General features: G+C 56.0%; 53 protein-coding genes. 24 read left to right on the top strand and 29 right to left on the bottom strand.

The genetic code is table 11. From position 1 onward, the window contains the following. On the bottom strand, positions 1-649 hold a 649-nt coding region (locus Q0775_RS19155; RefSeq protein WP_298864978.1), incomplete at its 3' end, for a histidine phosphatase family protein. Positions 650-692: 43 nt separating this feature from the next. Between Q0775_RS19155 and Q0775_RS19150 the strand changes: the two genes are divergently transcribed. Together Q0775_RS19150 and Q0775_RS19145 are read left to right on the top strand one after the other, a co-directional pair. Then, the gene (locus tag Q0775_RS19150; RefSeq protein ID WP_298864975.1) at positions 693-1,697 is read left to right on the top strand and encodes an NADP-dependent oxidoreductase; all 1,005 of its coding nucleotides are present in this window, start codon (positions 693-695) and stop codon (positions 1,695-1,697) included. 13 nt (positions 1,698-1,710) lie between these two features. Beyond that, positions 1,711-2,181, top strand: coding sequence for a MaoC family dehydratase (locus Q0775_RS19145; protein WP_298864973.1), 471 nt, complete (start codon positions 1,711-1,713; stop codon positions 2,179-2,181). Here the strand turns inward: Q0775_RS19145 and Q0775_RS19140 are convergent. Together Q0775_RS19140 and Q0775_RS19135 are read right to left on the bottom strand one after the other, a co-directional pair. Further along, on the bottom strand, positions 2,178-3,035 hold the full coding sequence (locus Q0775_RS19140; RefSeq protein ID WP_298864970.1) for a GTP-binding protein: 858 nt from the start codon (positions 3,033-3,035) through the stop codon (positions 2,178-2,180). The genes Q0775_RS19145 and Q0775_RS19140 overlap by 4 nt on opposite strands. Next, a complete protein-coding gene (locus Q0775_RS19135; RefSeq protein WP_298864967.1) occupies positions 3,032-4,669 on the bottom strand; it encodes an amidohydrolase in 1,638 nt (545 codons plus the stop codon). The genes Q0775_RS19140 and Q0775_RS19135 overlap by 4 nt, the downstream gene beginning before the upstream one ends. Positions 4,670-4,772: 103 nt before the next feature. Between Q0775_RS19135 and Q0775_RS19130 the strand changes: the two genes are divergently transcribed. The 6 genes from Q0775_RS19130 to Q0775_RS19105 all read left to right on the top strand — a co-directional run bounded on the left by Q0775_RS19130 (position 4,773) and on the right by Q0775_RS19105 (position 11,241). Next, positions 4,773-5,702, top strand: a complete 930-nt coding sequence (locus Q0775_RS19130) for a LysR family transcriptional regulator (RefSeq protein WP_298864964.1) — start codon at positions 4,773-4,775, stop codon at positions 5,700-5,702. 116 nt (positions 5,703-5,818) lie between these two features. Beyond that, a complete protein-coding gene (locus tag Q0775_RS19125) occupies positions 5,819-7,393 on the top strand; it encodes an ABC transporter substrate-binding protein (RefSeq protein WP_298864961.1) in 1,575 nt (524 codons plus the stop codon). A 59-nt stretch (positions 7,394-7,452) separates the two neighbouring features. Beyond that, positions 7,453-8,430, top strand: coding sequence for an ABC transporter permease (locus Q0775_RS19120; protein WP_298864959.1), 978 nt, complete (start codon positions 7,453-7,455; stop codon positions 8,428-8,430). Next, the gene (locus tag Q0775_RS19115) at positions 8,427-9,299 is read left to right on the top strand and encodes an ABC transporter permease (RefSeq protein WP_298864956.1); all 873 of its coding nucleotides are present in this window, start codon (positions 8,427-8,429) and stop codon (positions 9,297-9,299) included. The genes Q0775_RS19120 and Q0775_RS19115 overlap by 4 nt, the downstream gene beginning before the upstream one ends. Then, positions 9,296-10,282, top strand: coding sequence for an ABC transporter ATP-binding protein (locus tag Q0775_RS19110; RefSeq protein ID WP_298864953.1), 987 nt, complete (start codon positions 9,296-9,298; stop codon positions 10,280-10,282). Before Q0775_RS19115 ends, Q0775_RS19110 begins: the two co-directional genes overlap by 4 nt. Then, positions 10,279-11,241, top strand: a complete 963-nt coding sequence (locus Q0775_RS19105; protein WP_298864950.1) for an ABC transporter ATP-binding protein — start codon at positions 10,279-10,281, stop codon at positions 11,239-11,241. Before Q0775_RS19110 ends, Q0775_RS19105 begins: the two co-directional genes overlap by 4 nt. Here the strand turns inward: Q0775_RS19105 and Q0775_RS19100 are convergent. The 7 genes from Q0775_RS19100 to Q0775_RS19070 are packed head-to-tail and all read right to left on the bottom strand — an operon-like array spanning position 11,225 to position 17,021. Next, positions 11,225-12,028, bottom strand: coding sequence for a substrate-binding domain-containing protein (locus Q0775_RS19100; protein WP_298864946.1), 804 nt, complete (start codon positions 12,026-12,028; stop codon positions 11,225-11,227). The genes Q0775_RS19105 and Q0775_RS19100 overlap by 17 nt on opposite strands. Next, positions 12,025-12,738: an ATP-binding cassette domain-containing protein gene (locus tag Q0775_RS19095; RefSeq protein ID WP_298864943.1), complete on the bottom strand. Its 714-nt coding sequence runs from the start codon at positions 12,736-12,738 to the stop codon at positions 12,025-12,027. The genes Q0775_RS19100 and Q0775_RS19095 overlap by 4 nt, the downstream gene beginning before the upstream one ends. Next, entirely contained in the window at positions 12,732-13,436 is a 705-nt protein-coding gene (locus tag Q0775_RS19090; protein ID WP_298864986.1) for an ABC transporter permease, read from the bottom strand. The genes Q0775_RS19095 and Q0775_RS19090 overlap by 7 nt, the downstream gene beginning before the upstream one ends. Before the next feature lie 45 nt (positions 13,437-13,481). Further along, complete coding sequence (locus Q0775_RS19085; RefSeq protein WP_366863721.1) at positions 13,482-14,108, bottom strand: GntR family transcriptional regulator; 627 nt, start codon at positions 14,106-14,108, stop codon at positions 13,482-13,484. A gap of 27 nt (positions 14,109-14,135) precedes the next feature. After that, positions 14,136-14,450 (bottom strand): 2Fe-2S iron-sulfur cluster-binding protein, encoded by a 315-nt coding sequence (locus Q0775_RS19080; protein WP_298864937.1) that lies wholly within the window; start codon positions 14,448-14,450, stop codon positions 14,136-14,138. 10 nt (positions 14,451-14,460) lie between these two features. Beyond that, positions 14,461-15,750, bottom strand: a complete 1,290-nt coding sequence (locus Q0775_RS19075) for a glutamine synthetase family protein (protein WP_298864934.1) — start codon at positions 15,748-15,750, stop codon at positions 14,461-14,463. A gap of 14 nt (positions 15,751-15,764) precedes the next feature. Then, positions 15,765-17,021, bottom strand: coding sequence for a cytochrome P450 (locus Q0775_RS19070; protein WP_298864931.1), 1,257 nt, complete (start codon positions 17,019-17,021; stop codon positions 15,765-15,767). 87 nt (positions 17,022-17,108) lie between these two features. On the opposite strand from Q0775_RS19070, the gene Q0775_RS19065 reads away from it, so the two are divergent. Further along, entirely contained in the window at positions 17,109-17,795 is a 687-nt protein-coding gene (locus Q0775_RS19065) for a type 1 glutamine amidotransferase (RefSeq protein ID WP_298864928.1), read from the top strand. Here Q0775_RS19065 and Q0775_RS19060 read toward each other — a convergent pair. Continuing rightward, positions 17,790-18,470 carry a hypothetical protein gene (locus Q0775_RS19060; protein ID WP_298864925.1) on the bottom strand — a complete coding sequence of 227 codons (681 nt, stop codon included), beginning with the start codon at positions 18,468-18,470 and terminating at the stop codon, positions 17,790-17,792. The genes Q0775_RS19065 and Q0775_RS19060 overlap by 6 nt on opposite strands. Before the next feature lie 442 nt (positions 18,471-18,912). Here Q0775_RS19060 and Q0775_RS19055 point away from each other — a divergent pair, with 442 nt between their 5' ends. From Q0775_RS19055 to Q0775_RS19040, 4 genes are all read left to right on the top strand, one after another. Next, positions 18,913-20,208, top strand: a complete 1,296-nt coding sequence (locus Q0775_RS19055; RefSeq protein ID WP_298864923.1) for an AAA family ATPase — start codon at positions 18,913-18,915, stop codon at positions 20,206-20,208. Positions 20,209-20,373: 165 nt separating this feature from the next. Next, on the top strand, positions 20,374-21,333 hold the full coding sequence (locus tag Q0775_RS19050) for a ParB N-terminal domain-containing protein (RefSeq protein WP_298864920.1): 960 nt from the start codon (positions 20,374-20,376) through the stop codon (positions 21,331-21,333). A gap of 321 nt (positions 21,334-21,654) precedes the next feature. Then, positions 21,655-22,416, top strand: a complete 762-nt coding sequence (locus Q0775_RS19045; protein WP_298864917.1) for a MipA/OmpV family protein — start codon at positions 21,655-21,657, stop codon at positions 22,414-22,416. Between the two features lie 16 nt (positions 22,417-22,432). Beyond that, complete coding sequence (locus Q0775_RS19040) at positions 22,433-23,110, top strand: nitroreductase (RefSeq protein WP_298864913.1); 678 nt, start codon at positions 22,433-22,435, stop codon at positions 23,108-23,110. On the opposite strand, the gene Q0775_RS19035 is transcribed toward Q0775_RS19040, so the two are convergent. Beyond that, entirely contained in the window at positions 23,111-24,121 is a 1,011-nt protein-coding gene (locus Q0775_RS19035) for an NAD-dependent epimerase/dehydratase family protein (protein ID WP_298864910.1), read from the bottom strand. Between the two features lie 146 nt (positions 24,122-24,267). Between Q0775_RS19035 and Q0775_RS19030 the strand changes: the two genes are divergently transcribed. The 10 genes from Q0775_RS19030 (at position 24,268) to Q0775_RS18985 (ending at position 34,195) form a co-directional block, all read left to right on the top strand. Beyond that, positions 24,268-25,107, top strand: a complete 840-nt coding sequence (locus tag Q0775_RS19030) for a fumarylacetoacetate hydrolase family protein (protein ID WP_298864907.1) — start codon at positions 24,268-24,270, stop codon at positions 25,105-25,107. Positions 25,108-25,195: 88 nt separating this feature from the next. Then, entirely contained in the window at positions 25,196-26,152 is a 957-nt protein-coding gene (locus tag Q0775_RS19025) for a KpsF/GutQ family sugar-phosphate isomerase (protein ID WP_298864904.1), read from the top strand. Beyond that, a complete protein-coding gene (locus Q0775_RS19020) occupies positions 26,152-26,943 on the top strand; it encodes a manno-octulosonate cytidylyltransferase (protein ID WP_298864901.1) in 792 nt (263 codons plus the stop codon). The genes Q0775_RS19025 and Q0775_RS19020 overlap by 1 nt, the downstream gene beginning before the upstream one ends. Positions 26,944-27,155: 212 nt before the next feature. Then, a complete protein-coding gene (locus Q0775_RS19015; protein WP_298864899.1) occupies positions 27,156-28,883 on the top strand; it encodes an AMP-binding protein in 1,728 nt (575 codons plus the stop codon). Continuing rightward, a complete protein-coding gene (locus tag Q0775_RS19010) occupies positions 28,880-30,169 on the top strand; it encodes a 3-hydroxyacyl-CoA dehydrogenase (protein ID WP_298864896.1) in 1,290 nt (429 codons plus the stop codon). The genes Q0775_RS19015 and Q0775_RS19010 overlap by 4 nt, the downstream gene beginning before the upstream one ends. Continuing rightward, positions 30,166-30,945: an enoyl-CoA hydratase-related protein gene (locus Q0775_RS19005; RefSeq protein WP_298864893.1), complete on the top strand. Its 780-nt coding sequence runs from the start codon at positions 30,166-30,168 to the stop codon at positions 30,943-30,945. Before Q0775_RS19010 ends, Q0775_RS19005 begins: the two co-directional genes overlap by 4 nt. 38 nt (positions 30,946-30,983) lie before the next feature. Further along, the gene (locus Q0775_RS19000) at positions 30,984-32,270 is read left to right on the top strand and encodes an acyl-CoA dehydrogenase family protein (RefSeq protein ID WP_298864984.1); all 1,287 of its coding nucleotides are present in this window, start codon (positions 30,984-30,986) and stop codon (positions 32,268-32,270) included. Beyond that, positions 32,267-33,037 (top strand): SDR family NAD(P)-dependent oxidoreductase, encoded by a 771-nt coding sequence (locus Q0775_RS18995; RefSeq protein WP_298864890.1) that lies wholly within the window; start codon positions 32,267-32,269, stop codon positions 33,035-33,037. The genes Q0775_RS19000 and Q0775_RS18995 overlap by 4 nt, the downstream gene beginning before the upstream one ends. A gap of 3 nt (positions 33,038-33,040) precedes the next feature. Next, the gene (locus tag Q0775_RS18990) at positions 33,041-33,814 is read left to right on the top strand and encodes an SDR family oxidoreductase (protein ID WP_298864888.1); all 774 of its coding nucleotides are present in this window, start codon (positions 33,041-33,043) and stop codon (positions 33,812-33,814) included. A 9-nt stretch (positions 33,815-33,823) separates the two neighbouring features. Then, positions 33,824-34,195 carry a VOC family protein gene (locus tag Q0775_RS18985; protein WP_298864886.1) on the top strand — a complete coding sequence of 124 codons (372 nt, stop codon included), beginning with the start codon at positions 33,824-33,826 and terminating at the stop codon, positions 34,193-34,195. Positions 34,196-34,274: 79 nt separating this feature from the next. Here the strand turns inward: Q0775_RS18985 and Q0775_RS18980 are convergent, their stop codons facing one another. From Q0775_RS18980 to Q0775_RS18900, 17 genes are all read right to left on the bottom strand, one after another. Further along, positions 34,275-35,141, bottom strand: a complete 867-nt coding sequence (locus Q0775_RS18980) for an acyl-CoA thioesterase II (RefSeq protein ID WP_298864883.1) — start codon at positions 35,139-35,141, stop codon at positions 34,275-34,277. A 12-nt stretch (positions 35,142-35,153) separates the two neighbouring features. Further along, entirely contained in the window at positions 35,154-37,106 is a 1,953-nt protein-coding gene (locus Q0775_RS18975; protein WP_298864881.1) for an acetoacetate--CoA ligase, read from the bottom strand. After that, entirely contained in the window at positions 37,103-38,308 is a 1,206-nt protein-coding gene (locus Q0775_RS18970) for a serine hydrolase domain-containing protein (RefSeq protein WP_298864879.1), read from the bottom strand. Before Q0775_RS18970 ends, Q0775_RS18975 begins: the two co-directional genes overlap by 4 nt. Next, on the bottom strand, positions 38,308-38,991 hold the full coding sequence (locus tag Q0775_RS18965; protein WP_366863720.1) for an ABC transporter ATP-binding protein: 684 nt from the start codon (positions 38,989-38,991) through the stop codon (positions 38,308-38,310). The genes Q0775_RS18970 and Q0775_RS18965 overlap by 1 nt, the downstream gene beginning before the upstream one ends. Before the next feature lie 14 nt (positions 38,992-39,005). Further along, positions 39,006-39,767 carry an ABC transporter ATP-binding protein gene (locus tag Q0775_RS18960; protein WP_298864873.1) on the bottom strand — a complete coding sequence of 254 codons (762 nt, stop codon included), beginning with the start codon at positions 39,765-39,767 and terminating at the stop codon, positions 39,006-39,008. Further along, positions 39,764-41,059 carry a branched-chain amino acid ABC transporter permease gene (locus tag Q0775_RS18955; protein WP_298864870.1) on the bottom strand — a complete coding sequence of 432 codons (1,296 nt, stop codon included), beginning with the start codon at positions 41,057-41,059 and terminating at the stop codon, positions 39,764-39,766. The genes Q0775_RS18960 and Q0775_RS18955 overlap by 4 nt, the downstream gene beginning before the upstream one ends. Then, complete coding sequence (locus tag Q0775_RS18950; protein ID WP_298864868.1) at positions 41,056-42,012, bottom strand: branched-chain amino acid ABC transporter permease; 957 nt, start codon at positions 42,010-42,012, stop codon at positions 41,056-41,058. The genes Q0775_RS18955 and Q0775_RS18950 overlap by 4 nt, the downstream gene beginning before the upstream one ends. An 80-nt stretch (positions 42,013-42,092) precedes the next feature. Beyond that, positions 42,093-43,337 carry a branched-chain amino acid ABC transporter substrate-binding protein gene (locus tag Q0775_RS18945; RefSeq protein ID WP_298864865.1) on the bottom strand — a complete coding sequence of 415 codons (1,245 nt, stop codon included), beginning with the start codon at positions 43,335-43,337 and terminating at the stop codon, positions 42,093-42,095. Positions 43,338-43,766: 429 nt separating this feature from the next. Beyond that, positions 43,767-44,555, bottom strand: coding sequence for an IclR family transcriptional regulator (locus Q0775_RS18940; RefSeq protein ID WP_298864862.1), 789 nt, complete (start codon positions 44,553-44,555; stop codon positions 43,767-43,769). A 3-nt stretch (positions 44,556-44,558) separates the two neighbouring features. Beyond that, on the bottom strand, positions 44,559-45,587 hold the full coding sequence (locus Q0775_RS18935; protein ID WP_298864859.1) for a phosphotransferase family protein: 1,029 nt from the start codon (positions 45,585-45,587) through the stop codon (positions 44,559-44,561). A gap of 10 nt (positions 45,588-45,597) precedes the next feature. Beyond that, a complete protein-coding gene (locus Q0775_RS18930) occupies positions 45,598-46,296 on the bottom strand; it encodes a histidine phosphatase family protein (protein WP_366863719.1) in 699 nt (232 codons plus the stop codon). After that, a complete protein-coding gene (locus tag Q0775_RS18925; protein ID WP_298864856.1) occupies positions 46,250-47,242 on the bottom strand; it encodes a nitronate monooxygenase family protein in 993 nt (330 codons plus the stop codon). The genes Q0775_RS18930 and Q0775_RS18925 overlap by 47 nt, the downstream gene beginning before the upstream one ends. Positions 47,243-47,314: 72 nt before the next feature. Continuing rightward, positions 47,315-48,511, bottom strand: coding sequence for an acetyl-CoA C-acyltransferase (locus Q0775_RS18920; protein WP_298864853.1), 1,197 nt, complete (start codon positions 48,509-48,511; stop codon positions 47,315-47,317). Between the two features lie 15 nt (positions 48,512-48,526). Beyond that, entirely contained in the window at positions 48,527-49,450 is a 924-nt protein-coding gene (locus tag Q0775_RS18915; protein ID WP_298864850.1) for an SDR family NAD(P)-dependent oxidoreductase, read from the bottom strand. After that, positions 49,450-50,271, bottom strand: coding sequence for an SDR family oxidoreductase (locus Q0775_RS18910; RefSeq protein ID WP_298864847.1), 822 nt, complete (start codon positions 50,269-50,271; stop codon positions 49,450-49,452). The genes Q0775_RS18915 and Q0775_RS18910 overlap by 1 nt, the downstream gene beginning before the upstream one ends. 2 nt (positions 50,272-50,273) lie before the next feature. Continuing rightward, the gene (locus tag Q0775_RS18905) at positions 50,274-51,389 is read right to left on the bottom strand and encodes an acyl-CoA dehydrogenase (RefSeq protein WP_298864842.1); all 1,116 of its coding nucleotides are present in this window, start codon (positions 51,387-51,389) and stop codon (positions 50,274-50,276) included. Continuing rightward, complete coding sequence (locus Q0775_RS18900) at positions 51,386-52,552, bottom strand: acyl-CoA dehydrogenase family protein (protein WP_298864840.1); 1,167 nt, start codon at positions 52,550-52,552, stop codon at positions 51,386-51,388. The genes Q0775_RS18905 and Q0775_RS18900 overlap by 4 nt, the downstream gene beginning before the upstream one ends. Before the next feature lie 138 nt (positions 52,553-52,690). Between Q0775_RS18900 and Q0775_RS18895 the strand changes: the two genes are divergently transcribed. Then, positions 52,691-53,689, top strand: coding sequence for an NADPH:quinone oxidoreductase family protein (locus Q0775_RS18895; RefSeq protein WP_298864837.1), 999 nt, complete (start codon positions 52,691-52,693; stop codon positions 53,687-53,689). The last annotated feature ends 114 nt before the right edge of the window (positions 53,690-53,803 follow it).

Genomic DNA, 53,803 nt, shown 5'->3' with positions numbered 1-53,803 from the left:
GGTGCGCCACGTCATTGAACCCGCGCAGTATCATCCCCTCCGGCCCGATCACCACGCGGCTGATGGAGCCGTTGTCGGCACCGTTAAAGCCAAAGTTGCGCGATCCCGTGACACCAGACAGCGCTGCACCAACCACACCACCATGCACAACCACAGCGACAAGTTGGTCGGGATGAGCTTCTGCAATCCGGTGCAATCCGCGCATCACGCGGGTTTGCAACTGCTCGAATGTCTCGGCATTGGGCAACTCGCCCCAACATTCTTTCTCCCGTGCGCGCTGGATCGCAGGGTCGTTTTCCGCAGCACGGAAGCGGAATTCGCCACCGTCCCAGTCGCCCAGAAACACTTCACGCAGGTCCGCCTCAACCCGCGGCGTGATCCCCAAGGCAGCCGCCAATGGCGCCGCCGTCTGGTGCGTCCGCTGCATGGTCGTCACATAAATTGCACTAATCGCCTCATGCCTGAGCCGCTCGGCAACCGCCACAGCTTGCGCTTCTCCTTCGGGACGCAAGGCGGGATCACCCTGCCCGTCGATCATCGGAAAGCTCTCGCCACGGATCGCAGCCTGTGTCTCGCCATGACGGATCAACACCAACTCACAAGCGTTCGGTCGCAGAACAAATTTATGTTGCCGCGCTTCATTACTCATATCGCACCCTTTCAAAATCTTCTCTCCAAGTAAGGACTATAAAATGACAAACCGCCAGATCGTCGTTGCCGAATTGCCAAAAGGCGCGCTGACGCCCGACAATTTCAAGATGACCGAAACCGATATGCCAACACCGGCAGAGGGCGAAGTGCTGCTACGCGTGATCCTTATGTCCATCGACGCCGCCAACCGCTCTTGGATGCAAGGGGCGACCTACCGCGCAGCCGTGAACGCAGGCGATCCAATGCCCACTTACGCGATTTGCGAAGTAGCGCAGTCCAACTCCTCCCGCCTCGCCGTTGGGGATATCGTGGCAGCTGAAGCAACATGGTCCGACTATGTCACCATGCCCGCGCATAAGGTCCAGAAACTGCCCAAGGTTCCGACCCTGTCGCACCTCATGTCGGTCTTTGGGATTGCGGGCAAAACCGCCTATCACGGCCTCATGTCCATCGGGCAGCCACAACCGGGCGAGACTGTTCTTGTCTCTGCTGCTGCGGGTTCTGTCGGCGGCTATGTCGGGCAGATCGCCAAATCGCTTGGCTGTCGCGTTGTTGGTATCGCAGGTGGACAAGAGAAATGCGATTGGGTTGTAAAGGAGTTGGGCTTTGACTCCTGCATCGATTATCGCGCCGACGGACTTTTCAAAGCGCTCCGTGCTGCCTGTCCCGAAGGCGTTGATGTGTATTTTGACAACGTGGGCGGCACCATTCTGGAAACTGCCCTGAACCTGATGAACGAGCGCGGGCGCGTTGTCTGCTGCGGCGCTATCAGCCAGTACGAAAGCACAGCACCCACAGGTCCGCGCAACTTGCCCGGTGCGATTGTGGTAAAGCGCCTCAAGATGGAAGGCTTCATCGTAATGGATTTCGCCCATAACGATGCAAAGGCAGTCCGTGCCATGCAAGGCATGATGGAGCGCGGCCAACTCAAAGTAACCGAGGATATTGTTGAGGGGTTGGAGAATGCCCCCGCCGCGTTGATCGGTCTGCTGGGTGGCGACAATAAGGGCAAGCGCATGGTGCGCGTGTCCGCTGATCCATCTTAAAGGAGGCACAGATATGTCCGCACGCGATACTGCCCTCGCCGCAAGCAAGAAACTCATCGGCACCGAAGTTGGCGTCTCGAACTGGATTACCGTCGATCAGGCGATGATCGACCAGTTTGCCAAGACCACCCATGACGAGCAGTGGATCCACATCGACCCTGAACGCGCCGCCGCCGAGACACCTTTTGGCGGTGCGATTGCGCATGGCTTCCTCACGCTCTCGCTCGCCAGCCGCTTTGCTTATGACTGTTTTAACATGCTGCCCGGTCAGGTGATGGGCATAAATTACGGCATGAACAAGCTGCGGTTTCTCAAGCCCGTCCTGGCAGGCAGCCGTTTGCGTGGGCGCTTTACTTTGCAAAAGGTCACCGCCAAAGGGCCGACCAATCTGCTGCGTGAAAACCTGCTGACAATCGAGATCGAGGGCGAGAAAACTCCCGCTGTGATTGCCGAATGGCTCGGCATGGCTGTGTTTGAGGACTAGGCCAGCGCGACTTGTTTGAGGCTGATAATCACCACACCGACCTGCGCATTTTGCGGGGCGGTGTGGACTTCCCAACTGTCGCCCACCACTTGCACGGTCTGCAGTCCGTCGGGCGTTATCACGTGCCCCTTGGCGCGGATCACATCCATACGGTCAGCGAGGGATTTTGCATAGGCCTGCGCCTCATTTATCATTTCAGGGTAGGCAACCTCACTTTCTAAACCAGCCGCATTACCATGGGCTTTCCCAGCTTGCGGCGTACTCACCTGCGAAGGGTGCAGCACCACATCCAGAGGCAGATGCCCCTGAGATGCTTTGATGATTGCGGCGTTCCGACTGTGGGCATGAACGGTTTTAGCGGCTCGTGCCATCTGCTCGGCACTGACGATGTCTCCCTTGGTCAGAACCACCAGATCTGCCGCCTCCAACTGTCGTACAACCGTGTCACCGATATAGTCATTGGCCAACTGACCGTCGATCTGGCCCACGTCTGCTAGCACCACGACACCCGCCGGCTCGATCCCCGCCATGAGCGACAGGCTCGCCGCGATCGCACCGGGAAGGGCCACGCCGCTGGCCTCAAGCACGATATGATCAGGCGGGGGTTGCAATGCGGCCATTTGCGCCAGCGCCGCCATGAGGTCATCGCCATAACTGCAACAGACACAGCCCCCCGCGAGCGCAATGAGGTCATCGCCTTCTGCCTCGATCAAATCCGCATCAATGGGCAGGTCACCAAACTCATTGACCATGATCGCCAGTCGTTTGCCATCAGCCTGCCGCAACATCTGGTTGACCAGTGTTGTCTTGCCCGCGCCCAAATATCCGCTCAGCACCGTGACGGGCAGGGTCATATATCGGCCACCGCAAACACGCGCCCGCCTTGAACCGTACCCCAGACGCGCACGTCCTTAAGACTGTTACCACCAATCTCTTCGGGATCATCCTCAAGCACGGCGAAATCCGCCTTCTTGCCTGCCTCGATACTGCCAATCTCCTGATCCATATGCAGCGTATAGGCAGCCCCCAGCGTGATCGCATACAGCGCCTCATCGACGCTGATCTTATCCGCCTCACCCAAGGTACGGCCAGACGCGGTCAAACGGTTCACCGCGCACCATCCGGTGAACAGCGGCCCAAGAGGTGTGATCGGAGCGTCCGAATGGATCGCCATCGGCACCCCTTCACGCAGGGCAGTACCCGCAGCATTCATCCGCTCCGCCCGCTCCGGCCCAACGGTCAGTTTGTAATGCTCGTCCCCCCAATAGAAGTGATGATTGGCAAAGAGGTTCACGCAAAGTCCCAGTTTGGCAATCTTGCGGAACTGCGCGGCGTCCGCCAACTGGCAATGCTGCAAAACAAATCGGTGGTCAGGGCTTGGGTGCTTTTTGAGCGCATCTGTCATCGTCTCAATCACCAGCTGCGTCGCCTGATCGCCGTTGGTATGGGTGTTGACGTGAAGACCCTTCTCCAGCGCATGCTCCAGAATATAGGCAAGATGTTCGGGCGAGATATACCACAGCCCGTTCGGCGCGCCATTGAAATACCCTGGTTCGCGCAGCCGTGCCGAGAACCCTTGGATCGAGCCATCGACGACAACTTTGATCTTCCCCAGCCGCATCATATCAGTGCTTTTAAGTGTAAGAGCTTCGGCATGTTCAATCAATTCTTGCGGGCTGACACCGTGGTGATAGCGCAGCGAAACAATCCGCGTTGGATAAGTCTTGCGCCCCGACACTTCGGTAAACAGGTTAACCACTTCATCAGGCAGCTTGTTCGCCAAATCGGTCGCTGTAGTCACACCAGCACGTACACACAGCTTGCCAAAGCGGACCATGCCCGTCTCGTCACAGGCCAGCATATCGCGGTCAAATCCCACATGAGGCGAGACGGGAGTCATCACATCCGGCCCCTTCAACTCCCCCAAGGGCATCCCGTCTTTGCCCAACGGCACACCATCATGATTCACACCTGTACGCATGAGACCCGCAAGCTCAAGCGCCTTGGTGTTCACGTTGAGGATATGACCCGAAGCATGCATGATGCCGATAGGCCGCGTCGAGGACACCTGATCCAGATCATGCCGCGTCACCCGCACGTTGTCGAAATAGATCGGATCAAGCGACCATGCAGGCATCGGCGCATCGGGGTCTTTGATTTTCGCCTCCGCCTCTTTCAGTTTAGCCAGCACTTCGTCGAGGTTCTTACACCCCTTCTGCATATTCCCTTCGGGCGACATACGGTCAAAGAACCCGACATAGGTATACGCCCAAAGCGATCCTTCCATTAGGTGGCTATGTGCTTCAATAAAACCGGGCATCAGCACCTTATCGGCGAACTGCGTATCCATCGTATAGTCGCCCCACTTTGCGAGGTCCTCCAACGTCCCTGTGCCGAGAATCTTTCCATCACGCACCGCGACATGAGTTGTGTGCGCGTGTGCAGGGTTCATTGTGATGATCTTCTTGGCGTTATAAATTGTGATCATCATCGGCTCCTGAATTAATGTGCTCCCCAAACGCTATTGAATTTGCTTCCCACTACAAACTGGATTTAACTAGTCAAGTAACCACATTTCATGGGGGAAGCGCGTGACCAGCCTCACCATCAAACAACTCCGCTATGTCGAAGCTGCTGGGCGCACAGGTTCCATCGCGGCTGCCGCCGCTGATCTCAACATCTCGCAAAGCTCAATCACAGCGGCGATTGACGCGCTCGAAACCGATATGGGGTTTGACCTGTTCACCCGCGTGCCTGCAAAGGGGCTTATGATTACGTCGGCAGGGCAGCAGTGCCTCACATTGATCAGCGATTTTCTGGGTACATTTCGCGAGTTCGAAAGTGAATTGAGTGCCGTTGGTGGCACGTCGAGCGGGACAATCAGGTTGGCCTGTTTTGCCGCCGCTGCCGCAACTTTCCTGCCCCATGCCATCGCCACTTTTCAACGACAGCACCCTGGCATCCGGTTCGAGATGGTCGAGGGGAACATGGACACCGTCGTACGCGATCTGGAGGAAGGTCGCGCTGATTTGGCCTTTACCTACCGCGAAGTTGTGGCAGACGGTCAGCACTTTCATCCCCTGATCGATCTTCCCTTGTTTGCTCTTTTATCATCAGATGACCCGCTTTCCCGACAACCAAGTGTGAGCTTGGCCGAGCTGTTTCAAAAGCCAATGATCGAATTGAACCTGCCCCTCACGCGCTCCTATTACTCAAACTTTTTTCGCCAATCCGGGCTTGAAGTGCAAGTAGTGCATAGCTCCTCCTCTGTTGCGATGATCCGCACAATGGTTGCTGCTAATCTCGGCTTTACTCTCCTGAATGCAAAACCGTTGGCCGTGCTGGATGACCGTGGCGGATTTCGCGCCGTGCCATTGCGTGATGATGTAGCCCCCCGCCAGTTCGGCCTCGTAACCCAAGCGCGCATGCGCCAGCCTCGCGCCGTGATGGATTTTCATAGCCATTGCGAAGCCGTTCGTGCCAACGGCGGATTTGAACAGATGGCTGTACGCCTCCCGTAACCCCTTCCTCGTATCCCCCATAAAATGCACTAACTGAGTTTAGAAAAACTGTTTTGTGCGGGTATGACCCCGCGTTAGCCTTTCCTCAACTAATCACTTTGGGGGAGTCTGAACGCATGACCAAACATTTCAAATCCTTGCTCGCGGCCACTGCGCTGGTCAGCATCGCCTTCACCGCACAGGCAGAAGAGCCTGTGCGCGGGGGCACATTGATCCATGCCATGGCGCAAACACCGCGCCACCTGAACCCTGCCGTACAATCGGGGATCGCCACAGGTGCACCCGGCGCGCAGCTTTTCGCCGCCCCCCTGCGTTATGACGAAGACTGGACCCCACAACCTTATCTCGCCGAAAGCTGGGGCTTTTCCGATGACGGTCTCAAGATGACACTCAATCTGGTGAAAGGCGCCACTTTTCATGACGGCGCACCTATCACCTCCGAGGATGTCGCATTTTCCGTTAAGACCGTTCAGGAAAACCACCCGTTCAAATCAATGTTCGGCGTCGTCACTTCCGTCGATACACCGGACGAGCATACCGCAGTCCTGAACCTGAGCCAACCGCACCCTGCCCTGCTCCTTGCCATGTCATCACAGCTGCTCCCCATCATCCCCAAGCATGTCTATGGTGACGGCCAAGATCCGAAATCACATCCGCAAAACAGCGAGAACGTCGTAGGCTCCGGCCCTTTCAAGCTTGTTGAATTCACCCGCGACCAGAACATCGTGCTGGAGCGGTATGACGACTTCTTCATTGAGGGTCGCCCCTATCTCGACCGCATCGTTTACCGCATTATCAAAGACGCCTCATCGCGTGCCATCGGCATCGAGAATGGCGAGCTTCATATGCTGACCTTCGAAAACGTCGTGCGCAACATCGCGCGTATGAAGGAAAACGAAAACCTGACCGTCACCGATGAAGGCTATGCCGCGATTGGTGCGCTCAACTGGTTGGCGTTTAATACAGGTTCCGACGGACCGCTTGCGGACAAGCGCGTGCGTCAGGCGATTGCCTATGCCATCGACAAAAAATTCATCCTGAACGCCCTGATGCAGGGTATTTCCCAAGACGCCAAAACAGGCATCCACCCCGGTTCACCGCTTTATGACGACAGCGTGAATGGCTATGACATTGATCTGGACAAGGCCAACGCATTGCTGGATGAGGCCGGTTTCCCCAAGGATGCCAACGGCACACGGTTCAGCCTGACCATCGACTACGGCAACCCGACGACAAAGCCGCAGGCGGAATTCACAAAAGCGTCCCTGTCAAAAGTAGGCATCGACGTGAGCGTGAACTCCTTTGTGGACTTCCCCACATGGGCCCAGAAAATCTCCAACCACAACTTTGATATGACGTGGGATACTGTGTTCAACTGGGGTGATCCAGTGATCGGTGTGCACCGCACCTATTCGTCGGACAACATCAAACCCGGGGTCATCTGGTCCAACACCCAGCAGTATAAGAACCCCAAAATTGATGATCTGATGGCCGCAGGCGCACAGGAGATCGACCCTGAAAAGCGCAAGGCGATCTATTCCGAGTTCCAGCGAATTCTGGCCGAGGACCTGCCCGTTTACTGGACAAACACTCTGCCGTACCACACGGCCTACTCCAATAAGGTCGGCAATCCGCCACTGGGCATCTGGGCCTCTAGCTCCCCCTATGACCTTGTGTATCTCAAAGAGTAATCACACTTTCGCCTGTCCCGTATCATCGGGGCAGGCATTCCTCTGACGCTTGGGACCTCATGCATATCCTGATCACGATACTCCAGCGGCTCGCCTATGCCGCTTTGCTGCTTATCGCCGTGCTGGTGCTGAACTTCAGCATGATGAACCTCGCCCCCGGTGATGTGGCCGACACGATTGCAGCCTCGATGGGCGGTGCCGACGCCGAACTGATGGCGCACATACGCAGCGAATACGGCCTCGACCAACCCTTCCTTGTCCAGCTTGTCGCCTACATTGGCCGCGTGCTGAGCTTTGATTTGGGATTTTCCTATTTCTACAATACCCCCGTGACCGACCTGATATTTGAGCGTTTGCCCGCGACCCTGCTGCTTGTCGTCACCGCACAAATCCTCGCCCTCGTGATTGGCGTGCTCTTGGGCGTCTTCTCCGCCCGCCACCCCAACGGCATCGCCAATTACTTCGTCACTTTCTTTGCCCTCTTCGGCTATGCCGCACCTGTCTTTTGGACGGGCATCCTGCTGCTCATCGCCTTCTCGTTGAAGATTCCACTCTTTCCTGTGGCTGGCATGTCCGATGTCACGGTTGAGGGGAACTTCTTTGTCGAAGCCTTAGATGTAGCCCACCACATGGTCCTGCCCGTCATCACCCTCGGCTCCATTTTCCTTGCCCTCTATTCCCGCCTCTCGCGTGCCTCGATGCTCGAAGTGCTAGGCAGTGACTATGTCCGCACAGCCAAGGCAAAAGGGCTTACCCCCCGCGAAGTTACGCTGAAACACGCGCTCAAAAACGCCCTGCCCCCGGTCGTCACACTTGCAGGTCTGCAATTCTCTGCTGTGATTTCTGGCGCTGTGCTGGTCGAGACTGTGTTTTCATGGCCCGGCTTAGGCCAGCTTGCCCTCACCTCCATCCTCGCACGTGACACGCCTACTATTTTGGGCATCCTCTTTTTCTCCGCATTGGTCGTGATCATCGGAAACCTGCTCACTGATCTGGTCATGCGATTGATTGATCCCCGCGTAAGAGGCCGCGCATGAGTATTTCCGAAGAAACACCGCCAAAAGCACGCTCCCCCTTCTCGGAAGCTTTCGAGATGTTCCGCCGCAACCACGCTGCGGTGGTGGGGCTGATCATCCTGCTCACCATTATTGGCATCGCGATCATCGGCCCTCGCGTTTATCCGGGTGATCCGTTTGACATGGTCTGGATTCCATTCACCCCGCCGGGCGAAGAGGGCTACCTCATGGGCACCGACTACCTCGGTCGAGACCTGCTCTCACTACTCATCCACGGCGCAAAGGTATCGCTCACAGTCGGCGTTTCCGCTGCAATCGTCACCGTCACCATCGGCATCACCGTCGGCGCACTCGCAGGGTTTTACCGCGGCTGGGTCGAAGAGGTCCTAATGCGCCTGACCGAGTTTTTCCAAGTGTTGCCAACGCTCCTGTTCTCCATGGTCATCGTCGCGCTGTTCGGCGCATCGCTGCCCATGATCACCCTTGCGATCGGCCTTGTCTCTTGGCCCGCCGTGGCCCGCATCACACGCGCCGAATTCATGCGCATCCGCGAGTTGGAATATGTCACCGCCGCCCGCGCGGGAGGGGTAAAAAACGGACGCCTGATATTCAGCGTCATCCTCCCCAACGCCCTGCCCCCGATCATCGTCCAAGCTGCCCTTATGGTAGGCTCCGCCATCTTGTTCGAGGCGGGCCTTTCCTTTCTCGGCCTCACCGATCCCAACGTCGCAAGCTGGGGCCAGATCATCGGCAGCAACCGCGAATACATCCTCGACGCAAGCTACACTGTGACAGTTCCCGGTGTGGCCATCTTCATCACAGTTCTGGCGATCTCGCTGGTCGGGGACGGCCTCAACGATGCCCTCAATCCAAAGCTGAGACAACGATGACAGAGCCGCTCCTCAAAGTTGAAAACCTGCGCATCGAACTGGCCTTGCGGTCTGGCCAAGCACCCGTGATCGACGACTTGTCACTCGAACTCCACGCAGGTGAAACGCTCAGTTTCGTGGGCGAGTCTGGCTGCGGCAAGTCTATGACCGCACTGGCGATCATGGGGCTACTGCCAGAAGGGGTAGGCTCCGTTGCATCGGGGCGCATCCTGTTTGACGGGCGCGACATGGCCCAAATGTCGGACGAGGAATTGCGCGGTATTCGAGGCAATGAAATCTCGATGATCTTTCAGGAACCGATGACCTCGCTCAACCCCGTCTATTCCGTGGGCGAGCAGATCGCCGAGGTCCTGCGCCGTCACAAAGGCATGAACAAAGCCCAAGCTTGGACCCGCGCGACCGAACTGCTGGATGCTGTGCGCATCCCCAATGCCGCAGCTCGCGTCAGCGATTATCCCCACCAGATGTCAGGCGGCCAGCGCCAGCGCGTGATGATCGCTATCGCGCTCGCATGCTCTCCAAAAATCCTCATCGCGGACGAGCCAACAACCGCCCTCGACGTCACCGTACAGGCGCAAATCTTTGACCTGCTGCGCGATCTGGGGCGCGAGACAGGCACAGCCATTATCCTCATCACCCACGACATGGGCGCGGTCGCCGAAATGGCCGATCGTATGGTTGTCATGTACGCAGGGCGCAAGGCGGAGGACGGCCCCGTCCGCCCCGTCATCGACCACCCGCGCCACCCTTACACAAAGGGGCTGATTTCCTGCGTGCCGCACCTACTGGCCGAGTTGACGGAGGAACGCCCTGACCTGACCGAAGTGGCTGGCATCGTCCCAAGTCTCGGCAGCTTTGGTGCGGATGCCTGCCTTTTCGCCTCCCGCTGTGATCTGGCCGACGATAGATGCCGAAGCCAGCGCCCCCCCGAGGTGGCCTTTGGCGACCAACACTCCGCCTGTTGGAAGGCTGACCAGCTATGACCGCACTGCTCGACGTTAAAAACCTCTCCATCCGATTTCCCGTCAAACGCAGTTGGGGACGCAGCAGTTGGCTCTATGCGGTGGACGACGTTTCATTTGAGGTAAAGCGCGGCGAGACGCTGGCGATTGTGGGAGAGTCCGGCTCGGGAAAAACCACCGCCGCCCTTGGCGTTGCACGCCTGGTACATGCCTCTGGCGGCACAGTAAATTTGGATGGACAGGACTTCCTGAGCTTGGAACCCGAAGACCTGCGCCAAGCCCGCGCTAAAGTGCAAGTAATTTTCCAAGACCCCTACTCATCCCTCAACCCCCGCCTGCGTGCCGAAGCAATTGTACGCGAACCGATGGACAGCATCGGCACCTTGCCTGTGTCCGAGCGCCCTGCCCGCGTGGCCGAGTTGTTCGAGCAGGTCGGCCTGCGCCCCGAGCAGATGAAACTCTTTCCCCATCAATTCTCCGGCGGTCAGCGCCAGCGTATCGGCATCGCGCGTGCGCTCTCGACCAATCCCGAACTTATCATCTGCGATGAGGCGGTCAGTGCGCTGGACGTGGCTGTCCAAGCACAGATTCTAAATCTGCTGCGCCGCCTCCAGCGTGACCTTGGACTCACCTATCTGTTCATCAGCCACGACCTTGGCGTAGTGCAGCATATGAGCGACCACATCGCAGTCATGTACATGGGCAAAATCGTAGAGTATGCCGACCGCCTAAGCCTCTTTAACAATCCCAAACATCCTTACACAAAAGCGCTGCTGTCCGCCGTGCCAAGCGTCGATCAGAAACGCAAAGTCGAGCGACTTTTGATTCCCGGTGATCCGCCTAATCCACTCGATCCTCCAAAAGGATGCCGCTTTGCCTCGCGCTGCCCCTTTGTGGAGAATGCCTGTCGAGCGGCACAACCCCCGTTGGACGAAATCGCACCGCAGCACAAAGTCGCCTGTATTAAGGCGTCGCATTGAAGGTGAACAACCGCTCCCCGTTGATTGCATAGCCATTAATCAAGGCTGCCGCGCGCGGAGACGTTAACCAGCCTTCCAACTTGCTTGCCAAAACTGCCTTCACATGGCTATGCCGCTCTTGGCTGACGGGCAGATAGGCGTATTGATTGAACAGCACTGGATCCCCCGAAAACAACAACGCCAGTGTGCCCTTGTTCCCAAAATTGAGCCAGCTTGCACGGTCCGACAAGATATAGGCATCCAAGCCAGAGGCGGTATTCAACGCCGCTCCCATACCAGCACCAACCGCCTTGTACCAATCACCAAAACTCTCAGGCTCCAACGCGGCAGCACGCCAAAGCGCCAGCTCCTTTTTATGCGTTCCACTGTCATCGCCACGGCTGACAAAGGTTTCCTGCGTCGCCTCTATCTTTCGCAGAGCATCCGCCGCAGTCTGCACTGCTGCGACAGCAGCACCATCAGCAGAGGGGCCAATCAACACAAAATCATTGTACATAATCTCGCGGCGGTGCCTCCCAAAACCACCCGCGACAAAGGTCTCCTCCGCCCTGCGGCTGTGGACAAGGATTGCATCAACATCTCCCGCTTCCCCCAGTTTAAGCGCTTGGCCAGTGCCAACAACAACAAGCTGCACTTCAAGTCCCAGATCTGCTTCAATCGCAGGCAGTAAGACACCTGCCAGACCCGAGTTCTGGAACGAGGTCGTCACCGCCATGCGCATCATATCCTGCGCCGCCGCAATACCGCCCCAAAGTGTCAGAACCACACTAAAAACCAACCGCCTCATTCTACGATATCCCCTCTTAGAAATGCCCGCGCCTGAATACTCTGCGGTGCGTCGAAAAACGCCCGCGCATTGCCCTGCTCCAGCACACGACCATGCAATATAAAAACGACTTCATCTGCCAGCCGCTTGGCTTGCCCCAGATCATGTGTCGATAAAATTAGGTGCATCCCCGATGCCCGCGCAGCCCTCAAAACGGCCTCGACCTCACGCGTAGCACGACCATCCAACGCCGCTGTCGGCTCATCCAGAAACAGCACCTGCGGCTCGGTGATCATAGCGCGGGCAAGGGCCAGTTTCTGCTGCTCGCCGCCCGACAGATTGGTAGCCACCCGCCCCAACATCTTTTCCAACCCTACGCGCAGGGCCCATTCCTCCGCTTGGATTTGAGCCTGCGTCCTGACCACGCCACGCATGCGCAGCGGATACATCAGGTTATCCAGCACAGTGCGCCGCAACATCACAGGGCGCTGAAAGACAAATCCCTGCTGCGTGCGGGCATACTGCTCATCACAAGCCCATGTGATTTGCCCCGCCGTCAGCCGCGCCGCCCCGTGTAGCAGCCGCAACAAAGTCGTCTTGCCGGAACCGTTAGGACCCATCACAACCGTGGCCCCTGACCCGTCCAGATCAAGGTCGATAGGCCCGACCAGCACCTTTCCGCGCCGTGACGTTTCCGCCCTGCGCACTGTGAGTGGAAAGAGGTTCACCAACGCCCCTCCTGTTCCGTGCGGCTGAGCCAGTGGATTGCCAAATTCACGGTAATCGCCAACCCGATGAGAATGATTCCTAGCCCGAGCGCGAGGGCAAAATCCCCTTTACCAGTCTCTAATGCAATCGCGGTGGTCAGCACACGGGTCGCATGATCAATGTTACCCCCCACAATCATGATTGCGCCCACTTCGCCAATCGCACGACCAAAACCCGCCAATGACGCAGTGAGCAACGCGCGCCGCGCATCCCACAAAAGCGTCCGCATTTTCTGACCTTGGGTCACATTCATGGAAATCAACAGATCGTGGTATTCACTCCACAAATCGCGCAGGGATTGATGTGCGATACTGGCGATCAGCGGCACGATAATAATTACTTGCGCGATGATCATAGCAGTTGGCGTGAACAGCAATCCCAGCACCCCGAACGGGCCAGAGCGCGACAGCAGCACATAAACCACCAGCCCGACCACAACAGGCGGCAACCCCATCAGCGCGTTCAGCACCGCAATCACACCCCGCCGAAACCGGAACCGCCGCACCGCCAGTAAGGCCGCCAGCGGCAGTGCAATCGCCGAGCCAATCACCAGCGCTGTCAAAGTCACCTGAAGCGAACGTAGCGTGATCTCCACCAGATCACGGTCCAGCGTGACAAGCAGCCGGAACGCTTCTGTTATGCCTGCCCAAAGATCGCCCATCTGCGCCCATTCATCCGTCAATCGCTCCTCTAGGTCGTAGGAGGATCAGTCAAATGACGCAAGCAGGTCCATTGCTGTGACATGATCGAACTGCACATGCCGCGTCATCAGGTCTTCGGCCAAATCGCTTTGGCGTGTTATGATCGCCTCCGCAATGGCGGCGTGCTCCTGCGCCGATGCCTTGATCGCACCAACGGTACGATATCGGGCGCGATAATAGGCCATCAATTTACGCGCGTTGGCCTTTATCATATCCAGAAGAAAGAGATTGCCCGACGCCTCCCCCACTAAGCGGTGGAAATCGAGGTTGAGCTGATAATACGCATTTGGATGTCCATCGCCATAGGCCGCATGATGCGCAGCACAAGCATCCACAATCCCGCGCAAGGCATCGCTACGCGCAGGCGACAACCGCCGTGCCGCAAGGCCGGCCGCTTGCCCTTCCAGCTTTGCATGCACTTCAAGAATGGCGAGGAACTCTTCCAGCGTCGGCTTGAACACAACCACACCCTTGCGCGGCTGGCGCGTCACCAGCCCGTGCGCCTCAAGCTGCAACAGCGCCTCGCGCAACGGTGTGCGCGAAATCCCTAACTCGGCAATCAGGGCATCCTCGGCAATCACGTCACCGGGGTTGAGTGTGCCCGTATCAATCTTGCCCAGGATGGTGTCCATCACCAGACGCGCCTGCGATGCCATGGCTCAGACCGATGGCACGGTGACTGTGATCCCGTCCAACGCGGCACTCATCTTAATCTGACACGATAGGCGGCTGGCGTCCGTCCGCTCGACATCCGTGGAATCGAGCATTGCATCCTCAAACACTTCCACCTCGCCGACCTTTCCCAGCCACGCTTCACCCACAAATACGTGACAGGTCGCACAGGACAAACAGCCGCCACACGCACCCTCGATATCAGGAATATTATTGGCAACCGCCGCTTCCATGAGGGAGACGCCTTCTGCCACATCTGCGGTTTTTGTACTGCCATCAGGCAGGGTCCATGTCGCTTTCATCACGTGCTCCTTACAAAAACGGAATATAAAAATTGCGCAGGCTGATCTCGTCCATCTCGGCAGTCTTTTCAACTTCCGCCTCGCGCATAAACAGCTGGTTATCGACCAGAGTTCGACCAACGGCATCGCCCAATGCGCTGTCGGCCGCCAGATCAGCAATCGCCCCTGCGAGGTCAGCCGCGACACCTTCATTGGCGTCCGTCTGCTCAAAACCGTCGCCCGTTTCAGGCGCTATCAACGGGTACTTGGTCTCGACCCCCAGCAGGGCCGCCTGCAACACCGCAGCCACAGCAATATAGGGATTTGCAGAGGCATCTGCCATCCGATGCTCAAGCCGCGCTTTGACACCGCCCTCGCCACTCACTCGCGTCGTCACATTTCGGTGGTCCCCGCCCCAGTTGCGCCAATATCCTGACAGGCTCGCAGGTTGTAACCGCTTATAGCTGAGCGCGGTGGGTGCCACCAATGCCGCCAGCCCCCGATGGTGCTGCACCAATCCCGCAACACAACCACGCGCCAGCTCACTCATATGACCGGGGCCGCTTTTGCCATCCTTGGTCAGGGCATTATTACCGTTCTTGTCGACAAAGGAAAAGTTGATGTGCATGCCAGAACCGCCCGCATCTTCAATCGGCTTGGGCAAAAAGCTCAGCACGATCCCATGCTCCAACGCCACTTCACGTGCGAGCAGGCGGAACAAGATAATGTCATCCACAGCCTTAAGCGCATCGTCGAAGGTCAGCGTATATTCGAACTGAGGCGCGTCATACTCCGCGGTCATCATATCGATACTAAATCCCAGTTCTGTCGCCCGCTCCCAAATCGCGTCGTTAAATCCGCGCGGGTCCGTTGTGGGGCCCGTGCCATACACCACAGCCCCCGGTGCGTCATAGGGGATGAGCGTGCCATCCTCACCGTGCTGAAATGCAAATGCCTCAAGCTCGATCCCGATTTTCGGTGTCAGCCCCTTGGCCTCCCACGCCGCAACTGCCCGTTTGAGCGCAGCGCGCGGGCAAACTGCCAATGGCTCCCCTTCTTGATCATATAAATCGCCAAGTACAATTTTCGTACCCTTGTGCCAGCTGTCGCGGATGTTGGCCGCATCCCAGCGCAGCTCCATATCGGGCAACCCTTCCATCATCATCGAGCCAGGCGACGGCAGCAAATCACGATCAAAATGCACCCCGAATGTTGAACGGCAAAACCGTGTGTCATTGTCCCCAATTTTGGAAGCAGGCAGGTATTTGCCCCGTATCAGGCTCAGATGATCACAGAAAATAGCACGCAAACGGTCAGACATCGGTCGGGTCTCCCTCAAGACATATGGACGGTAACAGGCAGGGACTTGATCCCCCCCACAAAATTTGAGCGCAGGAATTTATGCGGGCCAGCGGCCTCGATCCCTGTGATGCGTTTTGACAGTTCTTCAAACAGGACCCGCACTTCGAGCCGCGCAAGCCACATCCCCAAACAGACATGCGGCCCCCCCTGCCCGAAGGACAAATGCTTGTTCGGGGTGCGGGCCAGATTAACACGCATGGGGGCGTCAAACGCCTCCTCGTCGCGGTTGCCAGAGGCAAACCAGTAGACGACTTTATCCCCCGCTTTTATCGTCTTTCCATGCAGCTCTAAATCCGCTGTTGCCGTGCGGCGAAAGTAGAGCGCGGGCGTGGCCCAGCGGATCACCTCATCCGCCATCGTGTCCCAAACCTCACCACTTTTCATCTGGTTCAGCAGCTCGGGCTGGTGACACATCGCCTGCAATCCCGCAGCGATAGAGTAGCGTGTGGTATCATTGCCGGCTGCAACCAACAGGCAAAAGAAATTGCGAAATTCTGCGTCCGAGATCACACTCCCGTCAGGCCCCGGCTGCATGATCAAATGCAAGATACCGTTGGTATCCCCCGCAGCGTTTTTCCGCGCCATCAGATCCTTGGCATAGGCATACAGCTCGGCTCCCGCAGGGGAATTGAACGGCATCAGGCGAAACTCGTCCGTGGTCATTTTGTCCAGCACATGATCAGTGAAATCGGGATCGGTGTTGGCAATGAGCGCATCGCCTTTTTTCACCAGCCATGGCAAATCTTCCTCAGGCGTCCCGAGGATACGCCCCAGCATCCGCATAGGCAGTTCACGCGCAATCAGCTTGGTCGCGTCAAACGTACCCTTGGGCAATGCATCATCAAGAATTTCAATACAAAGCTCCCTGATCTGCGCCTCAAACCCCGCGATCACCGGCTTTGAAAAAGCCTTGGCCACTTTGATACGCGTGCCCATATGCTCGGCACCATCCGTTTCCTGAAACGTACGGCGGGCGATAACTTCTTCGGGGGATTGATCTTCAATCCTGATACCATGTGCAGAAGAAAGCAGTATGCTCTGCTTGTTCAGGGCAACGATATCTTCATGTCGGGTGATAGACCAAAAGCCCGTCCCCTGAGCATACTCTGTCCAAAAGACCGGATCATCGCGACGCAATCGGGCAAAGGTGTTATGCGGCGCACCTTGGGAAAAGCTATCGTGGGAGGACAGATCAGCATGACCATCATCGTCGGGCATCCAAACAGTCATAATCCCTCCAGCACTTCTTATGGTGCTTATATTTATAATATGTAAAAATATATTAAGTGGCATCGTTCACATGTAAAGGAAAACTTTATGCGCTTGGCAATTCTGATGACCAACACAGACGAGAGCGCGTTTGCGCAGACGCATCCTAAAGATGGCCAAAAATTCTCGGAGCTGTTGTGGCGCGTTCGTCCTGATTGGAAATTTGAGGTTTTTTCGGTGAAGGATGGCATTTTCCCGAAGACCCTAGACTTTGATGGCTTGCTCGTCACCGGTAGCCCAGCATCGATTCACGACGATGCGGAATGGATAGGTCACCTGGAAAGTATTGTGCGCGAAGCTGCCGGAAAAAAAATCCCCATGTTCGGCGCATGCTTTGGGCACCAAGTCATTGCAAAGGCATTAGGGGGAGATGTTATCGACAACCCTAATGGATGGGTATTGGGACGCATAGAGACACAGTTTTTGCCACAGCGCACTTCAGTCACATTGTATGCAGCACATAAAGAACAAGTTGTATCTCTGCCTAACAGCGCAAGGATAGTGGCACGTACACCAGGCTGCGAAATAGCAGGTTTTGCAATTGGGGATCACGTTCTTACAACTCAATACCATCCCGAAATGACAGGACCGTTTATAGCGGCTCTGCTCGATGCGTTTGCAGAAGAGATTGGCCATGATGTTACCAGTGAGGCGGCAAAAACGCTCACACAAGGCACAGATATCGCCGCGCTGGGAGAATGGATTGCCAGATTCTACGAGCGGGCTGTTTTATAGAACAACAGCAATTTCTGAGACATCGCTATCTACAGCTTGAACTGCGGCGAGGAGACGAGCGGACAAATGCGTTTGAACATAGGCCGCATGAAAGCGGCTTGGAGCGCGCAGGGAAAGGCGCCCCCCTGCCCTATTGACCCGTGTTAGAGCCTGAATCCAACTTCCATAGACACCTTGATTCTCGGCGTGCAGAATCCCGCGCGCCAATGCCCATTCCGTTCCGTCGGAAATCTCTGGAGCGATTATTTGACCTTTGACTGGCAGGGCCACAACATCGGAGGTGGCTGGCGTACCGTGCATTCGCAGATCAAAATCTGGTCCTACATTTGACCACGTCTGTTGTGTTGCTTCCAACATACACTCAATATTCAAACCGTATTGGGTAACCCGTCCGCGCGCGCCCTGTCTGTGGACTCTCAACCAACCGAGTGCGCGCAATTTGGCCATCTCACGCTTCACTGTGCGTTCATCAACGCTCCAAAGTTGTGCAATCTCTCGCTGGCCGACGGCAAGTTCATCGCGGTTCCAATTGTATCTTGCAGTAATCAGCGTCATGAAGCGGAGCACAAGCCGTTGCTCGTGTTTACCTTGCGAGAGGGCATGAGCCCCTAATGCTGTCAAAAGATCGTACTTTTGTGCAGCCGCTTTGCGACCCACAACTTGTGCTACGTGCATGGACTGCTCCGAAATGGATTAGAAGTGCCTCAGGGAAGAATATCTTCGGTGACCACGCTTAAAACGCTCTTCAGGCCATTTTCTTAATTAGCGTCCAAAACTCATTGCGTGTCAAGAGGGTCTCTTTTTCAGACTGAAACCTAAGGGAGTAATTTTAAAGAAATTGGTATCAATGGTATAGGGGGACACTCTGAATGACACCTTATTGACGCTCATTGTCCCCTAGTTAGACATTCATACGTAATACTGTGTCCCTGAATTGGGTCGCGAAATTTTTATCCAGGCGAATCGCCTTCCAGCAATTCTCGGCTTGTTTTTTATAATAAGTCGTATCTGCAAGAACAGTCATAACACCCTTTCCAAAAGGTGCAAATTCGGCGTAAATCAGGAAAGAGTATTGATTAGCGTTCCCCGTGGGGAACTTGAACTGAAGAGGCACTAGATGTTTACGCATACCGATCTGGCTAAATTGCAGGCGCAGTCCCTTAAAATGCAGGGCTACATCCGCCAGCAGACTTATTCACCTGAGATGGAAAAGACACTGCGGCGGTTTTCGAGCTGGGAGGTCGCGGAGCTTATTCTTAAGATGAATGCCTCAACACTTCGTGGGCGCCTTGCCAGTGACCCAAGCCTGCCTGAAGGAGTTGTCGAGGAGGATGGGCGACAGCGATGGTATGCGTTGGAAGAGATTAATGAGTTACGGCGCAGGCTAAAGGTCAAGGGGCGCAACTTGCTGCCGCCGAGGCCGGCTGGGAAGAGGCCAATACGTGCTGCTATAGCAAACTTCAAAGGGGGCGCTGGTAAGTCGACAGTTGCGCTACACTTTGCTCATGCAGCAGCACTTGATGGCTACCGTGTTCTAGCGGTGGATTTTGATCCCCAAGCAACCCTGAGTCACTCAATGGGCCTTTCGGATATCTCGGAGGAATTTACGGTTTGGGGCATCATGGCACGTGATTTAATCCGCGAAACAGAGCGAATGAATGCAGCTGCTGGTGGCGCCGAAACGGGCACTTCCCTGCCCCAGCGTAAATTGCCGGCCTCAGTTACAGGTATGGGCCTGGACGATTTGCGCACCACCGATTTTATAAAGCCTACAAGTTGGCCTACAATTGACTTGATACCCAGTTGTGCCAACGCCGCGTTTGTAGAGTTTGCATCAGCCCAATACCGCCACCTGAATCCCGAGTGGTCATTCTTTGCCGCCGTTTCGAGATATCTCGATCAAATTCCTGCCGACGCCTATGACATTATTATCTTCGACTGCCCGCCGGCCATTGGGTACCAAAGTATGAACGCCGTTTTTGCAGCAGATGTGCTCTATATTCCATCCGGTCCTGGATATTGGGAGTACGACAGCACGACGAGTTTTATTGGGCAGCTGGCGGAAGCGCTGGAAGATCTTGGCCGGTTTCGGGGGACGCTGCCTGCGGGTGGCGATCCCCACAAAGCCTTTGCGGAGATTAAGTTTCTGTTGACGCGGTTTGAGCCAAATAATGATTTGCACCGTGCGATGCAGTCAGCATTTAATCAGGTTTTTAAATCACATGTTGCCATTCACCCTATTGAGATGACCCGCGCGGTTGAGCAGTCGGGCAGATTTCTTTCGTCAATCTATGAAATGGACTATCGGCAAATGACCCGTGAAACTTGGCGGCGGGCGCGAACTTCTTTTGATCAGGCGTATGATGAATTTCGCGATACGCTTGTACAGGCTTGGGACAAGGTGGAGAACTGATAAATGGTTAAGAAGCGGAGCGTATTCGACATAGATTTTGATCCTGATGCAGATAGCGACGTGTTCCCCGCGGGGAACCAAGCTGCGCCAGAGACAAAGTCATACAACGTTCAAGGTCACCCATTACAAAATGAGGAGCCTGCTGCAGCGCCGCGCCGCAGCCCAATGGCAAGTGCGATTTCCGAAACAGCAAGCGCGGTCAGCAGTCGTGCGGAGGCTGAGGCTGCTATACGTGCGGAGAATGATGCGCTGGCGCTTGAGCATGTTCGCCTGAAGAAATTGGGTCTGATCACTGATTTGATCGACACTGAGCTTGTAAAGATGACAAAGCTTACGCGTGACAGATCATCAGATGTTGATCCGGAGCTTGAGGAACTGATGGCCTCGATCCAGTCCGTAGGTTTGTCTAACCCGATCAGAGTTGAACAAACCGAAGATGGTTATGAATTGATCCAGGGGTTTCGGCGGCTCAATGCTTTTAGAGCGCTGAAGGCCAAAACGGGTGATCCCCGATATGGGCGCATTCCGGCGGCATTGGTTCTCCGAGGGGAGCCATTGGCCAACCTCTACCGCAAGATGGTCGACGAAAACTTGATCAGAAAGGACCTATCATTTGGTGAAATGGCGCAGCTCGCTCTGGCCTACGCGAGCGAGGCTAACACGGACGTTAGTAACGCGGTTAGCGTTTTATATGCCTCAGCGCTAAAGCAAAAGCGGACCTACATCCGGCAGTTCGCGCGTGTGTTGGAAGTGCTCGGCGACCACGTCAAGCATCCAGAAGCTATCCCTCGCGCTTTGGGTCTCGACCTCTACAAATATATGGATGCCGATGCGGCAGCAGCTGAGGTGCTAATAGACCAGTTGGAGAAAGCTACACGGCGGGATGTTGAAGACGAACTGCGCATATTACGCTATTGTGTGGCGGAGCCCCGAAAGTCGCTGAATGCCAAACCAAGCAAGTCGATGTCGAAGACCTCTGTCCGGTTGGCGCGGTCAGAGGGAGAGGCGAAGATAACAGCGCAAGATGGCCGCTTGGAATTGCGAATGCGCCGCGATTTTTCTGCTGTGAGCAAAGACCAGCTTCAAAAAGGCGTCGAAGCGCTGCTGAAGATTCTTGATGAATGATTGGATAGACCAAAGAACTCGTTTCGAGTTCTCTATTAGGTTTTTTGGGAGTAGGGCGGTCAGATGCGGTTCCCTGCGGGGAACCAAATGTCAGAATGCATTGATTGTAGCGAAGTTCACAGGCATGTCAAAGACATAACTATACTATAACCGTTTGAAATTGCGTATTTAAAGTGGAACATATGGCCCCCTTAGTACAAGGCGAAACCTTAAAATGGGCTGTCACTGCTTTCTGATATACATTGAGAAGCCAGTCGCCTATTTTCCCACAAGAATCCTGCAAGCCTATTTTGGGCGAAGAGCAGCTGTGGAGAACTCTCGATGCGTGCCTTTATCTTTGTTTCTGTTTCAATGATCGCCTTTGCTGCACCCGCAGCTGCACAAGAGAGGTCATTCAACTTTGCGCTAGGCGCGGGTGTTGGTGCCGCACCCGAGTATATGGGTTCTGGTGACACGGGCGGTCTTGTTGCGCCAACATTCACTTTTGGGTCACTCAAGTGGGGACCGGTCGATATAGGCAATGGTGTCCGCGGCATTCCCGACAATGGACTAAGCTTAAACGGTGCTTTCCGCATTTTGGATGAGCGTACTGCGGAAACCAGCTCAGAGCTCGCTGGTCTTGAGGATATCGACATCGCTGTCGAGCTGGGCCTTGGGCTAAAATATCAGCAAACAAATTGGATGGCCTTTGGCGAGGTGCGCAAAGGTGTGACGGGTCACGATGGCGTCACTGGTACATTGGGTGCTGACTGGATCGTACGCCCGAATGACCGCTGGCGCTTTACGGCGGGGCCGCGCGTCAATTTTGGCAACGATGAGTTTGCAAATACCTATTTCGGCGTTTCCGCAGCCGAAGCTGCTGCTTCCAGCTTCTCACAGTATGATGCTACGGGTGGTGCATTGAGCGCAGGCCTTGCTGTAACGGGCACATATTTCATCGACGATAAATGGTCGCTTGAAGGAGTTGTCAGCTATGAAAAACTGTTGGGTGATGCCGCAGACAGCCCGATCACGCTTAACGGATCCGAGGATCAATGGCGCATCGGTCTTGGTGTGAGCCGGATCTTTAACCTAAACTTTTAAGACGGATTAGAACTTTATGAACATTGATGACGCAATGCGCGGTCGCCGGAGTATCCGCGGATTTCTGGACAAGCCTGTTTCACGGGAACTCATTGAAGAAGTGATTGCTTTGGCCAACCGCGCACCGTCATCCATGAACACTCAGCCTTGGCACTTGCATGTCCTGACCGGAGAGCCGCTTGAGAAGGTGCGTGAAGGAAATTCCGCCCGCATGTTGGGCGGTGTCCCACCTGTGCGAGAAATCGTTGATCACGGTGCCTATGAGGGGCCACACCGCGATCGTCAGGTTGGCATCGCTAAGCAGCTGTTTGCCGCGATGGGTATTGCACGCGAAGACAAAGAGATGCGGCAGGATTGGGTCATGCGGGGCTTCCGCCAGTTTGATGCCCCCGTATCAATTGTCGTGACGTTTGATAAGTCTCTGGAAGGCGGAACAATTGCACATTTTGATCTGGGTGCCGTGACTTACGGCCTCACGCTGGCGGCTTGGTCGCGTGGTTTGGGCTGTGTGATAAACGGGCAGGGGATCATGCAGTCTCCCGTGGTGCGTGAGCATGCTCAAATCCCTGACGACGAAGTAATCATGACCTGTGTCGCACTGGGGTGGCCGGATGAGGATTTCTCCGCCAATGCTGTTGTGTCAGAGCGCCGCGATGTCGCTGATGTTGCCAGCTTTATCGGGTTTGATGACTAATCAGATGTTGTAGTAATCGCGGTACCACGCGACGAACTTTGCGACGCCGTCACGGACACTCGTTTTTGGGACATAACCTGTCAGAGATTTAAGTAGGCTTGCGTCCGCCCATGTTGCCGGCACATCGCCGGGCTGCATGGGCATAAGGTTTTTTTCCGCTTTGATGCCAGTTGCATCCTCAATCGCTTTGATGAAATCCAACAACGGCACAGTCTCGGAGTTCCCGATGTTTACCACACGGTAAGGGGCAACGGGGGACAAGCTGTCGCCAGCGAACATACCCTGCTGCGTCAGATGGTCTGGCACCGCATCCACCAAGAGCAAAATCGCCTCAACCAGATCGGTAACATAGGTAAAATCACGCCGCATATCGCCATGGTTGTAAACGTCAATCGGGCGCCCTTCGAGGATGCGGGACGTGAAAAGATGCGGCGCCATATCGGGCCGCCCCCATGGGCCATAAACGGTAAAGAACCTGAACATGGTGATCGGCAGGGCAAAGAGATGTGCATAGCTGTGCGCGATGTTCTCGGACGATTTCTTGGTCGCTGCATAAAGCGACATTTGATGGTCTGCTTGCATATTCTCGTTGTAGGGCATCTGTGTATTTGCCCCATAAGCAGAAGAACTTGATGCCATCAGCATGTGTTTGGGCGGATGGGCACGCGCCGCTTCAAGCAGTTGCAATGTCCCGCCCAAATTTGTCTGAAAATACGACATGGGGTTTTCCAGCGAATAGCGCACGCCTGCTTGGGCCGCGAGGTGGATCACAATCTCGGGCTTATGCTTGGCAAAAAGCTCGGTCAGCAACCCTTGCTCCTGCACTTCACCTTTTACATTGGTAAAGCCGCCTTGCGCTTCCAGCAGATCGAGACGCGATTGTTTAAGCTTCACATCATAATAATCGCTCATGGAATCAACACCGATCACTTGCCATCCTTGGGCGAGCAGTGCATCGGCCACAAAATACCCGATGAAGCCGGAAGAGCCTGTGACAAGTGCAGTTTTCATCTGGATATCCTTTGGAGCGGGGCAGGGGGCGTTCCTCGCGCTTACACCCACGGGGGGTCGCCCCTCAACCGTAAAGGCGACTTTTCTGGCTTCACCCTGTTCACATTGACGGTATGGTGGCGTGAGAATTTAGAGGAGCGTCCCATATGAAACTTGCCCGCGTTAGAACCCAGAATGGTGTTTGTCCCGCGTTGATCGACGAACAGGGCAGGGCGCGTGATATCTCGGGCGCTGTTCAGGACATCACGGCCATGGCCGTGACCCCGGACGAGATGGCGCGGCTTGAAGCGCTCGACCCCGAAACCTTACCGGTGGTTGAGGGGGATTATGCGCCGATCCTTGACGACGTGCGGCGTATTTTCTGTATCGGTTTGAATTATTCCGATCACGCCGAAGAGGCGGGTATGCCTATCCCCCAAGAGCCAATCCTGTTTATGAAGTCTTGCCCCGCTACAGGGGCCAACGACCCGATCATCCTGCCCAAAGGATCAGAAAAGACTGATTGGGAAGTCGAGTTGGGCGTGGTTATCGGTACCCGCGCGCATCATGTGGCGGCGGTTGATGCGCTGTCGCATGTGGCGGGCTATTGCATCGTGAATGATGTGTCCGAGCGTGCCTTCCAGACGGAGCGTGGAGGGCAGTGGACCAAGGGGAAATCCTGCGACAGCTTTGCGCCCATCGGACCATGGCTGGTGAGTACGGCGGAGGTTCCCGACCCGCAAAACCTGATGATGTATCTGGACGTAAACGGCGTGCGCAAACAGACGGGCAGCACGGCGACGATGATTTTTAGCGTCGCGCATATTGTATCCTATCTTAGCAAATTTGTGACCCTAATGCCTGGTGATGTGATTACGACAGGCACCCCTCCAGGTGTGGGAATGGGGATGAAGCCGCCGCAGTTTCTGGCGGCTGATGATGTCGTAGAGTTGGGCGTTGAAGGTCTTGGTATACAGCGGCAGCCCGTTGTCGCCTACCGTCCATAAGCCGCGACTAAATCCGCTGTTCGCCTTGCAGCGCAGGATGCGCGCGCGTACATCTGGGTGAAGCCCGTTGCATATAGAAAGAGCCGTAATGTCAGATGAAACCAAGATATTGGCCACTGCGGCGCAGGTGCTTGAGCATGAGGGTCAAGCCTTGGTGCGGATGGCTTCGAACTTGCCCGATGATTTTGTTGGGGCGGTTGAGCGGATACTGGAAACCAAAGGTCGCATTATCTTGTCGGGTATCGGGAAGTCAGGTCACATCGCCCGCAAGATTGCGTCGACCCTCGCATCCACGGGCACGCCTGCCTATTTTGTGCATCCCGCCGAGGCGAGCCATGGCGATCTGGGGATGATTAAGTTGGACGATCTTTGCATTCTATTGTCCAACTCGGGCGAAACGTCCGAGTTGGGTGATCTGATAAACCACACACGCCGGTTTTCTATCCCGATGATCGGGATCAGTAGCAAACCTGACAGCACCCTCATGCGGGCAGCTGATTTTCGCCTGACCCTTCCGCAAGAGAAGGAAGCGGGGAGCGGCATTGCGCCCACCACCTCGACCACAATGGCACTTGCACTGGGTGATGCGCTGGCCATGGCTTTGATGGAGCAGCGCGGCTTTCTGTCAGAGCATTTTCGCACGTATCATCCGGGCGGCAAGCTGGGAGCGCAGCTGGCCCTCGTGCATCAGTTGATGCACGGACCAGAGGCAATGGCGGTTGTGTCACCTGACGCTGGCATGCAAGAGACCCTGCTCAAGATGAGCGAAAAGGGATTTGGCATCGCTTGTGTCGTTGAGGAGGGCAAGCTGGTCGGGGTGATTTCAGATGGGGATTTGCGCCGCAACAGCGAGCATCTTGGCACCAAGTCAGCGCGAGAAGTTGCAACCAAGGCGCCCAAGACTGTGCCGCCTGATATGATGGCAGTACAGGCCTTGTCGGTGATGAACGAAAACAAAATTACCGTGTTGGTGGTCGTCGATGGGGCAGGGGCGGCCGTTGGGCTTTTGCGTATCCATGACTGTTTGCGTGCAGGAGTAGCTTGATGAAGACTGTAATCGTAATTCCTGCGCGCTATGCTTCGACCCGCTATCCGGGCAAACCACTTGTCACTTTGCGTGATCGTGACGGCCAAGAGAAATCCTTGATCCAACGTAGCTGGGAAGCGGCGATGGAAGTGCAGGGCGTCGATGCTGTTTATGTCGCAACTGACGATGACCGGATCAAAGACGCGGCAGAGGCTTTTGGCGCCCAAGTGATCATGACCTCAACGCGCTGTGAAAACGGAACAGCGCGTTGTGCCGAAGCCGCCATTAGCGGAGCGTTCGAGGCCGATTTGGTGGTGAACCTGCAAGGAGACGCACCGTTGACGCCTGCATGGTTCGTCGAGGATTTGATTGCAGCGATGGCAGCACATCCCGATGCGCCCGTAGCGACGCCTGTGGTTTTATGTGATGCGCAAACCTATGCGCATTTCCGTGCGGACCGTGCGGCAGGGTTGGTGGGCGGCACCACGGCTGTGTTTGATCGCAACCACCGCGCGCTGTATTTCAGCAAAGAGGTTTTGCCCTACATCCACCCTGATAAAGCGGCGGATGCAGAGGGGGATGTGTTCCACCATGTTGGTCTCTATGCTTACCGTCCCGCGGCCTTGGCGCAATATGCAAGCTGGCCGGAGGGGCGTTTGGAACGGCATGAAGGGTTGGAGCAGTTGCGGTTTCTTGAAAACGGTACAGATGTCTTGTGTGTTGAAGTCGAGGGACGGGGCCGGGTATTCTGGGAATTAAACAATCCTGGCGACGTTGCGCGAATTGAATCCATATTAAACGCTGAGTAAGTATTTTTGGCGCTGCATAATGAGTGTTATGTAATAATTAGGAATAAAAGGACGCAGTTCCGCTAAATCGCATTTGCGAAACGAAGTTCCGACCTGCGGTATTGGCAGGCCCGATTTTTCCCCCTAGTCTATCTTCAAAGAGAGTCGCCCGTCCTCAGGAGGAAGAGGACAAGCGTCCCGTCGAGACTTGGGAGGGTCACCATGAAACAGATATGCCGCTGCACCGGGTGCGCAGCATGAGTGCGATGTCGCCCGAAGCGGCCGTTGCCCATGTTGTTGCGACCAATCCGACATTTTCTGTAGCACCTACAGTTGTGCGGGGCGTGACGTATAAAGCGTTCCAGAACATTCCACCCACGGTTCCGTCTCTGATGGCAGCGGGTAAGGCGCAGCACGGTGATGGTGCGCTTGACTATCTCTTGTATGAGGGGGAGCGCTGGACCTATGGTGAATTCTGTACCGAAGTGCGGCGTGTGGCGAATGTGCTGCACGGGACCTTCGGGATTGGCAAAGGTGACCGTGTCGCGATTGCGATGCGCAACTACCCTGAATTGATGACACTGGTGCTTGGCATCTCCGCGACGGGCGCGACGGTTGTTTTTGTAAACGCGTGGTGGACCACCGAAGAACTTGATTACGCTCTGCGCGATAGTGAGGCCAAGCTGGTGTTTGCCGATGGTCCACGTATCGAGCGGTTGATGCCATTGGTCGATGATCTGTCTCTGACGCTGGTTGGCGTGCGCGATGGCGAGGGGATGGTCGGGCACGACTATACCGCGCTCCAGACTGCCGCGTCTGATACGGCTCTGGATGTGACGATCGACACCGATGATGATTTCGCAGTCATGTATTCGTCGGGCACGACGGGGCATCCCAAAGGTGTCGTGCAAACGCATCGTAGTGCTGTAAGTGCTGTTTTCAGTTGGCTGATGCAGGCAGTGATTGCGCCGCTTGTAACGCCGCCCGAGGAAGGCGCGCCAGAGCCACTGCGCCCTTCCGCGCTTGTGGTCACCCCGCTGTTTCATGTCACTGCAACCCATCCGCTGTTTTTGCTGAGCTTGCCTGCGGGTGCGCATATTACGCTGATGCGGAAATGGGATGCTGATGAAGCTGTGCGGCTGATCCAAGCGGAGAAGATCACGCGTTTCCTTGGTGTACCGACACAATCGGCGGAATTGATGATGGCCTCACGCAAAGCAGCTGTTACGCTGGAAACGCTCGATTATCTGGGTTCTGGCGGAGCGAAACGTCCCGGTGCGCAGGTCGCACAATTGGCCGAGAGTTTTCCCAATGCTGGGATCGCGACGGGTTGGGGCATGACAGAGACGAATGCATTGGGGATTGGCATGATCGGCGATGACTATGTGAAGCGTCCCGAGAGCGCGGGAAAGCTGCACCCGCCGTTGCAAGAACTGCGTCTGCTGGATGATGACGGCAATGATGTATCGCTGGGGGAGCTTGGCGAGATCACGGTCAAAAGCCCTGCCAACATGCGTTGTTATCTGAACAAGCCCGAGGCCACAGCGGAGACGATGCAGGACGGATGGCTGCGCACAGGTGATCTGGCCGTGATGGATTCCGAAGGGTTCGTGACCATTCTGGACCGTAAGAAAAACATCATCATCCGTGGTGGCGAGAACATCGCCTGTCTGGATGTGGAAGGCGCGTTGCACCGTCTGCCTGACGTGATTGAGGCTTGTGCATTCTCTGTTCCCGACGAGCGTTTGGGCGAAGTGGTAGGCGCCTGCGTGGAACTGCGTGAGGGCGCTGTGCTGAGCCACGATGAGATGGCGGCAGCCCTTGAGGGGCATATCGCAAAATTCAAAACACCGCAGCATTTGTGGACACAACATGTGCCGCTGATGCGCGGTGCTACCGATAAACTTGACCGTCGCGGGGTTCGCGCGGCCTGTCTGGAAAACCAAGAGGCAAAAACATGACACCAACAATCGAAGAAACAGGCGACTATATCGCGAAAGCGGGCAAAGCAGCGTGGGAAGTTCCAGGACTGGATGCCAATGCGCCGCAGCGTGAGATCAAAACCGTTGGCATCATTGGTGCGGGTACGATGGGCGGCGGCATTGCGATGAACTTCGCCACCGCAGGCTATGATGTAAAGATCGTCGAGACGACACAAGAGGCGCTGGACCGTGGTCTGGCCGTGGTGCGCGGCAACTACCAGCGTTCCTCCGACAAGGGGCGTTTCCCGCAGGAAGAAGTCGAAGCGCGGATGGGCCGTTTTGACGGGCGGCTAGAGCTGGCTGATTTGGCAGATTGTGATCTGATCATTGAGGCGGTGTTCGAGGACATGGACCTAAAGCGCAAGATTTTCACCGAGTTGGACCGCGTTTGCAAAGAGGGCGCGATTTTGGCGACGAACACCTCTGCGCTGGACATTAACGAGATTGCGGCGATGACGCGCCGTCCGCAGGATGTAATCGGGCTGCACTTCTTCTCCCCCGCCAACGTGATGAAGCTGCTGGAGATTGTGCGTGCGGCGCACACGGCGGATGACGTTGTTGCAACGTCTATGGCGCTGGCGGCGAAGATCAACAAGATTGCGGCGCTGGTCGGGGTTTGCCCCGGATTTGTGGGCAACCGCATTTTGTTTGCGCGCCAGATTCAGGCGAACAAACTGCTGGCCAAAGGGCTGATGCCTTGGGATGTGGATGCGGCGCTGAACCAGTTCGGCTTCAAGATGGGACCGTTCCAGATGAGCGATCTGGCGGGTCTTGATATTGGCTGGTCCAAAGGGGCCACCACGGACAACCCGATCCGCGACATGCTGTGTGAGATGGACCGCCGCGGACAAAAGACCCAAGCGGGGTTCTATGACTATGACGAGAGCCGCCGCCCTGTGCCGTCTGACGTAACGGCGGGAATTATCAAGAACGTGACAGGGGCCGAGGCCTCATCCATGAGCGCCGAGGAGATCATCGAGATTTGCATTTATCCGATGATCAACGAAGCGGTGAAAATCCTTGAAGAGAACAAGGCGCAGCGTCCCTCTGACATCGATGTGGTCTGGCTCAACGGCTATGGCTGGCCTGCGGATAAGGGCGGGCCAATGTTCTATGGCGATATGGTCGGCGCAAAAGCGGTGCTGGCGCGGATGGAGGAATTGGGCGCGGACGATCCTGCCTTCGCCCCTGCAGACTTGCTGCGCCAGCTTGCCGCGACAGATGGCAAGTTTACCGAGATTGATACCGGAGGGCTGAAAGTATGAGCTACGAATATATTACGACCGAGAAGAAGGGGCATATCCTCGTTGTCACGATGAACCGCCCTGACGTTTATAACGCGGTGCATGTGGATATGCACAACGAGATGGCCGATTGCTGGGATGCGTTTGCGGCGGATCAAGATTTGTGGGTAGCGGTTCTCACGGGTGCTGGCGATAAAGCGTTTTGTGCGGGCAACGACCTCAAGGCGACTGCCGCAGGTGGCGCGCGTGCAACGATGACGCCGATGGGGTTTGCGGGTCTGTCCTCACGCTTCACTCTTGAAAAGCCGATCATCGCAGCAGTCAACGGGTTTGCCATGGGCGGCGGGTTCGAGACGGCCCTGTCGTGCGACATTATCCTCGCCTCCGAGAATGCAAAGTTTGCCTTGCCCGAAGTAAAGGTCGGCTTCTTTGCCGCCGCTTCAGGTGTGCAGCGTCTGTCGCGGTATATCGGACGATTGGCCGCACAGGAAATGATGTACACAGGGCGTACCATTATGGCGGACGAAGCGCTGGCCTTAGGTTGTGTCAACGAGGTGCATCCGCATGATCAGCTGATGACAAAAGCGATGGAGAAGGCAGAGCAGTTGTGTACTGTCTCACCCTCTGCGGTCAAAGCAACCAAGCGCGTGTTGAACGATATGTATGTCCGCGATGGGATGGAGGGCAGCATCGCCTATTCCCGTGAGGTCATCGCCGATCTGGCCAAAACCGAAGATTTCAAAGAGGGCGTGAATGCCTTTGTCGAGAAACGCAAACCCAACTGGGTGAACAAATAAACTAGGGAGACATACACATGTCAGAGACACCAATGGAAATGAACAACCTCGGAATGTCCGAGAAAGCCAAGCCGCTGTTGGCTGCCGTGATCAAGCATATTCGCGAAAACGTCGAGCCGATTACCGAAGAGTATTTTGCACTGGGCGAAGGTCGTGCGGATCGTTGGTCCCATGCGCCAGGCCAGCTTGAACTGTTGGAAACGGCCAAGAAGAAAGCCCGTGAAAACGGTCTATGGAACTTCTTTTTGCCCAACGCCGAGACAGGTGAAGGTCTGAGCAACCTAGACTATGCCTATATCGCTGCCGAGCTGGGAAAAAATCCGCTGGCCTCCGAAACGCTGAACTGTTCCGCGCCTGATACGGGCAACATGGAAGTGCTTGAGCGGATCGGGACACAGGAACAAAAAGACACATGGCTCAAGCCATTGTTGGCGGGTGAAATCCGGTCTGCCTTTGCAATGACGGAGCCTGATATGGCGTCGTCCGATGCCAAGAATATCTCGACCTCTGCTGTGCTCGAGAATGGCGAGTGGGTCATCAACGGCGAGAAATACTACATCTCTGGTGCGGGTGATCCGCGCTGTAAGGTGATGATTACGATGGTGAAGACCTCGCCCGATGCGGAGCCTTTCCGCCAGCAGTCGCAGATCCTTGTGCCCGTCGACACCCCCGGTGTCGAGATTGTCGGGCCGATGCATGTCTTTGGCCATGATGATGCGCCGCACGGTCACATGCATATCAAATTCACCAATGTCCGCGTTCCTGAAAGCAACATCCTTTGGGGTGAGGGTCGTGGTTTTGAGATCAGCCAAGTGCGCCTTGGACCTGGCCGTATCCACCATTGCATGCGCTCCATCGGGGCGGCGGAAAAGGCGCTGGATCTGATGATCGAGCGTGGTTTGTCGCGCGAGGCATTCGGCAAGAAGATCATCGATCTGGGCAAGAACATGGAGACAATCTCCCGTTCCAAGATCGAGATCGAAGCGATGCGCCTGATGGTGCTCAAAGCTGCCAAAGCGATGGATGTACTGGGTAACAAAGAGGCGCGTATCTGGGTCTCTATGATCAAGGCAATGGTGCCGGAAAAAGTGTGCAACATCATCGACGAGGCGATGCAGGTGCATGGTGCGACAGGGATTTCCCAGTGGTCGCCATTGTCGGGCATGTACACGGCACAGCGCACCCTGCGCTATGCAGATGGCCCTGATGAGGTCCACCACCACGTGATCGCGCGTGCCGAAGTGAAGGACTACCAGTCGTCCAATTCACGTACGGACCGCGCACGCGGGGAGATTGCAACAGGCCGCACGCGGAGCGGTGTATGAGCACGCTGTTTGACCTGACCGGAAAGGTGGCGCTGCTCACGGGCGCCTCCAAAGGGATGGGGCTTGCGATGGCGACTGCGCTGGCGGAGCATGGCGCGACTGTCGTCATCTCCGCACGCAAGCAGGACCAGCTGGATGCTGCTGCCGAGGGGATTAACGCCCTCGGCAAGGGCCGCGCCCATGCTGTGGCTTGCAACGTCGGTTATAAGGAGCAGCTGCAAGCGCTGGTCGATAAAACCCATGAGCTGGCAGGTCCAATTGATTGTGTGATCGGGAATGCGGGGGTGAACCCCTATTACGGGAAAACCTCAGAAATTCCAGACGATGCCTATACCAAAACGATGGACGCTAACGTTCGCTCCAACCTTTGGTTGGCACAAATGGTGGCCCCCGATATGGTCTCCAAGGGTAGCGGGTCGATGGCCTTCACCTCCTCCATTGGGGCGTTCAAGCCGTCGGTTATGCTGGGCACTTATGGCATGTCGAAACTTGCGTTGATCGGTCTGGTCCGTAACCTCGCGGCGGAGTTTGGACCCAACGGCATCCGTTTCAACGCGATCTGCCCCGGTCTGGTGAAAACCGAATTCGCGCGTGAGCTTTGGGACAATCCAGAAGTCGCCAAGCGGATTGAGAACGAGATTCCACTGCGACGTTTGGGCGATCCTGAGGATTTCGCGGGGCTGGCAGTTTTCCTTGCTTCAGACGCTAGCAAGTACATGACCGGTCAGGCGCTTACCGTCTGTGGCGGCTCGAATATGTGGACATAGTTTATGGAACTCAAAGATAAAATTATCGTCGTGACAGGGGCCGCTTCGGGTATCGGGCGGGCCATGTGCCTGCGCTATGCCGAGGAGGGGGCCAAGCATATTGCGTGTGTGGACCGTGATATGGCGGGTGCAGAAGAGACTGCGAAAATGATGGGTGGCAAAGCTTACCAAGTGGATGTCGCGGTCAAAGATCAGCTCACGGGTATGATTGACGCTGTGGAAGCTGATGCGGGTCCGATTGATCTATTTTGTTCCAATGCGGGGATTTCCGTGCCCGGTGGTGTCGAAGTGGAAGACGCCGAATGGCAGCGGATTTGGGAGATCAACGTGATGTCCCATGTCTGGGCTGCCCGTCATCTGGTACCGTTGATGTCGGCGCGTGGGGGTGGTTATCTGCTCAATACTTCTTCGGCGGCAGGCTTGCTCAACCAGATCGGCTCTGCCCCTTATGGTGTCACCAAACATGCCGCTGTTGGCTTGGCCGAATGGCTGGCGCTGACCTATGGTGATCAGGGGATCAAAGTTTCGGTCCTGTGCCCGCAAGCGGTGCGTACTGAAATGACCCGCGGCCATGAGGATCATGTAGCAGCGATTGATGGCATGATGGAACCTGGCCCCGTGGCCGAGGCTTGTGTCCAGACGATCCGCAATGAGACGTTTCTGGTGCTGCCGCATAAAGAGGTCGAGACCTATATGCGCAACAAGACCGACAATTATGACCGCTGGATCGGGGGCATGCGCAAGCTGAACCGCCGTTTTGGCAGCTTTGACAGTTAGGACGAAATTATGATCGGCTATACCACCATCGGCGTGAGCGATATGGAGCGCGCCAAGAAGTTTTATTGTGATTTGTTTGCGGACAAGGGTGCGAAAGTTGTAATTGATGCAGGGCGCATCGCTTTTGTCGGGACCAAGCGCGGGGAGCCGATGCTCGCCGTTTGCGAGCCTTATGACAAAGGCGATCCAACCCCGGGTAATGGCGTGATGCTGGCTTTTCCAGTTGAGGAAAAGCAGCAGGCGGATGCCATGTATGCACGTGCCCTGGAGTTGGGTGCGACTTGTGACGGCCCTCCGGGACAGCGTGTGCCAGACCGTTTTTATGGCGCTTATGTGCACGACCCCGACGGTAACAAGCTATGTTTCTATATGTTTGGATGAACGGCGTCGCACCCGTTTAAGGTGTCTGGTGGCGTGATTTAAATGCAAAGTGAAGAAGTGAGGTGCCTATAAGGGCAGCTCACTTCTTCTTTAGAGGGCGTACGAGGCCTTCTTGGGCGACCGAAGCGACCAGTGTTCCATCAGCACTGAAGATGGAGCCACGGTTAAACCCGCGCGCTTTGCCCGTCCACGGGGCATCAAGATCGTAGAGGTGCCAATCGTTGAACTGGATCGGGCCGTGGAACCACATGGCGTGATCAAGGCTCGCGCTCATTACATTCCCTTGGAACCATGTCAGGCCATGGGGGCGCAGGGAAGAACCGAGCAAGTTCATGTCAGAAGCATAAGCGAGCAGGCAGTGCTGCATTTGTGGGCCCTGCCCTTTGGCTGCTTCCATGCGGAACCAAAGGTGGTTTTCGTCGGAGGTTTTTTCGGGCGTGAAGAAATCACGCGGGGCAACTTCGCGCAGCTCAATCGGGCGTTCGCGCAGGAAGTCGGCGTGAAATTTTTCGGGAATTTTATCGACATGTGCCTCGCGCAACTCGTCGCGGTTGGGCCAGTCCTCGGGTGCGCCCACATCGGGCATCTTGTGCTGATAGTTCCAACCTTCTTCGTCGATGTGGAAGGATGCGGATAGATTGAAGATTTGCTTGCCATGTTGGATTGCCACGACGCGGCGGGTGGTAAAGCTGCCGCCATCGCGGGCGCGGTCCACTTGGTAAATTACCGGGATTTTTGGATCACCCGGGCGGATGAAGTAGGCGTGCAAGCTGTGGCACAGCCGGTCGGGCACTGTCCGGTAGGCGGCCATCAGCGCTTGGGCGATGACATGACCACCGAAGATGCGGGTGGTCGTTTCGCCGCCGTTTCCCATGCCGCGAAACAGATCAACTTCCAGCTGTTCGATGTCGAGAAGTTCGAGGAGTTGGTCGGCAACAGTGCTCATAGAATGGGGCCTTCAGGTGCTGGCCCGTGCATTTGCATAGGCAATAAAGAAATCAAAGCTGTCGGGGTTTGCCATGCTGTCACGGTTTACCACAGTCGCGGGGTCCCCTCCCAACAACAGCTTTTTCACAGGAACCTCAAGCTTTTTACCAGATAAGGTACGCGGCACTTCGGCCACTTCAACGATTTCGTTCGGGATAAAGCGGGCCGAGACTCCCTTGCGAATTGCATTGTTTATTTTGTCTTTCAGTGCGTCGTCGAATGGAACGCCCTGTGCAGGAACAACGAAGAGGGGCATAAAACTATCGCGGCCCAGAAACTCTAGATCGACAACAAGACTGTCAAGAACATCATCCAGACCTTCGACCGCTTGGTATATTTCAGCAGAGCCGAGCCGCAGGCCTTTGCGGTTTATGGTGGCATCAGAGCGTCCGTAGATCACACTCGCGCCATTTTCGTCGATGCTGATCCAGTCGCCGTGCCGCCAGATACCCGGGTAAGTGTCGTAATAGCTCTCATGCAGGCGGCTGCCGTCCTCGTCGCCCCAGAAGAACAGCGGCATGGAGGGAAGCGGCTCGGTGCAGACCAATTCCCCCACTTCGCCAATGAGTTCATTACCGAGCGGGTCAAAGGCGCGTACTGCGTTACCTAAAGCGCGGCATTGCATCTCACCTGCACGTACGGGCATGGCGGGATGACCGAGGACGAATGCGCCAGCGAGATCGGTTCCGCCGGAGATCGGGGCGAGCCAGACGTCTTCTTTTACATCGCGGTAGATCCAGTCATAGGCATCGGCGCTGAGTGGTGATCCGGTTGAGCCCAAGGAGCGGAGGTGTGTCAGGTCAACTTCATTTCGCGGGTTAACGCCTGCCTTGAGGCATCCTGCGAAGAAGGCAGCACCTGCGCCAAGGTAAGTGAGCTTTTCATCCCCTGCAAAGCGCCAAAGTGCGAGCATATCAGGGTGGTTTGGTGCGCCGTCGTAAAGGCAGACAGTCGCCCCCTGACCCAATGCCATCCATTGTGCGTTCCACATGATCCAACCAGATGAGGTGAGCCAACAGAAGCGATCACTATGCGTCAGGTCGTGGTGTAGAGACTGTTTTGCAGCCTCAAGAATTACGCCGCCGTGGCCATGCACGATCGGTTTTGGGTTACCCGTGGTGCCAGAGGAATAGACGATCCAGAGCGGTTGATCGAAAGGCACTTGCGTGGCCTCGAAAGGCACATCCTCATCCAGAAGGCTGTCCCATGCCACATGACCCTTCGGGAGATCACCGACTATGGGGAGTGTTACAAACTGGTTCACGCTGGGCAGTTCGGATGTGATGTGGGCAAGTACTTCGCGACGGTCCACAGTTTTGCCCATGTGGACATAGCCGTCCTGTGCAATGAAAACTTTTGGCTCGATTTGCTTGAACCTGTCGAGAATGGCAACGTGGCCCATATCAGGCGCGCAGAGCGACCAAGCAGCGCCTATACTGACGGTGGCAAGGAAGGCGATGAGCGCTGCTTCGGTGTTGGGCAAAACAGCAACGACGCGGTCACCTTGTGTGACGCCCATGTTTTTGAGGTGATGGGCAACGGAAGCCACTTGGGACCGTAACTCGCCCCACGTCAGTTCCTTACGCCCCAAAGTCTCGGACATACTGATGATGGCGGGATGGTCTTCGCGGCCCTCCGCATGGCACAAAACATTATCAGCGTAGTTCAGCATTGCGCCGGTACACCACTGTGCGCCGGGCATGGTGCGGGAGCCAAGAATTTTCTCGTATGGCACGCTGGCGCGGATCTCAAAAAAATCCCAGATCGCGGCCCAGAAGGCATCAAGGTCGGTAACGCTCCACTCCCACATCTCATTGTAGTTGGCGAAGGTGAGGCCGTTCTTTTCGCTCACGAACCGCTCGAAGGCTGCCATAGTGGAGGCATTCGCCCGCTCTGGTGTGGGGGTCCAGAGGACGGGGTTCATGTCAGTGCTCCATGCACAAGTGCGCGGAGTTGCGGACGTGCGGGATAGGCGCTGCTTGGAATGAGTTGAGTGAAGAAGATGACCGAAAGGTCAAAGACAGGATCAATCCAGAACGCTGTCGACGCCATACCGCCCCAACTGAAATCACCCACGCTGCCCGGTGCGCGGGCGCGGCCCGGATCAAGGAGGACAGCACCGCCGAGGCCAAAGCCCATCCCCTCCATCGGTTGCTCGGCAAAGCTGCGCGGACCCATAGAGGCAATGTCACCACCCAGATGATTACGCATCATGAAATCGAGCGTCTTGGGGCCGATGAGACCACCGCCACCTGTGCGCATCATCTCGGTAAACTTGAGGTAGTCATCAATTGTGCCGACGAGGCCGCCGCCGCCTGATTGTATTTGTGGGTTGAGGAACGGTGATTTATCCGCGCCGTCCAGTTGGCGCAGTGTGTCTGTCCCTTTGTCGACTTTGCCAACGGAGAATGCATTTCCTGCCAGCGGCGTGTAGCATGCAGCAAAGCGGTCTTTGGCATTTTCGGGCACAACAAAGCGCGTCTCGTTCATCCCGAGAGGGTCAAAAATCTCGTTGATGAAGAACTGCTCCAGCGTCTTACCTGTGACAACTTCGATCACGCGGCCAAGTACGTCAGTGGCGACAGAGTATTCCCAACGTGTTCCGGGCGCGAAGGCCAACGGGAGCGCCGCAACTTTATCCGCCATCTGCGCCATGGTGAGTTTGTCACCGCGAAACTCGATATGCTGCTCGACCATCTCAGCGCCTAGAACACTGGGGTTGAAGCCGTAGCTGAGACCAGAAGTATGCGTAAGCAGATGGTGCAGCGTGGGCGTGGCACAGGGTTCGGTTTGGTCGATGCCGGTGGCGCCTTTGACCAGACACTGCATATCGCTAAACGCCGGGATGAAATCAGAAAGCGGCGCATCAAGGTGAAATATTCCACGTTCCGCGAGCATCATGATCGCGATCGACGTTACGGGTTTTGTCATCGAATAAATACGAGCGACGGTATCGCGCTGCCACGGCTGTTTTGCCGCCACATCGCGCATCCCGCAGTCGTGATAGTAAACCTCTTTACCGCCCTGTGCGACAAGGACCGACGCCCCCGCAAAGCGGCGGGCGTCGATGTAGGTCTGCATCCAGTCGCCGATGCGGTTCAAGCGGGCAGGATCAAATGTGGTCATTAGACCTCCAACCACTCCTTGCGCACATCCTCGCGCGACTTAAGCTCGGCTGGCGTGCCTTCGAAGACGACCTGACCGTGACCCATAACGTAGACGCGGTCGGCAATATCCATCGCGATGCTTAGCTTTTGCTCAACCAATAAAGTGGAGATACCCTTCTCCGCGATGGCTTTCAGGACTTCTGCAACCTTTTGAACCATCTGTGGGGATAGGCCCTCAGTTGGCTCGTCGATCATCACGAAATCAGGATCGCCCATGAGTGTGCGGCACATGGTGAGCATCTGCTGCTCACCACCCGATAGTACCGATGCCTCGACATCGGCACGACGATCAAGGTTTTCAAACATCTCGAACATCATCTGCATGGACCAACGGCCCGCACCATCCTTTTGGCCAGGCTTGAGGCCCAGCGTCAGGTTCTGGCGCGTGGTCAGACCAGGAAAGATATCGCGGTTCTCCGGCACATAGCCGAGGCCCATGTTGGCGATCTCATAGGCTTTCTTACCTGCGATTTCTTTACCACGAAACTTGACCGAGCCTTGCGGCTCAACTTCGCCCATGATCGCTTTACAAGTAGTTGAGCGGCCTACGCCATTACGGCCCAGAAGGGCGACAATCTCACCCTCTTGCACGTTCAGGGTGACGCCCTGAAGAATGTGGGATTTGCCGTAATAGGCGTGCATGTCGGTGACTTCGATCAATGTTCTTCCTCCAATGCAGCACCCAAGTAGGCTTCTTGTACTTTCGCATCACCGCGCACGTCTTCGGGTTTGCCCGTGGCGATGATTTCACCGTAGACCAGCACCGAAATGCGGTCAGCGAGGCCAAACACAACGCCCATATCATGTTCAACCATGATGAGAGTTTTGCCTTCGGTCACTTTCATGATCAGGTCGGTGATATAGTCGGTTTCAGAATGGCTCATCCCCGCCGTCGGCTCATCAAGCATGATGACATCCGCACCACCCGCGATGGTGATACCGATCTCAAGTGCGCGTTGCTCAGCGTAGCTGAGCGTACCTGCAGGCAGATCACGACGGCCCAGCAAGTTGATCTGGTCGAGGATCGCGTCAGCCTGCTCGGACAATTGGCGCTGGCGGTTTACGATATTCCAAAAGCTGTATTTATAGCCGTTAGACCACAGCAGCGCACAGCGGATGTTTTCAAACACGCTCATCTTTGGAAAAATGTTGGTGATCTGGAACGAGCGGCTGAGACCTTTGCGGTTGATCTGGAACGGCTCAAGCCCTGCAAGGTTCTCGCCGTGGAGTTTTACCGTGCCTGCAGTGGGCGCAAACCGTGCTGTAATCAAGTTGAACAGCGTGGATTTCCCCGCGCCGTTCGGCCCGATGATGGCATGACGCTCGGCCTTGCCAATGCTCAGATCAATGCCGCGAATGATCTCGGCTTTGCCAAAGCTCTTTTTTAGGCCCGAGAGTTCAAGTGCTGGTGTGCTCATGATTGGCCTCCCATTGTGTTGGCTTCGTTCCATGCGTCTTTGAGGTCAGGGGCCGTCATTTTTGCGATCCCAATCCCGATGGCCGCGATGGCCCCCGCGATGATCCACGGCATGATGGTATGGCTGTCAAAGGTGGTCCAGAACAGGGTCATTTCGTTGTCGCCTGTGGCACCGTGACGGTAGTGGAAGATCATCTCGATCAAAGCGCAAAGCCCAAGGATACCAATAGCGGCAGGAAGTAGCGTTTTGAAATAGGGGACAATCAGTAGCCTCCATTTACCAAGTTTTATGGCCGGAACGTGCATCATGATCAGACCTGCCAGGCCACCTGGGAAGAACATAACCGTGGCGACAAAAAGTGAGCCTGCGTAGAAAGCCCAGAGCTCTGTCTGAAGGCTCAGCACAGTTTGTACCAATGTGAATACAATCGCACCGATGATCGGGCCGAAGAAGAAGCCAACACCACCAAGAAAGGTTACAAGCAAGATGATACCGGAGGAGTAGGCGTTGAGATTTTCCTCGGTCAAAATCTCGTAGTTGATAGCGAAAAGACCCCCGGAGACGCCTGCGAAAAAGCCCGATGCGACAAAGCTGTAGTAGCGCACCCAGCGCGCGGAGTAGCCAAGGAATTCGGCGCGCTCTGGGTTATCGCGCACCGCATTTGCCATGCGACCGACAGGTGTGCGGCTCCATGCATACATAAGTGCGGCGGAAATGATGACCCATGCGGCGGTGAGGTAGTAGACTTCTTCCTGCTGCAAGAATTCAACGCCAAAGAAAGGCTGTGCGTAGGTGCGGTCGCCGCTGATCCCTTCCTCGCCACCAAAGAAGGCAACGACGATTACGGAACTGGCCGCGATCAATTCACCAACACCAAGCGAGATCATGGCAAAGACTGTCCCCGCCGAACGGGTCGAGAAGGCACCGACAATTAGCGCCAAACCCATGCCGAACAATCCACCAAACAGCGGCAGGATCGGCAGTGGCATCGCGGCGAAGAAGTCTGACATGTTCATAATGTGCATACAGAAGAACCCGCCAACACCCGCATAAACCGCATGGCCAAAGGACAGCATGCCCCCCTGCCCCAGCAGCATGTTATAAGCGAGCGCAAAGATGATCGTGATCGACATCTGGTTCATGATCGTCAGCGCGGAGTTGTTGGTGAAGATTTTTGGCAAGAGCAGCATCGCTATGATTGCGATAATCCACGGTAGCAGGGTGATCGTCATCCCGCCTGCACGCATACGCTGCGCAGGCTTTGTCGGGTCGGTTTTAAGCTGCTCGTTCATTGTGTGCGCTTTCCGAAAAGACCTGCGGGGCGGAAGATGAGGATCAGCACCATCAGGATATAGGGGAGAATGTCGGCAATCTGCGGTGAGGTCAGGCTCCAGAAGTCACGGAACATATTTTCGTCCATGTTTTCAGGCGTCGCAATGCCGATCGCGTTGAGAACGTTTTCCATTTCGATGTTATACGATTTGGCGAATGTCGTGATCCACCCGATGAGGAGCGAGGCAACAAGCGCACCCCAGAGCGAACCAAGTCCGCCAATCACGATGGTCACAAACACAATCGAGCCAAGCACAAACGCCATGCCAGGGAAGGTGCCAAGCACTGGTCCTGCAATAACACCCGCGACACCAGCGAGTGCTGTGCCCACTCCGAACACACCCATGAAGATGAGTGGTACGTTGTGGCCCAAGGCCTCCACCGTACGCGGATAGCTGAGCGCGGCCTGAATGATCATGCCTACACGTGTCTTAGTAAGGACGTAGAGGAGCCCAATGAAGATCGCGACCGAGATGAAGATCATGAAAATCTTATACGCAGGGATCGAATTGCCAGAAATGGCAAAGGCTGTGAAATTCAGAATGTCAGGGACATCGTAAGGCATCTGGTTCTTGCCCCAGATGAATTGCACCAGCTCTTCGATGAGCAGAGCGAGGCCGAAGGTGAAGATAAGCTCAGGCACGTGGCCGTATTGGTGTACGCGGCGAAGGCCGTATCGCTCTACCATGGCACCTGCGACACCGACAATTAGCGGTGCAATCAGCAGCCCCATCCAGAAACCCAGTGCGAGACTGATGGAATAGGCGAAATACGCGCCCAGCATATAAAAGCTGGCATGGGCAAAATTAAGTACACCCATCATCGAGAAAATAAGGGTCAAGCCGGCGGACAGCATAAACAGTAGCAGTCCAGTCACCAGCCCGTCGATCAGATTGACGAGAATGAGGTCCATTGGCCCCTCCGGTAGAGTATGATGTGAAGGATAAAATTGCCCGCCCCTCAAGCAAAGAGGCGGGCAGGATTAGCGCTCGGTTACGGGCGCTTCATCTCACAAGTGGTTTCGATATCTGCACTGGCCATCTCGATTGTCTTGATGACACGTACACCATACTCAGAGTTGTCATACGGGAAATCGATGCCTTCATTGGTGTGCTCAAAGATGTGCAAATCCTGAATGGCCTGGTGGTCATTCGGGCGCATCATTACTTTGCCACCCCAGATGGTATCATATTCCATACCCTCAAGTGCATTTGCGACTGCAACCACATCATCTGCTGTGCCTGCTGCTTCGATCGCTTGGGCCAACATACCGATGGTGTTGGAGATACGCGTCTGGTCTACGTTGCCATCAGGGTATTTCGCCTTGAACGCTGTGTAGTAGGCCGCTGCTTCATCGCTTGGCGGTGGGTTAACCTGACCTTCGCCAACCAAACGCACGATGCCTTTACCGGAATCGCCGAACGCCGCTGTGATACCGGAACCGGCAGCATAGTAGGTGTAGATCGGACCAGTATAGCCGTTCTCGATGATGGACTTACCAAGGCCGAGCATATCCGCGCCCCAGTTACCTGTGATAACAGCATCTGTTTCGGCGTTGACGATCTTGCGTGAGTAAGGAGTAAAGTCCTTCACCTTGCCAATTGGGTGCAACTCGTCACCAACGATTGTGATGTCGGGCCGCTTCTCGCCGATATACTTGTTCGCAGCGGCCGCAACAGCCTTACCAAAGGAGTAGTCCTGACCGATAAGGTAAACATTCTTGATGCTTGTATCTTCGGCAATGCTATCCGTTACAGCGTCCATTTTCATGTCAGCGTGTGCGTCGAAACGGAAGTGCCAGAAGTTACACTTGTCATTTGTAAGCGCTGGATCAACCGCAGCATAGTTCAAAAACAGTACACGGCTGTCCGGGTTACGGCGGTTATGCTTGTCCACTGCTTCGGTCAGCGCGTTTGCAACACCAGAGGAGTTACCCTGCACGATGAAACGGACGCCTTGGTCGATTGCGACCTGAAGCTGGATCAGCGATTCTTTCGGGCTAATCTTGTTGTCAAAGCCGAGCACTTCGAAGTTGGTGCCACCCAGGACGCCACCGTTTTGGTTAACCATATAGTCCGCAGCAAATTCAAACTGGTGCAGACCGTTTGTGCCGGTGCTTGCAAAGGGGCCGGACAGCGGATCGATAAACGCGATCTTGATGTTCTCGGCAAATGCAGCGCTTGCACCGATGATGAGTGAGAGTGCGGAGACCGCACCGAGTTTTGTGATATTCTTCATTTTGTTCCTCCCAAGGACAGCCCGTCGCTGTTTTGCGATCTTTATCTATTGGGCTATTTCAAGAGACTTACATACCTCGACAGTAAGTCAAGCATTCACATTAGGCGAAGAGACGGTTTTTTGAGAGGTGACGTGAGGGAATTCTATGCCTTGGCGAACTGGAAGAATTACACGCTGTTGACGGATATCTCTCAACATATTGCTATACATATATAAAAATCTAATGCATTGAGAGAGGTTCGCATAAAACGGCAATTATCTGGCGCTGTTTAGTGCAAGATATTCAAGTGGTACGCGGCGGAAAAATTTGCGTCAACGACTGCGAAAGCACGGCAAAATCATAAAATGCATTTGCAGTACCATTCCGCTATGCGGAACAACGGTCCGTTACCTTCCACGCGTCTTTGGACGATTCCGCTTTGGCGCGTCTTACTCGTTAATACTGATCGCTTCCGCAACTTTGAGCAAGCGTTCTGCATAGACAGTTTCAAGCTGCTTAGGCTTCACGCGGTAGGATGGCCCACCGACATTGAGCCCATAAACACGCCCGTCACTGAGCGAGTGAACAGGTACCGCAATCCCATTCACGTCGGAGCGCCAGTTGCCATAGCCGCTGCAATACCCCTTGGCGGTATATTCAGCGACAGCGTCCCTATATTGCGCACGCGCGTCCTCTTCGACCTCGGCCCCTTCCATACGGGCAAAACCGAAAATCTGTTCGCATCGTTCCTCGGGTGTCACGGCAAGGATCGCCTTTCCCATCGCTGAATGAAACAGCGGCAGGCGCGAACCCACGCGCATCAACAGGGTGACTTCTTCGGTTGAACATTCAGTCGCAAGATAGATCACCTCGGTCCGGTGCTGCTCGCCCAGTGCCACGGTTACAAACGGGTTTGGCCCGTCCATGCGCAGGGCGTGCATCTCATGCTTGGCGCGGTCCCGCATATCCATTGCAGCAAGGCGGCTAAACCCTAGACGCAGTACGCCTGCGCTCAGCCGATAGGTGCCAACACGGCTATCGGCGACCAGATAATCCAATTCGCACAGGGTATGGGTGAGCCGCGAAATCGTCGCCTTCGGTAGGCCTGTGCGTTCGGAAAAGTCACTGTTGGTCAGGGTCAGATCACCCCGCCGGAAACAGCGTAAAATCTCAAGGCCCCGCGCAAGGGCGGTGACAAAATTTCGGTCTTTGCTTTCCAGATCGGGATCGAATTGCATGGCTTAGCCCCGCTTGAGGGCATCAAGCCCGTGCTGCGCAAAGACAGGAACAAAAGCGCCCACTTTCATTGCCCGTTCGGGATTTGATGCATTGCCATCCAGCGCACGCTTCAGAACACCTTGAACGATTGCTGCCATGCGGAAGAAAGTAAAGCCGATGTAATACCCGAAGTTGTCAATTCCGTTGAGGCCACGCCGCGCGCAATACTCTGCGATGAATTCTTCATTCGACGGCAGGCCAAGCGATGCGCGGTCAAGGCCGCCCATCCCGCGCCCTTCACTGCCTGCAGGCAGCTGCCATTGCATAATCACAGCGGCCAGATCGGCAAAAGGGTGACCAATTGTCGACAACTCCCAATCCAGAACAGCGCGACAATCCGTGCTGGTGGCGTCAAAGATCATGTTGTCGATACGGTAATCGCCATGGACTAATGTGCGCTGACCATCATCAGCGGGCTGGTTGCCTGCCAATGCGTCCATCAACTCGTCCATTGCTGGAATTTTATCCGTCTCGGATGCGCGATACTGCTTGGACCAGCGACCAATCTGACGCTCGAAGTAGTTGCCCGCAGGGCCGTAGTCACTCAGGCCAACGGCGTCGATATCCACACTGTGCAACGCGGCTAAAACGCGGTTCATCTCTGTAATTACTGCACCGCGGTCTGCGTTCGTGAGGTCAGGCATTGATGGATCATTAAAATTTCGACCCTGCACGTGGTCCATAATATAGAACATCGAGCCGATGACGCTGTCGTCCTCGCAAAGCAGGTGCATTTTGGAAACTGGCACGTCACTGCCTTCGAGTGCTTTTTGCACGCGGAATTCGCGGTCCACCGCATGGGCGGACTTTAACAAAACGCCTGGCGGCTTGCGGCGCAACACATAAGAATGGCTTGGTGTTTTGAGCATGAAGGTCGGGTTGGATTGCCCACCTTGAAACTTGGTGACCTCCATCGGGCCTTTGAAGCCGTCGAGGTGTTTGCTGAGATAGGCCTGTACCGCCGCTTCATCGAGGGTCTGTGTATCCGTCATATCGGTTTCCCTAGCTGTAACTCATCAAAGCCGCGCCATCAGGCGTGGCGTAGTGCGGTGTGGCGTTGAACTCATTGAGTGAGAACAGGCTACCCGAAAACATAAACCGCGTCATGGCCGCATTTTTAATCTGGAGATTAAGGTTCATCATGTGCTGGGCAGGGGCGTGAAGCGAGGCGGCCGTCATCTGCCCAATCACGCCACCCGAGCTGATCACCAGCACGCGTTTGGCATCGGTATCCACAGCAAAGGCACGCGCTGCTTCTACGCGATCCACGAACTGCCCCCATGTCTCGGACGGGTTTTCAATCTCGTCCTTTTGCCATGCGAACACGGTTTCCCTTAGCGTGCGGAAATGCACTTTGCGGTCGCCTTTAACGATGTCGGGGATGTCACCCTTGAACCGCGCGTCGAGCAGATCACCGAAATCATATTCGTTTAGGCCTGCATGTTCCTCACGTTCAGGCACAAACCCCATCTCGGTCGCGGTATCAATCTGCCGGTTGAGCGTGCCCGTCACTACGCGGTCAGGGGTCCAGCCCATACCGCGCAGCCACGCACCCGCAGCGCGCGCTTGGGCGCGACCAAGGTCGGACAGCACGTCATAATCTACCGCCCCGAAGGACGCCTGACCGTGACGTATGACAAGCAATTCCGCCAAGTTACGAAAATTCCGCCGCCAGCTTTTTGCCCGCTGCGAAATACTCATCCGCCATGCGGTCCACAATTGCAGCAGCAGGGCCAACGGATTTGATCGCACCGATCCCCTGACCAGACCCCCAAATGGTTTTCCATGCTTTGGGTTTTTCACGATCCGTGCCAAAATTCATCGAAGACGCATCCGCCGTGGGCAGGTTATCCGGGTCCATGCCTGCATTCTGGACCGACCCTTTGAGATAGTTGCCCCAAACGCCTGTGAAGAGCGAGGAATAGACAATGTCATCCGCACCAGAGTCGACGATCATATCTTTGTAGCCTTGGTCGGCATTCGCCTCATCCGTCGCGATGAACGGCGAGCCTGTATAGCCGAGGTCAGCCCCCATGGCGCGGGCTGCCAATAGGGATTGCCCTGTGGCAATCGAGCCAGACAGAGCAATAGGCCCGTCATACCACTCACGAATTTCATTGACCAAAGCAAAGGGCGACTGCTGCCCCGCATGGCCACCCGCCCCAGCCGCCACAGCGACCAAGCCGTCAGCACCTTTTTCAACGGCCTTCTTGGCGAATTTGTTGTTGATGATGTCGTGCAGTACGATGCCACCGCAACTGTGCGCGGCCTCGTTCACTTCGACACGCGCACCCAGCGAAGTGATCCAGATCGGAACCTCGTGTTTGGCCGCGATTTCCAGATCACGCTCAAGACGCGAATTAGAGCGGTGAACAATTTGGTTGATCGCATAAGGCGCTGCTGGCGTGTCAGGGTTCGCTTGGTTATAGCGGTCCAGCTCTTCCTTGATCTCCGTTAGCCAAGCATCCAGCAACGGCGGCTCGCCCTCTGCCTCACGCGCATTGAGCGCGGGAAACGATCCGACGATCCCAGCCTTACATTGCGCGATCACCAGCTTTGGCACCGAGATGATGAACAACGGCGATGCGATCAGCGGGATGCGCAGACCTTGCAGTGCCTTTGGCAGATGAGAGTCGGAACGGGCCATAGAGCCTCCAAGTGTCATGTTAACAGTGAGGGGGCGGCTGAAACCGCCCCGCTTTTTCGCAAGTTGCAAGGTTTACAGAACCTCGAACAGACCCGCAGCGCCCATGCCACCGCCCACACACATGGTGCAGACAACGTACTTCGCACCGCGACGCTTGCCCTCAATCAACGCGTGACCGACCATACGCGCACCCGACATGCCGTAGGGGTGACCGATAGAAATGGCACCACCGTTCACATTGAGCAATTCGTCAGGAATGCCGAGAACGTCACGCGACTGAATTACCTGCACGGCGAACGCCTCGTTGAGTTCCCACAAACCGATGTCTTCGATCTTGAGACCATGCGCCTTGAGCAGCGGTGGCACGGCATAGATCGGGCCAATGCCCATCTCGTCCGGCTCACAGCCAGCAGCCATTACACCCATGTAGCGACCCAGCGGTGCGAGGCCCATTTGCTCAGCCTTCTTGGCTTCCATGATTACAGTCGCAGAAGCACCATCAGAGAGCTGGGACGCGTTGCCTGCTGTGATGTATTTGCCTTCTTTAATCGTCATGCCATCCTTGAACACTGGGCTCAGGCCAGACAGCATTTCGGCAGAGGTACCAGGGCGGTTGCCCTCGTCCTTGCTCAGGGTCACCTCATGCTCGGTGATCTCTTTGGTCTCTTTGTTCTGCACCATCATTATGGTGGTCATCGGCACGATCTCGTCGTCGAACTTGCCCGCTTCCTGACCCATGTGGGTATTGTGCTGGCTGCGTGCAGCATATTCATCCTGACGCTCGCGGCTGACATTATAGCGTGCGGCGACTGTCTCGGCTGTCTCCAGCATCGACATGTAAATCTCTGGCTTGTTCTCTTTGAGCCAGCCATCGGCCTTCACGCGCATTTCTGGGGTTTGCACCATAGAGATACTCTCGACACCGCCACCGATGACAACATCCATCCCGTCGGTGATGACCTGCTTGGCCGCTGTGGCAATCGCCATCATGCCAGAGGCACACTGACGGTCGAGCGACATGCCCGCAACTGTCACGGGCAGACCCGCACGGATCGCCGCCTGACGCGCGATGTTGCCGCCAGAATGGCCCTGTTGCAATGCCGCACCCATGATACAATCCTGAATGCTCGCTGGATCAACGCCCGCGCGCTTCACTGCGTTCTCGATCGCGTGCGCCGCAAGCGCCTGAGGTGTCGTGTTGTTGAACGCACCACGATAGGCTTTGCCAATCGGGGTACGGGCCGTGGATACGATTACTGCGTCACGCATAGTTCTTCTCCTAGTTTACCAGTCGAGCTTCAGGCCTTTGGCCTTTGCTGCATTGAGGGCGTATTTCTTGGTCTGGCCGAACGCATCGCCCAGTTGTTGTTGATCGGTCTCGTCGCGGATTTCCGCAAAACGTGCGGCCACGGTTTCGGGCGTGTTGTCATCGCCCATCAGTGTAATGCCTTGCGTCTCGTATATCCGCGTCTCGGCAAAGCTGCCTGCACCTGCGCCGAGAATTACCTGAGACGGTGCATCCTCACTCACCAGATACAGCAAGCCAGGGGTGATGGTTTCAGGGGCAAGCAATTCCTGCGCCTCCGCCGGAAGCAGGTCCGCCGTCATGCGCGTCGCCGCAGTCGGGGCCAGTGTATTAACGCGGATATTATCGCGCGCCCCTTCCATGTGCAGCACGTTCATCAGGCCCAGCATCGCAGCCTTCGCCGCGCCGTAATTGGACTGTCCAAAGTTGCCATACATACCCGAGGCGGAAGTGGTGAGGACAATGCGCCCATATTTCTGCTCGCGCATAATGGGCCAACAGGCATGGGCCACATTAGCTGTGCCGATCAAATGCACATCAACGACTTTGCGAAAGGCCGCCATATCCATTTTGGCAAATGTCTTGTCCATAAGGATGCCAGCGTTGTTGACACAAATATCGATGCGCCCCCATGCGTCCATTGCTTGGGCGATCATGTCCTTGACCGCATCCTCGTCCGAAACATCGGCACCATGGGCCATAGCGTCACCGCCCATAGCCTTGATTTCTTCAACCACACTCAGCGCCGCCTGAGACGACGAACCCGTACCGTCCCGCGACACACCCAGATCGTTCACAACAACCTTGGCACCCCGTGCCGCTAAGCCCAAAGCGTGAGAACGGCCAAGGCCAACCCCCGCACCCGTGACAATCGCCACGCGGTTATCAAAACGGATCTCCATCAGTGCAGCGCCTGTTCAAAGATGTTGGGGCCAGACATCACATTGATGCCACCCGACACAGGGATGATCGCGCCCGTCACATAAGCACCACCACGACCACAGAGGAACAGCATACAGCCGCCGATATCTTCGTCGCGGCCAACACGTTTCAACGGCACATCTTTGCCAACCTTCTCGCGCATGTCAGTGTCATGGGTGGCAAAGGCGGTCATGCGGCTCACAAACGGCCCCGGGGCCAGAGCGTTCACAGTGATCGCATGACCCGCCAGTTCCTTGCCCAAAATTTTCGTCATGTGATGCACAGCGGCCTTGGACATGGAGTAGGAATAGGCCCCATCGCCCATCTCCCGCTCGCCCATAACAGAACCTACATTAATCACCCGCGCAGGGTCGTCAACCGTGCCGCTTGCGCTCAACATCGGGAGCAGCTTTTGCGTCAGATCGAACATGCCTGCCACGTTGACGTCCATCACTTTGGACCACGCTTTGAACGGGAATTCGCCCATCGGCGCGCCCCATGTGATGCCCGCGTTGTTCATCAGGATATCGAGTTTGTCAGTGTGGGATTTTACGGCAGCGACCAACGCATCGACACCTTCCTCGGTGCCCACATCGCCCGCAAAGCCAATCACTTTGCCCGAAGCACCAAGCGCATTCAGCTCCTTCGCCACCGCTTCACAGGCGTCACCCTTACGCGAAGCGATGAGCACAGTCGCCCCCGCCCGCATCAGCGCCTCTGCCGCCATACGGCCAATGCCTGTTGCACCGCCAGTAACCAGTGCGACCTTACCGTCCAGACCAAACAGCGTTTGAATATCCATGCTTAAAACCCTCTCATGGCGGCAACTTTTTCAGCGTGGTAGCTATAATCACCCAGCCATTCGGCGCTAACCCGCGCACGTTTCATGTAAAAGCCCATATCATAGGCGTCGGTCATCCCGATCCCGCCGTGCATCTGCACACCTTCTTGCACGGCCAATGTCGCCGTCGAAGTTGCTTTGGCCTTAGCCAATGAGACGGCCAGCTCTGCATTCTTTGGATCGCTGTCCATCATACGTCCTGCATTGAGGATCGCGCTCGCTGTCAGTTCCGTCTCGCACCACAGATGGGCGGCACGGTGTTGCAACGCTTGGAAGCGGCCAATCTCGATGCCGAACTGTTTACGCTCTTTCAGATAGCCGACAGTCATATCAAACGCACCCGCCGACAGACCGGCCATTTCAGCCGCCAGTGCCGCTTGTCCCGCTTGCAGCGCAGGACGCAGCACGGTCATGGCGCTGTCCACCTGACCCAGAACATCGTCGCCCGTGGCCTCGACATTCTCGAAATCAATCTTGGCCGCATCACGTGCGTCAATCATGTTCGACTTGTGGCGCGTGATTCCAGCACGATCCGCAGGAATATCAAACAGGGTCAAGCCATCGGCCGTCTTCGCCAGAACCAGCAAACGATCCGCCATGGCCCCATCAACAACAAACGTCTTCTTGCCCGTCAGGCGAAACCCGTTCCCGTCCGCCTTGGCCTCCAGCGTGGTCGCATCAGGATCATGTTTGATCCCCTCATCTACCGCCAGCGCGTAGGTCACGTCCCCGCTGGCGATCTTGGCCAGCGCTTCCATCGCACGCGTATCACTCACCTGCCGCAATGCAGTTGCGGCCATCACGGCAGTGCTCAGGAAGGGCGACACGACCAGCGTCTTGCCCATCTCCCGTGCGATCACATTCGCCGCGGCGAACCCCATGTCAGAGCCGCCCGCGCCCTCGGGCACCAGCACACCGGCCCAGCCCATCTCCGCCATCTCTTTCCAGAGCTTTGCATCATGCGTCTGGCCTTCATCGCGCATTTTGCGAAACGCATTTACAGGGGCCGCACCATCCAGAAATCCGCGCGCCATATCGGCGAGCATGGTTTCCTCTTCGGTCATCACAAGTTTGTTCATGCTGGCAACCCCAATACGCGGCGCGACACAATAGAGAGCATCACTTCGGATGTACCGCCCTCAATGCTGTTGGCCTTGGTGCGCAGCCAGTCGCCCGCACGGTTGCCCACTTCACCATCCCATTCAAGTGCCGCGGAACCGCCCGCCGTCATCATCAGCTCATGGCGCTGTTTATTCAGCTCGGTCCCCATATATTTGAGCATCGCAGAGGCATCCCCCGCCCCCTGCCCCGCTTCGGCTTGATCTTTGTACCGCTCAAGCGTCAGCCCCATTGCCAGCGCGTCAATCTCACAGCGCATGGCATCCGCTTTCAATGTCGCATCCAGATGGTCAAGCGTATCGGTCAGCACCGCACCCAATGCACGGCCCCCCGCTTCCAACGCACCGGAGCCGGAGATCATCTCACGCTCATGTGTCAGCAGATATTTCGCAACATCCCAACCACGGTTCTCGGTCCCGACGATACGGTCTTTTGGTACTTTGACATCGGTAAAGAACGTTTCGCAGAAGGGGGAAATGCCTGAAATCATCTTAATGGGCCGCGTCTCGACACCTTCGTCTTCCATATCAATGAGGAGGAAGGAAATGCCCAAATGCTTTTTTGCTTCACGGTCGGTTCGCACCAGCGCGAAAATCTGATCGGCCTTGTCCGCATAAGAGGTCCAGATCTTCTGACCGTTTACCAGCCAGTGATCGCCCTTATCCTCACCATGCGTTTGTACATTGGCCAAATCAGATCCCGCACCCGGCTCTGAATACCCCTGACACCAGCGCACTTCGCCCCGCGCAATCGGGGGAAGGTAGTGCAGTTTTTGCTCGTGAGAGCCAAAATGCAGCAACGCAGGTCCAAGCATCCAGATGCCAAAGCTTTGCAGCGGGCTGCGCGCATCAATGCGGTTCGTCTCTTCATGGAATATCTTTTCCTGATCGCGGGTCAGGCCAGCGCCACCATATTCAAAAGGCCATGTGGGCACGGTATAGCCTTTGGCCGCACAACGCTCCAACCATTGCTTTTGCGCGTTACTGGTGAAAACCCAGTTCTTGCCGCCCCAGCAAATGCCATCTTCTGTGGCACCGCCACCGCGCATCTCGGCGGGACAATTCGCCTCCAGCCAGTTGCGCAATTCGCTGCGAAATTCGTTTGTCGATTGCGTGTCAGACATCGCTATTCCTCCCGTTGAGCGGATGCGGCCTCTTGCGGGCCACCATTCCGCAGAGCAGAATTGCATGTCGAAATTCGATTGACAAGTAAGAGTTGCACTGGCCCTTTAAGAGCCAAATCACCTCAAGGAGACGCCCCGATGAAAGCAATGTTGAGCCATGAGCCCGGTGGACCGGAAACGCTGAAACTCACTGAAATGGAAGCGCCCGAGCCGTCCAAAAAGCAGGTGCGCATCCGCGTTCATGCGGCGGGTCTGAACTTCCCCGACACCCTGATTATCAAGGATATGTACCAGATGAAGCCCCCGCGCCCTTTCGCGCCCGGTGGTGAAGTCGCAGGCGAGATCGAGGCCGTGGGTGAGGCTGTGACAAACTTCAAAGTAGGCGACCGCGTGCTGGGCATGTCTGGCTTTGGCGGCTTTGCCACGCATATCGTGATGGACGCCGAACGGGTCATGAAAATCCCCGATGCGATGCCTTATGACGAAGCGTCATGTTTGGTGCTGACCTATGGCACATCGCATCACGCGCTCAAAAACCGCGCCGAGATCAAGGCAGGCGAATCGCTGCTTATCCTTGGTGCTGCGGGCGGTGTTGGTGCCGCTGCAATCGAGCTTGGGAAAGCTGCGGGTGCGCGTGTGATCGCCGCTGTCTCCTCAGAGGAAAAGGCGCAGTTCTGCCGCGACCTCGGCGCAGACGAGACGATCATTTATACCCGTGACATGGACGACCGTGATGCACAGAAAGCGTTCTCTGCCGAGATCAAGAAACTCGCAGGTGGTGACGGTGTCGATGTCGTCTATGACGCTGTGGGCGGTGCTTATGCGGAACCAGCGGTGCGTGCGCTTGCGTGGAAGGGCCGCTTCCTTGTTGTGGGCTTTCCTGCTGGTATCCCGAAAATTCCGCTCAACCTGACGCTGCTCAAAGGCTGCCAGATCGTCGGTGTCTTCTGGGGTGCGCACACACTACGCGAACCTGACCTGCACGCCGAGAACATGGCCGACCTGTTCCGCATGTACAAAGATGGCCAGATCAAGCCGCGCATTTCCGCACGCTTTCCACTGGAAAAAGCAGCAGACGCGCTCAACCTGATGATGGACCGCAAGGTGCAGGGCAAAGTTGTACTGGACGTGGAGTGACCCTCCTCACCCCAAAAAAACCGTGGCGCGCCTCACAGGTGCGCCACGTCATTGAACCCGCGCAGTATCATCCCCTCCGGCCCGATCACCACGCGGCTGATGGAGCCGTTGTCG

The organism is uncultured Sulfitobacter sp., from assembly GCF_947499945.1.
GTDB lineage: Bacteria > Pseudomonadota > Alphaproteobacteria > Rhodobacterales > Rhodobacteraceae > Sulfitobacter.
The sequence above is the reverse complement of the archived record's forward strand: the minus strand, read 5'-3'. Positions and strand labels throughout refer to the sequence as shown.

Coding starts and splice junctions, on each gene's coding strand:
- Q0775_RS18950 (WP_298864868.1), bottom strand. CDS start 42,012: ATGGACCTCATTCTCGTCAATCTGATCGACGGGCTGGTGACTGGACTG.
- Q0775_RS18905 (WP_298864842.1), bottom strand. CDS start 51,389: ATGAACAAACTTGTGATGACCGAAGAGGAAACCATGCTCGCCGATATG.
- Q0775_RS19035 (WP_298864910.1), bottom strand. CDS start 24,121: ATGAAAACTGCACTTGTCACAGGCTCTTCCGGCTTCATCGGGTATTTT.
- Q0775_RS19070 (WP_298864931.1), bottom strand. CDS start 17,021: ATGACTGTTTGGATGCCCGACGATGATGGTCATGCTGATCTGTCCTCC.
- Q0775_RS18925 (WP_298864856.1), bottom strand. CDS start 47,242: ATGGCCCGTTCCGACTCTCATCTGCCAAAGGCACTGCAAGGTCTGCGC.
- Q0775_RS19015 (WP_298864899.1), top strand. CDS start 27,156: ATGCCGCTGCACCGGGTGCGCAGCATGAGTGCGATGTCGCCCGAAGCG.
- Q0775_RS18990 (WP_298864888.1), top strand. CDS start 33,041: ATGGAACTCAAAGATAAAATTATCGTCGTGACAGGGGCCGCTTCGGGT.
- Q0775_RS19025 (WP_298864904.1), top strand. CDS start 25,196: ATGTCAGATGAAACCAAGATATTGGCCACTGCGGCGCAGGTGCTTGAG.
- Q0775_RS19045 (WP_298864917.1), top strand. CDS start 21,655: ATGCGTGCCTTTATCTTTGTTTCTGTTTCAATGATCGCCTTTGCTGCA.
- Q0775_RS19135 (WP_298864967.1), bottom strand. CDS start 4,669: ATGATCACAATTTATAACGCCAAGAAGATCATCACAATGAACCCTGCA.
- Q0775_RS19005 (WP_298864893.1), top strand. CDS start 30,166: ATGAGCTACGAATATATTACGACCGAGAAGAAGGGGCATATCCTCGTT.
- Q0775_RS19040 (WP_298864913.1), top strand. CDS start 22,433: ATGAACATTGATGACGCAATGCGCGGTCGCCGGAGTATCCGCGGATTT.
- Q0775_RS18960 (WP_298864873.1), bottom strand. CDS start 39,767: ATGAGCACACCAGCACTTGAACTCTCGGGCCTAAAAAAGAGCTTTGGC.
- Q0775_RS18975 (WP_298864881.1), bottom strand. CDS start 37,106: ATGAACCCCGTCCTCTGGACCCCCACACCAGAGCGGGCGAATGCCTCC.
- Q0775_RS19085 (WP_366863721.1), bottom strand. CDS start 14,108: ATGGACACCATCCTGGGCAAGATTGATACGGGCACACTCAACCCCGGT.
- Q0775_RS19000 (WP_298864984.1), top strand. CDS start 30,984: ATGAACAACCTCGGAATGTCCGAGAAAGCCAAGCCGCTGTTGGCTGCC.
- Q0775_RS18920 (WP_298864853.1), bottom strand. CDS start 48,511: ATGCGTGACGCAGTAATCGTATCCACGGCCCGTACCCCGATTGGCAAA.
- Q0775_RS19145 (WP_298864973.1), top strand. CDS start 1,711: ATGTCCGCACGCGATACTGCCCTCGCCGCAAGCAAGAAACTCATCGGC.
- Q0775_RS18985 (WP_298864886.1), top strand. CDS start 33,824: ATGATCGGCTATACCACCATCGGCGTGAGCGATATGGAGCGCGCCAAG.
- Q0775_RS19125 (WP_298864961.1), top strand. CDS start 5,819: ATGACCAAACATTTCAAATCCTTGCTCGCGGCCACTGCGCTGGTCAGC.
- Q0775_RS18900 (WP_298864840.1), bottom strand. CDS start 52,552: ATGTCTGACACGCAATCGACAAACGAATTTCGCAGCGAATTGCGCAAC.
- Q0775_RS19080 (WP_298864937.1), bottom strand. CDS start 14,450: ATGAAAGCGACATGGACCCTGCCTGATGGCAGTACAAAAACCGCAGAT.
- Q0775_RS18970 (WP_298864879.1), bottom strand. CDS start 38,308: ATGACCACATTTGATCCTGCCCGCTTGAACCGCATCGGCGACTGGATG.
- Q0775_RS19050 (WP_298864920.1), top strand. CDS start 20,374: ATGGCAAGTGCGATTTCCGAAACAGCAAGCGCGGTCAGCAGTCGTGCG.
- Q0775_RS18965 (WP_366863720.1), bottom strand. CDS start 38,991: ATGCACGCCTATTACGGCAAATCCCACATTCTTCAGGGCGTCACCCTG.
- Q0775_RS18980 (WP_298864883.1), bottom strand. CDS start 35,141: ATGAGCACTGTTGCCGACCAACTCCTCGAACTTCTCGACATCGAACAG.
- Q0775_RS18895 (WP_298864837.1), top strand. CDS start 52,691: ATGAAAGCAATGTTGAGCCATGAGCCCGGTGGACCGGAAACGCTGAAA.
- Q0775_RS18915 (WP_298864850.1), bottom strand. CDS start 49,450: ATGGAGATCCGTTTTGATAACCGCGTGGCGATTGTCACGGGTGCGGGG.
- Q0775_RS19060 (WP_298864925.1), bottom strand. CDS start 18,470: ATGCACGTAGCACAAGTTGTGGGTCGCAAAGCGGCTGCACAAAAGTAC.
- Q0775_RS19140 (WP_298864970.1), bottom strand. CDS start 3,035: ATGACCCTGCCCGTCACGGTGCTGAGCGGATATTTGGGCGCGGGCAAG.
- Q0775_RS19075 (WP_298864934.1), bottom strand. CDS start 15,750: ATGTCTGACCGTTTGCGTGCTATTTTCTGTGATCATCTGAGCCTGATA.
- Q0775_RS19030 (WP_298864907.1), top strand. CDS start 24,268: ATGAAACTTGCCCGCGTTAGAACCCAGAATGGTGTTTGTCCCGCGTTG.
- Q0775_RS18910 (WP_298864847.1), bottom strand. CDS start 50,271: ATGGATATTCAAACGCTGTTTGGTCTGGACGGTAAGGTCGCACTGGTT.
- Q0775_RS19055 (WP_298864923.1), top strand. CDS start 18,913: ATGTTTACGCATACCGATCTGGCTAAATTGCAGGCGCAGTCCCTTAAA.
- Q0775_RS19065 (WP_298864928.1), top strand. CDS start 17,109: ATGCGCTTGGCAATTCTGATGACCAACACAGACGAGAGCGCGTTTGCG.
- Q0775_RS19100 (WP_298864946.1), bottom strand. CDS start 12,028: ATGAGGCGGTTGGTTTTTAGTGTGGTTCTGACACTTTGGGGCGGTATT.
- Q0775_RS19020 (WP_298864901.1), top strand. CDS start 26,152: ATGAAGACTGTAATCGTAATTCCTGCGCGCTATGCTTCGACCCGCTAT.
- Q0775_RS19120 (WP_298864959.1), top strand. CDS start 7,453: ATGCATATCCTGATCACGATACTCCAGCGGCTCGCCTATGCCGCTTTG.
- Q0775_RS18940 (WP_298864862.1), bottom strand. CDS start 44,555: ATGCAATTCGATCCCGATCTGGAAAGCAAAGACCGAAATTTTGTCACC.
- Q0775_RS18935 (WP_298864859.1), bottom strand. CDS start 45,587: ATGACGGATACACAGACCCTCGATGAAGCGGCGGTACAGGCCTATCTC.
- Q0775_RS19110 (WP_298864953.1), top strand. CDS start 9,296: ATGACAGAGCCGCTCCTCAAAGTTGAAAACCTGCGCATCGAACTGGCC.
- Q0775_RS19105 (WP_298864950.1), top strand. CDS start 10,279: ATGACCGCACTGCTCGACGTTAAAAACCTCTCCATCCGATTTCCCGTC.
- Q0775_RS19010 (WP_298864896.1), top strand. CDS start 28,880: ATGACACCAACAATCGAAGAAACAGGCGACTATATCGCGAAAGCGGGC.
- Q0775_RS18945 (WP_298864865.1), bottom strand. CDS start 43,337: ATGAAGAATATCACAAAACTCGGTGCGGTCTCCGCACTCTCACTCATC.
- Q0775_RS19150 (WP_298864975.1), top strand. CDS start 693: ATGACAAACCGCCAGATCGTCGTTGCCGAATTGCCAAAAGGCGCGCTG.
- Q0775_RS18995 (WP_298864890.1), top strand. CDS start 32,267: ATGAGCACGCTGTTTGACCTGACCGGAAAGGTGGCGCTGCTCACGGGC.
- Q0775_RS19115 (WP_298864956.1), top strand. CDS start 8,427: ATGAGTATTTCCGAAGAAACACCGCCAAAAGCACGCTCCCCCTTCTCG.
- Q0775_RS18930 (WP_366863719.1), bottom strand. CDS start 46,296: ATGAGTATTTCGCAGCGGGCAAAAAGCTGGCGGCGGAATTTTCGTAAC.
- Q0775_RS19090 (WP_298864986.1), bottom strand. CDS start 13,436: ATGGGCGATCTTTGGGCAGGCATAACAGAAGCGTTCCGGCTGCTTGTC.
- Q0775_RS18955 (WP_298864870.1), bottom strand. CDS start 41,059: ATGAACGAGCAGCTTAAAACCGACCCGACAAAGCCTGCGCAGCGTATG.